Here is a 56,156-nt window from a genome sequence, read left to right on the forward strand (position 1 = left end):
GATGGCGCCATCCATGGCGCCAACGGTCCCGCCACCCCACCCCGGCCCGACCCAGCACGTAAGAACAACGAGCCGGCCAACCTGCTGTTGATCTTGATGTTGATGTTGATCTGTAAGCAGTCGCGGCCGCAGGCCGCGCGGGACCACTCACAGATGCCACAGTTCATGCTTCAGCGTCGCCACACAGCGGCGGCTGACTTCCAGCGGCTGCCTGCCATGCCGCAGCACCGCCTGCACCTGCCCGCCGGAGCCGCGGCGCAGCTCCACCAGCTCGTGCCGCGCCACCAGGCAGTTGCGATGGATGCGGATGAAGCGGCTGGCGAACTCTTCTTCCAGCGACTTCAGCGATTCCTCGATCAGGTCCTCGCCGCGCGCGTGGTGCACCACCACGTACTTCTCTTCGGCCTGCAGGTAGTGGATGTCGTCCAGCGGAATCAGCCGCAGGCTGCCGCGCAGGCGTGCGCACAGTACGCTGCGTGCCTGCTGCCCGCTGTGCGCCTGCGGCTGGCCATCGCGACCGGCCAGGAACGTGCGTGCCCGTGCAATCGCCGCGGCCAGGCGTTCGGCGCGCACCGGCTTCATCAGGTAATCGATGGCTGCCGCTTCGAAGGCCGACAGCGCATGCGCATCGTAGGCAGTGCAGAACACCACCGCCGGCCGCGGTTCGAAGCTGGCCAGGTGGCGGGCTGCTTCCAGGCCGTCCAGCCCAGGCATTGCGATGTCCAGCAGGACCAGGTCCGGCTGCAGCTCCGCGCACGCGTGCAGGGCCTGCTCGCCGTTGCCGGCCTCGGCCACCACGTCCACGCCGTCCTGTGCGGCCAACAGGCTGCGCAGGCGCTCACGCGCCAGTGGTTCGTCATCGGCGATGACTACCCTCACGATCGTCCCCTCACTGGATCGGCACTGTCACCTGGCAGGCATAGTAGCCCTCGCTCCAGCCAGCCGTCATCCGCGCGGCACTGCCAAAGCGCCAGGCCAGCCGATGGCCGATGCTGTGCTGGGCATGGCCAGCCCCCCGCGCCAGGGCCAGCCCGGGCGCCTGCGGATCAGGCGCGGGATTGCGCACGCGGATCTGCAGATCGTTGCCCTCGCGCAGCAGCTGCAGCTCGATGGTGCCGCCCTCGGGCAGGCGCGAAATGCCATGCAGCACGGCGTTTTCCACCAGCGGCTGCAGTACCAGCCTTGGCAATGGCAGGTCCCACGGCAGCGGCTCGTCACGCTGCCAGCGCACCTGCAGGCGTTCGCCCAGGCGCAGCGATTCGATCGACAGGTAGCGCTCGGCCAGTTCGCATTCGTCGCGCAGGGTGGAATCGCCCTCGCCTGCACCGAGCGCAGCACGGAACAGATCGGACAGGTCGAGCACGGCACGCTCGGCCACCGCCGGGTCCCGATGCAGCAGGCTGGCGATGAGGTTCATGCTGTTGAACAGGAAATGCGGGCGGATGCGCGCCTGCAGCGCATCGGCCTGGGCGCGTGCATTGGCCTGCACCTGCGCGGCCCAGCGGTCGCTGACATAGAAGTAGCGCAGCGCCAGCGCGGTGATCAGCGCGGTGGTGGCGGCGCTGCCGAGGGTGAAGCGCCAGAAGCTGATGCCGTTGGCGAAGCTGTCACCCAGCACCGCGTACAGCGCGTGCACGATGCCGGCGCAGACGACCGCGATCAGGGCCGCCAGTGCGATGGCAGCGACCGCCCCCATCACCTGCGGCAGCCTGGACAGCGCCTGCCGCAGCAGGCACAGGCTGGCGGTCACGGCCAGCGCCAGCCACAAGGCGAAGCCGCTGGCTGACAGCAGCTCGCCAACGGTCCAGTGGCGGCTGCCATCCGGGGCCAGGGCCAGCACCACCACCACCAGCTCGGCCAGGCCCAGCATCGCCGCCAGCCGCGGCAGGCGGCACAGTTCCGGCATCCACGGCGATGGGCTGGCCAGGGGCATGGCTCAGGCCGCGCCCAGCCGTTCCTGCAGCCAGTCACCCAGTGCCTGGATTTCCTCGGCACAGACCTGGTGGGCCATCGGGTAGCTGTGCCACGCCACGTCCAGGCCCAGCGTACGCAGCGCCTGTGCGCTGTGGGCCGCCACGGCCTGCGGGATCACCGGGTCGCCACTGCCATGGGCCATGAACACCGGCACCTGCACCGCGCCTTCAACGCGCGTGGCACTGTCGGCTTCGGGCAGATAGGTGGACAGGGCGATCAGGCCGGCCAGCGGCGCGGTACGCGACAGCGCAGCAGTCAGGATGATCGCACCACCCTGCGAGAAGCCGGCCAGGAAGATCTTCTCCGCCGCGACGCCACGCTCGATCTCGCGCGCGATCAGCGCGTCCAGCTGCACCACCGATTCCTGCACGCCGGCCATGTCGGCACGCGACCGGAAGTCCATGCCGACGATGTCGTACCAGCCGCGCATGGGCACGCCGTTGTTGATCGTGATCGGCCGCACCGGTGCGTGCGGGAACACGAAGCGCAGCGCCGGCCAGTGCGGCCGCACCAGCTCCGGCACGATCGGCGCGAAATCATGGCCATCGGCGCCGAGGCCGTGCAGCCAGATCACCGACCACTGCGGCGAGGCGCCGGTTTCCTGTTCCACCGTTTGCAGCATGATGCGGCTCCTTCAAGTTCGAGCCGCATTATGCCGCTGGCGTGGGGCAATCAGTACAGCGGCGGTTGCTCGGCCGCTTCGCGCCGCAGCTGCGCGGCGCGGACCAGTACCGGTGGCGGGATGTTCTCTTCGGGAATGTCCAGCAGGCCCAGGCGATGCAGGAAGGCGCCCGGACCACGCGAGGAGGTCAGCGCCACCACCGGAATGGCCAACACCATGCCGATCACCACCGGCGCCATCCACGCCGCCAGCGACGGCGACACGGCCCAGGCCAGCACGCCCATGAAGGCGCCGAACACACCCAGGCCACCGTAGCCGCGGATCAGTGCCAGCCACGAGATGCCGCCGTCGTCACGCTGCTGCGCATCCCAGCCGGAATCGCGGCCGGACAACACTTCGGCCACGCCCCGCGACTGCACGTACATCACCACCGGCGCCATCAGCGCGGCCAGCACGGTTTCCACCAGCATCGACACGAAGGCACGGATCGCACCGCCGCAGCCACGGCGGTCGACCGGGTCCAGCAGCATCGCCAGGTAACCGAGCACCTTGGGCAGCAGCAGTACCGCCATCGTGGCGGCGAACAGGCGCACCACCTGCTCTTCGTCCTGTGCGCGCCAGTACACGCTGGGCGACAGGTGCAGCAGGGCATTGAAGTCGATGCCCTCCTGGAACAGCGGGATGGCGATGCCGATCAGCATCAGCATTGCCCACATCGGTGCGGTGAAATAGTGGCCGATGCCGATCAGCATGTGCGTGCGGCTGATCCAGTGCAGGCCGCGGCTGCCCACGACCTTGCCGTGCTGCAGGTTGCCCTGGCACCAGCGGCGGTCGCGTACCAGCAGATCGGTCAGCGTCGGCGGGCCCTCTTCATAGCTGCCACCGAGGTAGGGCACCATGTGCGCGGCCCAGCCGCCACGACGCATCAACGCTGCTTCGACGAAGTCATGGCTGAGCACGTGGCCGCCGAACGGCTTGCGCCCCGGCAGCGCCGGCAGGCCGGCGTGGTCGGCGAAGGCGCGGGTACGGATGATGGCGTTGTGGCCCCAGTAGTTGCTCTCGGCGCCATGCCACCAGGCCACGCCACGGGCGATCACCGGCCCGTACACGCGGCCACCGAACTGCTGCATGCGTGCGAACAGGGTGCGGCCGCCGATCACCGACGGCAGGGTCTGGATCAGGCCGACGTCGGCGTTGTGCTCCATGCCGGCCACCAGGCGCACGATGCTGTCGCCGGTCATCAGGCTGTCGGCGTCGAGGATCAGCATCTGCGGGTAGGCACCGCCGAAGCGACGGACCCAGTCGGCGATGTTGCCGGCCTTGCGCCCGCTGTTGTCACCACGGCGACGGTAGAACAGGCGGGTCTGGCCGTCCGGCACCCGCTCGCGCAGCTCGCCGAACACCCGCTCCTCGGCAGCGGCGATGTCCTCGCGACGGGTATCGCTGAGCACGAAGAAATCGAATCGGCCGAGCTGGCCGGTGGCCGCCACCGACTCGTAGATCGCCTGCAGGCCCGCCAGCAGGCGGCGCGGGTCTTCGTTGTAGGTCGGCATCAGCAGCGCGGTGCGGCTGTGCACGGTCGGCAGCGGCTTGTCCGGGTCGATGCCGAGGCGATAGCCACGGTCGAACACGGCGGTCAGGAAGCCGGCCAGGGCGCTGGCGAAAGACAGCGCGATCCAGGCAAACAGGCCAACGAACAGCACCAGCAGGCAGGCTTCGAGCACGCTGATGCCATTGGCCGACAGCACCCGCCACATCATCCGCGTGGCCACGGCGGTCATGCCGAGCGTGCCACCGAAGATGTACAGCCGGCGCAGGCCGATCAGGCGCGGCGACGTGCGATGCCGCCGGACCTTCAGTGCACCTTCGCGCAGGGTCTGTTCGGGCATCTGCAACGGAGATTCAGCGGGCAGCAGCGCCCAGCCGGCGTCGAGCCGGGGCGTTTCTGCTTCCGCATGGATGGTCTGCACCCCCATCGCCGCCTACTCCGCGCCGTCGGCACGGCCGGCCATCCCGGCCGGGCTGCATGCACCAAGGTTCCCGGCGCGCTTTCCCGGCGCCCGCACTTGTCCAGACTGTGTCGGCTTCAGGCCGCACAGTCGATGTCTGTCACTACCGGAACCCACACGATCTCCAACGGGGCGGAATCGAAAATGCGGCCCAGTCTAGGGCGCTGGATGTAAGCCGGGTGCGAAGGCCTACGCCGGGATTTATCCCCATTCAGCAAATAGCAGGCGATCACGTCGGGGGATGGCCAGATGTCATTGCATCGCCCCGGGTACTGGATCGTATCAAACGCGAACGGTTATCATTTCATTAACCAGGCAGGTCACCGTCTTCGGCACGGCCGCGACCCACCCAGCTGCGCCGGTCCACACCGCGCGCACCGACGACCCACGGAAGGGTGGCTGCCTGCTGTCTGCCTGCGCCTGCTGCTTCCACCGGGTCACCCCACCTCCCATGGAAGCCGCCATGTCCCCATCGTCCCGTTCCCGTTCCGCGCGCCTGCCGCGCACCCGCCTGGCCCCTGCCCTGGCCTCCGCCTGCCTGCTGGCCCTGCCAGGCCTGGCCGCTGCAGAGGCCGGCGCCGATGCCTCCACCAAGGATCTGGATACCGTGGTGGTCACCGCCTCGGGCAGCCAGCAATGGATCAAGGATGCCCCGGCCAGCATCAGCGTGATCAGCCGTGAGGACATCGAGCGCCAGCCGGTTCCCGACCTGGCCACCCTGCTCAGCCGCGTGCCGGGCGTGACCGGCGGCCTCAGCGCCGTCGGCGAACAGTCCAAGATCAAGCTGCGCGGCATGCCGTCCAACTACACGCTGGTGCTGGTGGACGGCAAGCGCATGGGCAGCTCGGCCGCGACCAACTACCGCCCCGACCTCGGCCGCCAGGACCTGAACTGGATCTCGCCCGACCAGATCGAACGCATCGAAGTGGTGCGTGGGCCGATGTCCTCGCTGTACGGCTCCGACGCCATGGGCGGGGTGATCAACATCATCACCCGGCGCATCGGCGACGAATGGAACGGCAGCGCCACCCACAGCTACACCCGTCCCGGTGATGGCAAGCGCGGCGATACCCAGCAGATCGGCGCGACCTTCTCCGGCCCACTGGGCGAACGCTTCGGCCTGCGCATCGGTGCCAACAGCATGCGCCGTGATTCGGACCAGTCCAACCACGGTGTCTACGGCAATGCCTACGCCGGCGAGAAGGACCGCACTGTCGATGCGCTGCTGCAGTGGAAGCTGAGCGACGCACAGGAACTGTCGCTGGAAGCCGGCCATGGCGTGCAGCAGGCCTTCATCGATGCGTCGCTGGAAAAGCAGGACGAAGGCGCCTGGGGAGCCAGTGAGCTCAAGCGCAGCTCGCTGGCGCTCAACCACGATGGCACGTGGAGCTTCGGCACCTCCAGGCTCAGCGCGTACTGGACCGAATACAAGAACGACATCGGCGCCACCGGCCGCTCAGAGGCCACCGACACGATCATCGAAGGCAGCCTGACCACGCCGTTCACCCTGGGCGTTGAACACCAGTTTGCCGTGGGTGGGCAGTGGAAGCGTCAGGAACTGACCAACACCGATACCATCGGCCGCGCACCGATCGACTACGCCGGCAACGCCGTCAGCGGCTCCAGCCTGGAAGTGGATACCTGGGCGCTGTTTGTCGAAGACGAACTGAAGCTGCACCGCACCCTGGCCCTGACCGTGGGCGCGCGCCTGGACCACCATGAGAAGTTCGGCGGCCACGTCAGCCCGCGTGCGTACCTGGTCTGGCATCCGGCCGAACAGTGGACCATCCGCGGTGGCGTCTCCAAGGGGTTCCGTGCGCCCAGCCTGACCGAGAACTCGGCCACCGCTGCCACCCAGTCCGGCGGCCGTGGCTGCACCTCGCTGATCCCGCTGGGGTATACCCGCGGCGGGTGCTACATGGCCGGCAACCCGGACCTGGATCCGGAAACCAGCACCAACCGCGAGATCGGCATCAGCTTCGACAATGACCTGATCGATGTTGGCGTGACCTACTTCCACACCGACTTCCGGAACAAGATCGAATACGCACCGCTGGGCCGCTTCAACGGCATCTGGTGGACGCGCATGAGCAACGTGCAGCGCGCGCGCACCAGCGGCATGGAAGGCAACTTCAACGTCCGCTTCGGCGAGCAGTGGCGCTGGCGCACCTCGGCAACCTGGATGAAGGAAGCCAGGAACCTGACCACCGGCCGCAACCTGATCGATACGCCGGAATTCTCCGGCTACTCGTCGCTGGACTGGTCGCCGAATACGGTGTTCTCCGGCAGCCTGTCGGCGCAGTACACCGGCAAGCAGACCGGCACCGCCACGACCTTCCTCAAGGCCTACACCCTGTATGACCTGACCGTCGCATGGAACGTCAACGAGGTGCTGACCCTGCGCGGTGGCGTCAGCAACCTGGCCGACAAGAAGCTGTATGCGGAAGGCTCCACCGACTACTTCGTCGCCGGGCGCAGCTACTTCCTCAGCATGACCGCGCGCTTCTGACCGGCGGCACGCGCCGTGATCGCGCTGGCGACATGCCAGCGCGATCGACGGTATTGCGGGTTACTCGCTTTCCAGCGCGGCCGGTGCCGCGTCCCGCGTGGCGGCCGTGCGCGCACGGTCCATCGCCACCGCCAGTTGCTGGCGTGCGAGCAGTTGTTGTGCCTGCACCACTTCAGGTGTCGGCAGGAGCACCGGTCCCGGTGCGTTTTCCGGTGTAGCAGGTGTGGTCATGCAACCTCCATGGACATCCCGCCGCCGCACGGGTCCAACCGGGGCGGCAGCGGAACTGCGCACCCTATCCTAAAAACAAGGCGGGCGGGTGACGGTGCGGCACCCGGCCGCAGCACGTGGAACACGGCACGCGTCACATTTTTGACGGCAGCCCTTGGATCCTGAATAGGACTTGCCTTATCATGAAAACGTTTTCTCACAGGGATGTTTCCCCAAAATGAATACCACTGACCTGTCCCAGTTCAGCCCGAAGTGGCAGTTCCGCTTCAACTTCTTCCGCCAGCATGGCGCGCCCAAGAATCCCGGTTTCAAGCAGGCCTGGAAGGCGCTGTCGTTCGGTGACCGCCTGAAGATCAACCTGAACTTCTTCGCGTTGTTCTTCGGTGCGATCTACCTGTTGATCCTGGGCATGTGGCGCAAGGCGCTGGTGGTCATCGGCATCAACATCGCGCTGGCCATCGTCAGCATGTTCCTTCCCGACGTCGTCGGGCGCATGCTGTTCATCGCGATGAATCTGCTGGTCGCCTCCAGCACCAACTACAGCTACTACCTGGAGAAGGTGGAAGGTCGCGCCAGCTGGAACCCGTTTGAAGGAATGTTCTAAGCCATCAGACCGGCGCAGGGATGCGCGGCAAGGATGCAACCGACGCCCGGCCCCCGCCGGGCGTCTTCATTTGCGCGATCAGGCCGCGCGGCGTGCCACGGCCGCCGGCTCGGCCTGCAGGCGGAAGCGCGACACCGCCACCGCCAGCTGCTCGGCCTGCTCCTCCATCGCACGCGCGGCGGCACTGGCTTCCTCCACCAGCGCGGCGTTCTGCTGGGTGGTTTCGTCCATCTGCACCACAGTCTGGTTGACCTGCTCGATGCCGGCCGATTGTTCGCGCGACGCGGCCGAGATCTCGGCCATGATCTCGTTGACCCGACCGACCTGACCGACGATGTCCTGCATGGTGCGCCCCGCGCCGTGCACCAGCTGCGCACCGGCACCGACCTGGGCCACCGAGGCGTCGATCAGCTCCTTGATCTCCTTCGCAGCACCCGCCGAACGCTGCGCCAACGCGCGCACTTCACTGGCAACCACGGCGAAGCCACGGCCCTGCTCACCGGCGCGCGCCGCTTCCACTGCTGCGTTCAACGCCAGGATGTTGGTCTGGAACGCAATCCCATCGATCACCGAGATGATCTCGGCGATGCGCTGCGAAGACGCCTCGATCTGCTCCATGGTGTGCACCACCTGGCTGACCACCTGGCCGCCTTCGCTGGCCACGCCCGCCGCGGAACCGGCCAGCGCGTTGGCCTGCAGCGCGTGGTCGGCGTTCTGGCGCACGGTGGAGGTCAGTTCTTCCATCGACGCGGCGGTTTCTTCCAGGTTGGCAGCCTGCTGTTCGGTACGGCGCGACAGGTCGCTGTTGCCGGCAGCGATCTCACCGGCGGCCAGGCGGATGCTGGCTGCCGACTGCTGGATCTGGCCGACGATCTGGGTCAGGTGCTGCACGGTGCTGTTGGCATCGTCGCGCATCACCGCAAACACCCCATGGAAGTCACCCTGCATGCGGGTACTGAGGTCACCGCCGGCGATCGCGCGCAGCAGCGTCGACAGTGCGGCCAGGTTGTGGTCGCTGACTTCCATCATGGTGTTGAGGGTCTCCACCATGCGGCGGAAGTCGTGGTCGAAGCGCAGTGCATCACCGCGCACGGCGAAGTCACCGGCGGCGGCCGCAGCGGCAAGCTGCTGGATCTGCTCGTTGATCGCGGCCAGGTTGCGCTTGGTGGTCGCCATCGCAGCGGTGAACACCGCCTTCTCGCCCGGCAGTGCTTCCATGTCCACGCTGAGGTCGCCGACGGCATAGCGCTGCATCACTTCAACCAGGCGCTGGGTGATCGCGTTGCTGGAGGCCACCAGCTGGTTGCTGTCGGCCACCATGCGGCCGTACTCGCCCGGGAACGCCGCGGCATCCATGCGGTAGCTGAGTTCACCGGCATCGTGGCGGCGCGCCATTTCGGCCTGCGCAGCCATCACCGCCTGCAGCTGGCCGCGCATGCCCTGCATCGCGTCCAGCAGGCGCCCCACTTCGTCGTTGCTGCGCGCAGGCAGGATGCTGTCCAGCTTGCCGGCGGCGACGTCACCGGCCACGCGCACCGCTTCGGCCAGCGGGCGGATCGCCAGGCGGCGCAGCAGTATGTAGACACCGGCGCTGAGGGTCAGCGCGGCGATCACGCCGACCAGCAGGGTCAGCCACAGCAGCTGGCGCGCTTCGGCCACGATCACCGCATGCGGCATCACCACGCCCAGCGCGAAGCGCTGCGGGGCATCGCCCACGCGCAGCGGCACATACACGCGCACGTTGCCGGCCGCATCGGGGCTGAAGGCCTCGAAGGGGCGGTCGGCGGCGATCTCGGCCAGCATGCTGCGGGTCAGTGCGTCGTTGCGAGGCTTGCCGATTTCGGCGGCATTGGCCGAGGCCAGCACCACGCCCTTCGGCGACAGCAGTTCGACGCGGCCGGCCCCCATCGGCTTCAGCGTGGCCAGGTGCTTCTGCAACGCTGCCAGCGAGAAGTCGACGGTGAAGACACCGAGGAACCTGTCGTTCTCGATGATCGGCGTGCTCAGCGTACTCATCAGCACCTGCTGCCCGGCGATGTCATAGGCATACGGTTCGCTCACTTTCGGCAGCTTGTCGCGGCTGGGCACCATGTACCAGTCACCGGAACCGCTGGCGGTCTCGGTGTAATCGGTCATCACCGACTGCTGCGGCTTGCCCTCCTGCCAGGCCCAGTAGCTCATGTAGCGGCCGGTGGCATCGTGCGCCTCGGTGTTGACGAACTCGGCATCCTTGCCGTCGAAGGCATCGGGCTCCCACATGGTGCTCTTGCCCAGCCATTCGGGATGGGCGCGCAGCTGCTCGCCCAGCACAGCCGCCAGGCTGGCGCGGTCGGGCACGTCACCACGGGCGCGCTGGGCCAGCACGCTTTCAACCATGGCATCGTTGCTGGCAAAGGCGGTGCCCAGATCGGCCGCCACCTGGCGCGCCTCAGCGGTCGCCTCGCTGGTCATGGTCTGGCGCGAGGCGCTGATAAGGCTGGCGCTGGCCTGTCGGTAGATCAGGAACGCGGTCAGGCCGAAGCACAGCAGCGCGATCGCGGCGGTGCCCAGCATCAGCTTGTGGGCGATGCTGCCCGGGCGGCGGGCAGCGGCGGAACGGGAAGAAGGCATGGGAGGGTCCGCAAGGCAGTTCAGGACGACCGGCACCACGAAGGCACCGCGCAGGCGCGCGATCCGTCGCGCAGGCCACCGGCCGCCGGGCGGGCCCGGCGCTGGAAGCGCACCGGGTTAGCGGCCGCCCGCCAACGAGGTTGAGGCGACCGGCCTGCACATTCCTGAATCTGCTCAGGGTCGGGTCAGCCACCCGTCCGTCGCGATGGCCTCACTCGGCCACGCGGTCCTTGATCCACTGCGCGCGCGGCAGTACCTCGATGCTGCCGACGGCATACTGCTGCAGCACGTCATCCGGCCCGAAGCACGGTTGCCAGCCCAGCTCACTGCGCAGGCGGGCACTGTCGTAGACACGGTCGATGCTCAATGGCAGCGGCCAGCCACGGCGTTCGAACTCGGCCAGCAGCTGCGGCGCGCGACGGGCCAGCACGCTGCGCGGGTGGGTGGCCAGTTCCAGGCAGTCCTCGCGCCGGAACGGCGTCGGTGCGCAGGCGAGATAGCGGGCGAATCGGGCGCCTTCGTCGAGCAGCAGTGCAGCGTGTGCGCTGGCCACATCGCGGGCGTCGATGCCGCGATGCAGGCGGAACATCGCCATGCGCTCGGGCGGTTCCGGGAAGCACCGGCCCATGCGCAGCACGCGAACGCTGAAGCCCGGCGTGGCGGCAGCTTCAGCCAGGGTCTCGGCCTGCAGCTTGGTGCGGTGGTAGATCGTGCGCGGCAGCGGCTCGGTTTCTTCATCGATCCAACGGCAGCCACCGGCTACCACGGCATGGCCGTACAGCGCGGTGGTGCTGGTCAGCACGAAACGCCGTGCGCCGGCTTCGCGTGCGGCCTGCAGCAGGTGCGCGGTTGCCTCCACGTTGATCTGCTGGAATACCGCGTCCGGCACCAGGCCGACATGCGGAGCATGCAGGGCCGCGGTATGGATGACCGCGTCCACGCCCTGCACCGCACGCGTGACCGCCTGGCGATCGGTGACATCGGCAATGATGCGCGTGGTGGCGAACGGGCTGCGGTCCAGCCCCACCACTTCGTGGGCGGCCGCCAACGCACCGAAGATCGCGCGCCCGATGCGCCCGGAACTGCCGGTCAACAGAATCTTCATTGAGTCCATTCACTCGAAGCGCCCGGGAACTACCGGGATGCTTCGATTCTAGGCATGCATTCGCGCATCTGCGATAGGACAGCCCTGCAATCGTGCGTTCATCTTGACGACTTCTCAGGCGCCAGCAGTTGCCGCGCGATGAACAGCGGATCGTCGCCGCCGGCCACATCAGGCCTCACGCCTGTGCCTTCCCAGTTGCCGCCGGTGCGCAGATTGATCGGTTGCCGGTCGGAAATGCTGATCTGATAGCCATCGGGCAGCAGCACAGGATCACCAAACATATGCGCGGCACCGCCACTGCGCGTGCCGACAATGCGCGCGCGGCCCAGGGCCTGCAGCGAATAGGCGACGAACTCGGCCGCCGAACCGGTACGCCGGTCGATCAGCACCACCAGCGGCTTCAGGTACACAGGCAGGCTGGCAGGCGGCAGCGGTACCGGCGTGCGCCGGCCACGCTGGTCCAGCTGCTGCACCGCGCCGATCTTCGCGTCCAGCAGCGTGCGCACCAGCAGGTCGGCACTTGCATCGTCGCCTCCCCCGTTCTGGCGCAGATCCAACACTAGGCCATCGGTGTCGGCCAGCAGCGTGAAGGCCGCAGCGAACTTCGGCCGCGCCAGATCCAGCGGATAGAAGGTACTCAGCCGCAGGTAGCCAACGTTGCCTTCCAGCACCCGCACCTCGCGCACACCGGCACCATTGCTGCGGGCATCGGCACGCCAAGCCATCAACCAGTCGTCCTGGCCGGCAGCTGCGTCCACGCGCTCAACGTGGAAGTGGCCATCGAACATGTCCAGGTCCTGGTTCAGGCGTGCGCTGAACGCAGCAGGATCCGAACAGCTGTCCGCATAGCGCTGCTGCGCCGACCAGCTGCGCAGGGCATCGGCGATGCGGGCGGCCTCCGCCTCGTCCAGGTACTGCGCCTGCACGGCGCTGGCGGCCGCCTGCAGCACCGCATCCTGCGCCGGGCAGGCCGTCGCCAGCAGCGCGCCGAGCATCCAGGAGACCGCCATCATCCACCCCGCATTGAGGATATATAAGCGCTTATATATCATCCCACTCATGGATCTCCAACACGCCACGCTGGGTACCCTGCTGCGCGCACTGCTGGACCGGCTGGACCCGGCCGTCGAGCAGGCCTACCGGCACCTGCAACTGGACTACCGGCCGCGCTACACGCCGGTGCTGCGCACGCTGATGGCGCAGGGCCCCTGCCGGATCAAGGACCTCGCGCTGGCCTGCGGGCTCAGCCATTCGGCGCTCAGCCAGACCGTGGCGGCGATGGTGCGCGATGGTTGGCTGCACACTGCCAATGGTGACGACGGGCGCGAACGCATCCTGCAGTTGAGCCCGCGCGCGCAGCGCGCGATGCCTGTGCTGCAGGCGCAATGGCAGGCCACCGCAGTGGCGGCACGCAGCCTCGATGCCGATCTGGGGCAGTCGTTGGAGCAGGTGCTGCGCAAAGCACTGGTGGCGCTCGAACAACGGCCCTTCGCACAGCGCCTGCAGGACGCCCGCCGGCGCTGAGGCGTTACTGCTCTGCAGCCATCTCGATCTCGCTGAGGAATGTCCAACTGCCGTTGGCCACGCGCAGCTCCAGCGTGCGGCATTGCGCAGCCAGGGGGGCTGCATTGCCGAGCACGTACTCCTCTTCGGTCGAGCCCATCACGCCGGACTGGGTGAAGGGTGCCGACAGCGTGCCGATGGTTACGGCGGCAGTTCCGGGCTCGGCGCACATCACCTCCACCGAAGTCGGCGTGACGATGCCCCAGGCCGGGCGGGTCATCGTATGCAGGCCGATCCAGTCCACCCGTCGGCGCTGGCCCAGATCGATGGTGATGCTGACGTTGCCGTGCACGCCTACCCAGCCCGCGTCCATCGGATTGCGCGGGTCGCCTACCCGGCGGTCGAACAGCTCATGGCCGCTGCCGTCGGGATAGCTGGTCGCCGGCGCCACGCTGTAGTGATAGGTGGTCTGCACCGGATCGACGATGTACGAGGCACCCAACCCGTACAACCCGCGATAGGTGTTCATCATCCGCGGCGCCTCGCCGTAGCCCTGGCCGGGGCCAACCACTTCGGACATGTGGTACTGGTTGAGCCAGGCAACGCGCTTGCCAGCCGAACGCGCGCTCCACAATTGCTGGTTGATGCGCTGCACCGACGCCGACCGGTATGCACCGGACAGGCCGTTACCGGTATCAAGGAACAGCGGGCTGCCATGGTTGAACAGCTCGATGTCGGCCCACACAGCGCTGGCGCCCAGCTGCGCCGACAACGCCTGGTAGTACTGCTCGGTGGAATAGCCCGGTCGATCCCACTGGAACAGTTTCGCGTGCGACGCCGCGCCGATGCCGTCCTGCCAGATCTGCACGTCGACCCCCGTGGCAGAGCGGAACCGTAGCGCAGCACTGGCCACGCTGGCCGGGTCGACGCTGGAGGATGCCAGATAGGGCGCCACCATCACCGGCCTGGACGGCGTCGCCGCTTTCAGTGTGGCAACGATTGAACGATAGAACGACGCACGCTCGGCCGGTACCTGCGCGGGCTCATCGGTGATGTACCAGCCGGCGAATGCCGGATGCATCGCGTACTGCTGGGCCAGCTGCGCCATCGACTGCGCTGCGTCCTGCGCCACCGCTGCAGCGTTCGAGCCCTGCCAGAATGCCGCACACTGGCCCGAACTGTAGGTGGTGCCGACCACGACCTTCATCCCACGCGCTGCGGCCGCGTCCAGCACCGTGCCCAGCTTGGCCGGGAAGCCGGCGATCCATTCGAAATCCTGCGCGCTGCTGGCGCAGCCCACGCCGGCACGGGTGGCGCGGGTCTGGCCGATGATGAGCGTGTCGTTGCCCAGGTCCCGCAGTTCGTCGAGGAACAGCGGCAGCTGCGCCGCTGGCAGCTGCTCATCGGTGGACGAATAACCGAAGTGAACGAAACTGCCGCTCAGCAGCGCAGTGTCCGCATGGGCCGGTGCAGCGCAGGCCAGCAGTACAAGCCATCCGAATCTGTTCACGGCGTCCTTTCCTGTCTGGGCGGTCATCCGCCATGCCGGTCCATCCTAGCCAAGCGGCGCTCATCGAGCAGCGGCGTAGTTGCGCCGTGAAAGCCGGTGCGGCGTGGCGTGAGGGCAGCACCGCCGGTGCGGACACTGCCTTAGCCGGGCACACGCAAGGATGAGCTCCCCTTCCATGCACCGGGAGCCTTCACATGGCTGACCAGCATCACGGCACCTCCCATCGCGGCTTCGCTTCGATGGACCGGGACAAGCAGCGCGCGATTGCCGCAAAGGGTGGACGCGCCGCGCATGCGTCCGGCAATGCACATGAGTTCAGCCCGGCCGAGGCACGCGTGGCGGGCCGCAAGGGCGGCGAGGCGATCAGCCGCAATCGCCAGCACATGGCAGCGATCGGCCGCGAAGGCGGGCACGCGCGCCACGCCAATGCACGGCAACAGCGGCAGCACGCGGCCGAACCCGCGCCGACGAAGGAAGGGCCGCAACGCCAGCAGGGCTGACCGCAGCGTGCTCAGGCGCGCCTGCACTGGCGGTACAGGGCGAGCGCCGCCAACAGGGCCAGCACGCCCGCGACAGCCATCGCCCAGCCGAAACCGCTGGCCATCGCGCCGCGGTACCAGGCCAGTATCTGCGTCCCCGGCAGCAGTGAAGACGGCTGCAGGATCAGCGTGCGCGCCTGTGCGGCCACTGCGGGCTGCCCTGCCGCCTGCGCGGTCGCAGTGAACTGGCGTACCGCGCGCAGGCCCATCAGGCTGCCCAGCAGCGCGATGCCAAGGCTCATGCCCGCCTGGCGCAGCGCGTTCATCGTGGCCGACGCAATGCCGGCACGCTCGGCCGGTACGCATGACATCACCGCCATGCCGGTCGCAGGTACCGCCAGTCCCATGCCAGTGCCGAGCAGCATCAGCAGTGCGCTGGCCTGGCCGTGCGCTGTAGTCGGCTCGAACGTGGCAATCGCACACAGCGCCATGCCTGTCATTGCATAGCCCGTCACCAGCGCGGCATGCAGCCCGAACCACGCCGCCAGACGGCCGAACAGCAGCGACACCACCGCCATCAGCACGAACTGCGGTACCAGCTGCGCACCGGCCTGCGCAGCCCCATGTCCCTGCGCCTGCTGGAAGAACAGCGATAGGAAGAACAGGCTCGCATAAGCGGTGAATCCAAGAACGAACGAGGCCAGGTTGAGCATGCCGAAACCCGGCTTCGCCAACAGGTCCAGCGGCAGCAGCGGCCGCGCCACGCGGCGCTCGACCCACGCAAACAGCGCCAGGCCGGATGCTGCGATGCCGAGCGCCAGCAGGGTCGAAGGTGCCAGCAGGCCGTGCTCGCCGATCGCGATCAGGCCGTAACTGAGTGCACCCAGCGCGACGATGCTGAGCAGCTGCCCGGCCGGGTCCAGCGCGGCGTGCTGCGGATGCCGTCGCTCAGGAATGCCCCAGGCCCCCAGCGCGAGTGCAAGCAGGCCCAGCGGCAGGTTGATCAGGAAGATGCTGGGCCAACCTGCGTGCTGCACCAGTTCGCCTCCCAGCAGCGGCCCCAGCACCAGCGCCAGCGCGCTGAACGCCGACCAGCCCCCGATCGCGCGTGCACGCTGGCGCGGATCAGGGAACGCATGGCTGAGGATCGGCATCGCACTCGGGATCAGCAGGGCGCCGGCCACCCCCTGCACCGCCCGCCCTGCCACCAGTGCGGAAAGACTGCCTGCGCAGGCACACAGCAGCGAGCCCACGGTGAAGGTCGCCACGCTGAGCAGCCACATGCGGCGGTGGCCATAGCGGTCACCCAGCGGCCCCGCCGACAGCATCACTGCGGACAGGGCGATGGCATAGGCGTTGATCACCCACTGCAGCCCGGCCATGTCGGTGTGCAGTGCCTGCTGCAGCGTCGGCAGCGCGACGTTGACGATGCTGATGTCCAGCGAGGCGAGGAAGGTGCCCAGGTAGGCCGCCAGCACCAGGGCCGGCCGTCGGAAGCGTTGCATGTGCGGATGCCGGGAGGGAGCGTGCGCGCATCGTAGTTTGCTGACTGACCGTCAGTCAATGACCGGCGGTCAGTCATTGCCGGGGGAAGCTAGAATGGCGACCGTCGCACCCGGACCCCGCCCCATGCAGATTCCCGCAGTCGCCAGGCCCCGCACCAAACCCGCTGAAACCCGCCAGGAAGAGCTGATGGACGCCGCGCAGGCGCTGTTCCTGTCACAGGGCGTGGAAGCGACCACCATCAGTGACATCGTGGCCGCCGCCGACGTGGCCAAGGGCACGTTCTATACCTACTTCGCCTCGCGCACCGAGATCCTGCAGGCGCTGGCGCAGCGCTACACGCTGCAGTTCATGGCCGAGGTCGACCATGCCGTTCAGCAGCAGCCTGCCCACGATGGCGTGGCGCGACTGTGCGCCTGGATCCGCGCCAACATCGAGACCTATGTGCGCACGCACGCACTGCACGACGTCGTCTACGCCAACCATCACCACCACCACCGCGGCAATGCCGAGCGCAACGCCATCCAGCAGCAGCTGCTCGACATCCTCGAGGCGGGCACCCGTGCAGGCCTGTGGCAGCTGCCGGCACCGCAGATCACGGCCTCGCTGATCTATGCCGGCGTACATGGCGCCACCGATGACCTGATCGCTGCGCCCACGCAGGACGCCGACACCTTCATTGCGGCGGTGGTGGCCGATTGCCTGCGCATGGTCGGCGTGTCGCCGGCGCCGAAGCGTGGCGGCACCCGTCGCTGAAGCGCCCGCCGTCGCTCAGGCGTGGGCGAGGATGTTCAACAGCCGGCCGAACGGGTCGCGGACGAAGAAGCGCCGCACGCCCCAGGGCTCGTCGGCCGGCCCATAGTCCAGCGCGATGCCAGCCGCGTGCATGCGTTCCAGCACCTCCTGCAGGTTGTCCACTTCGATAGACAGGTCCGGCACCGGTGCGCCGGAACCCCCTTCGCTGGCGAAGCTGACCTGCGCCAGCGCACTGCCCTGCCCGCCATGGGTGACGATCCAGCCATGGTCCATCACCACCGGCATGCCGAGCAGCTCGCCATAGAATGCAGCGGCGCGGGCGGGATCAGACGTGGCGATGTTGGCGACGACACGCATGACGGCCATGTTCCACTCCACCAGGAAGAATGCGCCGAGAGTGCCCGACCCTGCGCACAAACAGAAGAGCCCCGTCATGGACGGGGCCCGTCATCAGCCGATCATGGCTGGGCTTACACCGCGCCGCAGCGCTCCATGACGCATCGATCGTATTCGTACTGGCATTCCATGGCATCACCCCCACCGGCTACGCACGCCTGGTAGGCCTTCCAGCAGGGCAGATCGCAGGGCGGAATCGGTCCGGCCACGGCCACCGAGCCGCTGCAGGCCAACGCGAACACAGCACCGGCGATCACTTTCCTGAAAGTACGCATCGACATCACTCCTTGATAAGCCTGGGGAGCCCAGGCCGGGCCACCTTAGCGCTGCACACGGGACGTTGGGTGAAGGCGGATGCGGCTGGACTCAGTGTTGCAGCATTCCCAGGACACGCAGTTGCCCGGCCAGCTCATCACTGTTGCGCCACGGCAGGATCGGCGAATTGCCGCGCTCGTCCGGCGGGTGTCCGGCAGCGCGTCGGACCCGCCACCTGCCCCTGCAAGCGGCAGCAGCGGCCGCTTGTGCAGCCAAACCTCCGAGATCGTGCAGGCGCGCCCACCGCTGACGATGCAGGCATCACCGGCAAGGGCCATGATCAGGTTGCGCGCATCCCCCATGCCACAGGGCACCACCACCGTGGCCGGCCAGTCGGCCTGCGGCATGCTGCCTTCCGGGATGGCGCTGGGCACCTGGCCACCAGCTGCGCGCTCGAACGCGTCGCTGCCAGGATCGGCACCACCCAATATCGCCAACGGTGGTTTACGGAATGCGGTACGCATGGACGCTTCCGAAGCCAGCCTCGGAAGGACGGGTCACGGTGCCCTGCCCGCTGGAGCCACACCATGCACCGATCACAAAACATTAACACGTTCATAAAATTCCCTTCACATTACTGGGGGATATCGCCATGCGTTGGCGTTAACGGCCTTGTTGTCCGTCAACCAAGGAAGTTGTCCGATGAATCACCCGCTGTACGGCCGTTCGTCCCGCTCCCTGTCGCATCGCCCGCTGGCGCTTGCCGTCGCCAGCTCGCTGCTGCTGGCCACCGCACTGCCAGCCATGGCCAGCGAATCACTCGAGACCTGGCAGCAGCAGCGCCAGCTGCAGGCCGCGTGGGCGCAGCCCGCTGCCAGCACCGCACCTGCAACCACGGCCACGGCAGCTGCCACCAGCAGCACCGCCGTTCTTGGCAATCCCGGCGATCCGGCCAGCTGGCGCAGCGACGAATTCAACGCCGATTGGGGCCTGGGCGCGATGGGCGCGGACTACGCCTATGCGCGCGGCCTGACCGGCAAGGGCGTACGCCTGGCGCTGTTCGACTCGGGCTCCGCACTGGCGCATCCGGAGTTTGCAGGACGCAATACCTCCAGCATCACCATCGGTGCCGACTGTGCGACGCCGGGCGTGGTCGCAGGGGCCGGCGCCTGCGGGCAGACCCGCGGCGAACAGCCCGGCTACAACTACTACGGACTGGGCGCCGGCGTTCCGGCCTCACTGGCGGCACGCCTGATCGCCGCCGGCCAGCCCTATGGCTTCAGCTACGCCGATCACGGCACGCATGTGCTTGGCACCATCGGCGCCAACCGCAATGGCACTGGCATGCATGGCGTGGCCTTTGGTGCGGATCTCACTGCCGCCCGCGTGTTCGGTGACACCTACTACGAGTGGCGCCTGGACCCGGACAGGTTCTATCGTCCGCGCGCGGTGTACCGCACCGATCCGGATGATGCCGCCACGCTGGACATGTATGCGCAGATCCAGGCGCAGGGTGTACGCGCCATCAATCACAGCTGGGGCATTTCCACGCGCAACATGACCGCCGCCGCGCTGGACCAGCAGTACGCCAGCATCGGTGCCGACTACGGCGTGTACGGCAGCATCTACGCCAACAATGGCGATGCCCCAGGCTCCACTCTCATCCAGGTGTGGTCGGCTGGCAACGGCAGCGGTGCGGTTGCCGGCATCACCGCCTCGATGCCGCGCTGGAAGCCCGAACTGGAACCGTACTGGCTGGCGGTCGCCAATGTCCGCCGGCCCGACACCGCCGCAGGTGAAACCGACTACGTGATCGATGGCAGTTCCAGCATCTGCGGGGTTGCCGCCAACTGGTGCATCTCGGCCCCCGGTACCGATATCGTCAGCACCATCGTCTCCGGCGATATCCAGGGCCGCATCGAGAACACCTCCGCCTACGTGCGGCTGATCATCGACAGCGAGAACACCAGCTACGTCTACGGCACCAAGACCGGCACGTCGATGGCCGCCCCCCATATCACCGGCGCCCTCGGCCTGCTGATGGAGCGCTTCCCGTACCTGGACAACGCCCAGGTCCGCGACGTGCTGTTGACCACCGCACGCGATCTCGGCGCGCCAGGCATCGATGCAATCTACGGCTGGGGCATGGTCGACCTGCGCAAGGCCATCGAAGGCTATGGTTCGCTGCGCGTGGACACCAACGTGGTGATGAACCAGAGGGCCGGCGGCCTGAAGGTCTGGGAAGGCGATGCGTGGGACAACTGGACCAACGACATCGGCGGCCCCGGCAAGCTGACCAAATCCGGTATCGGTTGGCTGCGCCTGAGCGGCAACAACAGCTTCAACGGCGCCGTGGTGCAGGACGGCATGCTGGAGTTGAACGGCGCCAACACGCTCACCTCGGCGGTCGAGGTCCAGGGTGGCCGGCTGCTGCTCAACGGCAGCCTGGTCTCCACCGCCCTGACCACCACCGGCGGCGTCAGCACGGTCAGCACCAGCGGCGTGCTGGATAACAGCAACCTGGTGGTCAACGGCGGCGTGGTGTCCTTCAACGGCACGCAGGCCGGTGGCACCACCACCGTCGGCGCCAATGGCCTGCTGAAGGGCGTCGGCACGCTCGGCAACACCCGCGTGGACGGCATCATTGCGCCGGGCAACTCGATCGGCACGCTGACCATCAACGGCAACTACGTGCAGGGCGCCACCGGCGTGTATGCGACGGAGCTGGCACCGGGTGGCCGCAGTGACCAGCTGCACGTGACCGGCACCGCCACCTTGGGCGGCACCCTGGTCGCCCTGCCGGAACCGGGCGTGTATTACCTCGGCGAACAGTTCAACGTCCTGCGTGCCGACGGTGGCATCAGCGGCCAGTTCGCCAAGACCGACTTCAGTGCGTTCTCGCCTTTCCTGCAGTTCAGCCTGGCCTACGGTGCCAATGGCACGCGCATCGACGTTGCCCGTGGCGCTTCGCTGGCCACGGCTGCCAACACGCCCAACCAGCGTGCGGTGGCGGCCGCCGCCGACCTGCTGCCGATCGCCCAGGGCCTGCCCAAGCCGCTGACCCAGCTGTTCCCGCAGCAGGTCGGTGGCGTGCTCGATGGCCTCAGCGGCGAGCTGCATCCGGCCACGGCCATCGCCCTGGTCGAGGGCAGCCGCTACGTGCGCGATGCCGCGTTGTCACGCCGTGCCGGCGCCAGCGCGCCCGGCAGCGACGTGGGTGATGCGACGGGTGCATGGGTGCAGGCCATCGGTGGCAACAGCAGGCTGGACGGTGACTTCAACACCGCCCGCACCGAGGCCAACAGCAACGGCCTGCTGGTCGGCATCGACCGCGAGTTCTCCGGCTGGCAGGTTGGCGTGCTGGCCGGTACCGGCCGTACCGACGTCACGCAGCAGGACCGCCGCGCCAAGTCGAAGATCGACAACACGCACTTCGGTGCCTACGCCAGCCACACCTGGGGCGGCTTCGGCCTGCGCGGTGGTGTGGCGTGGAGCAAGCACGAGGTGAAGAGCACGCGTGAAGTCGCCTTCGCAGGTTTCAGTGACAGCCTGAGCGCGCGTTACGACGCCCGCACCCGCCAGGCCTTCATCGAAGCTGGTTATCGCTTCGGTGGCCCCGAAGCCGGGCTGGAGCCGTACCTGCAGGTGGCGCGCGTGGAAGTGGACCTCAAGCGCATCAGCGAACGCGGTGGAGCAGCGGCGCTGCAGGGCAAGGTGGACGACACCGGAACCACGATCGCCACCGCCGGCGTGCGCTTCGACAAGGGGCTGAAGGCTTCGTTCCAGCAGGACAGCTGGCTGCACCTGCGCGGGGGTGTCGGCTATCGTCGTGCCTCGGGGGATCGCAGCCAGGTCGCCAACCTTGCGTTTGCCAATGGCAGCTCCACGTTCGCGGTCAACGGCGCGCCGATCGCCGACAACGCGATGGTGGCCGAACTGGGCCTGTCGGCGTGGCTGACCTCGCGCCAGCAGCTGGAGCTGGGCTACAGCGGCCAGTTCGGCAGCGAGAGCCGTGACCATGGTGCGAATGCACGCTGGTCCGTGCGTTTCTGATCTGTGCCTGCAATGCGATGAAAACAGGAGGGGCGGCCGATCGGCCGCCCCTTCTGCTTGCAGGTGATTCCCTTTCAGCTCAGGCGCACAGCGCCTGCATGGCCTGCGCTGTGACCTCGACGATCTGCCCATCCACGATGTGGACGCTGCGACCAGCGCATGCCGCCAGCTCCTTGTCATGCGTCACCATGATGATGGTCATGCCGCCCTGGTTGAGCTCACGCAGAATCTCCATGACCCCCTGCGACATCTGCGAGTCCAGGTTTCCGGTCGGCTCGTCAGCCAGCAGCAGGGCCGGCGTACCCGCGATGGCGCGGGCGATCGCCACGCGCTGCTGCTGCCCGCCCGACAGTTCGCCGGGATAGTGCGACATGCGGCTGCCCAGCCCGACCTGGGCCAGTGCCGAGACCACACGCTGCCTGCATTCGGCTGCCGCCATGCCACGGTAGCGCAGCGGCACCTCCACATTGGCCTGGATGGTCAGGTCCGGAATCAGGTTGAACGCCTGGAACACGAAGCCGATCTTCTCGTTGCGCAGCGCGCTGAGCGCCGCGTCGCGCATGCCGCCAACATCCACGCCGCCGATCGCGTAGTGGCCGCCGGAAAAGCCCTCGAGCAGACCGAGGATGTTCAGCAGTGTGGACTTGCCGGAGCCGGAAGGGCCGGTAATCGACAGGAAATCGCCCTCCTGCACCGACAGGTCGATGGAGCGCAATGCATGGGTCATGACTTCACCCACCTGGAACACTTTGCTGACGCCTTGCATCCTGAGCATGGGAATTCTCGCTTGCAGATGGAAGCAGCGACCGGCCAAGGCCGCTGCGGGACTCACAACGAACGGATGGCCGACACCGGCGCGATGGCCGCGGCACGCAGCGCCGGCAGCAGTACCGCCGCCTGGCCCAGCAGCAGCAGGATCACCGCACTCACCGGCAGGTACAGCAGTGGCAGGCGCGGCAGTTCGTAGAAGCGCATCAGCGTCAGGTTCATCGCGTAGGCCAGCAGAGCCCCGGCCGCGATGCCGATGGAGACAATCAGCAGGTTCTCGATCTGGAAATAGCGCATCACATCGGTGCGCGTGGCCCCCAGCGCGCGGCGGATGCCGATCTGCTTGCGACGTTGCTCCACCCAGTAACTGGCCAGTCCGACTATGCCCAGGGCAGTGGCAGCCAGCAGTGCGATGATGACACCGCCCAGCAGCCCCATCATGACCCGGTCACCTTCGAAATGCCGCTCGCGCAGTTCGGAGATGCGCCGGCTGCCTTCGACATCGAACACCACGTCCGGCGCGACACGGCGGATTGCCTGCTGCGCATCGCGCATCACGCGGTTCATGTCGCCGGCCTCGGCGCGCACCAGATAGCGGCCGGTCAGGCGCGGCCCCTGCGATGCGGGCACGATCACCGACCAGTCCGAGCCCTTGGCTTCACCGCGGCCGGGGCGGGATACAGCCATGTGCTCGACCACGCCGATCACCCGCAGCCGGGTATCCATCGCCCACAGGCTCTTGCCCACGGCGTTTTCGCCGGGCCAGTAGCGTTGGGCCAGCTCCTGGGTGACCAGCGCCGGGGGATTGGCCGGCACCAGTTCATCGGTCGGTGCGAACTCGTCCGCACCGGGCATGCGCCCCCCCACCAGGTGCAACTGCAGCGCGTCCAGGGCCACGGCATCGGCCAGGTAGAAATCCAGAACACCGCCGGGCACCTGCTGGTCCTCGTCCAGGTTGACGCCGGCGCGTATGCCCGGGCTGCCGAACGGCATGGCACTGACCAGCCCGGCCGCCGTCACGCCGCTCAGCCCCCGCAATGCACCAACGACCCGCGCGTTGACATCGTTGGCGCGCTCGGCATCGATGCCGTCGAGCTGGATCACCCCCAGCCGTGACTCGTCCAGGCCACTGACCAGCTGCATTGCAGCGTTCCGCTCAATCATCAGGAAGATCGCGTTGCACAGCACGGCGCAGGCCAATGCGATCTCCATCGCGATGAGGAAGGTCGCCAGGCGGTGCCGGCGCAGGGCCGAAAGTACGATGCCGATCTGCATGGTGGTTCCTCTACAGAAGCTTCAGTTGGGCGATGGGCTGGACCGCACTGGCACGGATCGCGGGAATCAGGCTCGCCAGCAGGCTGGCCAGCACCGACAGCGCCAGGGTGAACAGCAGCATGGTGGTATCAAGCCGCGCCAGGTCCGCATAGGCCACCGGCTGGCTGCGCACCGCGCTCAGGCCGAGCCAGGTCAGCAACAGGCCCAGCGTGCCACCCAGTGCCCCCACCAGCGCGGCCTCGACCACGCACTGCAGGAAGATCGCCGCGCGGCTTGCGCCCAGTGCGCGACGCAAGCCGATCTCGCCGCTGTAGCGCAGGAACTTCGCCAGCAGCAGACCGACCACATTGGCAATGCAGATCCCGAGGAAGGCGAAGGCCAGGATGGCCTGCAGCTTCACGTCGCTGGGTACCACCTGGTTGAAGTCGAGCCACTGCATCAATGAGCGCAGCCGCGTGTTGTCGGCGTGGCTGATCCGGCCCAGGGCCTTCTGCTCAGCGGCATAGTTCTGCAGGAACCGCTGATAGGCGGCCACCTTGGCGGCGCTGTCCAGCTTGACCCACAGGTGTACCCAGACACACGGCGCGGTCTGCAGCCGGCCGCGCTCCTCCGGCGTGGACCAGCAGGTGAACGGCACGAAGTCGCCGTCATTGATCTCCAGGCTGGAGGTCAGCGGCATGAACAGATCATCGGCCGAGGCGAAGAAGCCCGACGTGTTGCCGCCGCTGAAGCGGCCGCCCCGCACCTTGTAGAACAGCGGCGAGGGTCGCCAGGGCGCGAGCACGCCCACGATGCGCATCGCGGTGTCCTTGACCCGCAGTGTCTGCCCCACACTGTCGCCCCCACCGAACATCTGCTCGTTGAGCTCCGACGAGATCACCACCACACGTGCGCGCGCGTCATCCTCCTCGCGCGACCACCAGCGTCCATGCGCCAGCGGCACCGCGAACATCGTCGCGAAGTCGGTGGTGGTGGAGATCGATGAGCGGATGACCGGTGGCGCGCTGCCCTGATCGGGCCGCAGCTTGACCGGATTGGTAACCACCAGTGTCTGCTGGTCCGCGCGCCCGGACGACCACAGGTCGAAGGCCGAGCGATAGTCCAGCACGTCGTACGGCTCGCGGCCCTTCGAGTTCGGGTTGGCATCCAGCTGGGGGTAGTAGAGGTCACCGCTGCGCCCGGGCAAGGGATCGCCGGACAGCAGGTAGACCACGGTCAAGGTGGTCATGCTGGCTCCAATTCCCACCGCGATGGCCAGCACCATCAGGGCGGTGATGGCCTTGCTCCGCAGTGTATTGTGCAGCGCCACCTGCGCGCAGTAGACCAGTCTGCGCATGCCCGCACCCTTTTCTGCACCCTGTATCGACTTCATGTCATGCCTCTCCCCGGACGTGCACGGGCGTGACCCGTGCCGGTTGCCACATGGACCTGCCAAGTTCGTGTACGTGATCGAATCGGGCGCGGTAGGCCTCGGCGCCGTGCATGATCATCACCAGCATGCGGCCATGGCTGCGTGCGAAGATCGCGTCCATCGCAATCTCGCGGCTGGCCGTATCGAGGTTGGCGACCGGCTCATCAAGAATGTAGAGGTCGGCGTCCTCGCCCAGCACCATCGCCAGGGCGATCTTCTGCTGCTGCCCTGCCGACAGGGTTTCCGGCAGGCTGTCGGCGATCCCGTCGCCGTCCATCCCCAGTCGCGCCAGCAGCACCGGATCGGCGCCGAGGTCGCGCACCTTCAGCGGAGGGAACTGCAGAGGAAGCGTGATGGCACGGATACGCGCCGGTCGCAGCAGCTGGCCGGCGACGGGCTGGAAGTACCCGGCCAGGACGTTGGCCAGGGTCGTCTTGCCGCTGCCATTGTCGCCAATCACCAGTGCACGTTCACCGGGTGAAAGGGCCAGGGTGAAATCCGAAAACACGGGAGTGGCGCCGTACCCGTAGCCGATCGACGTCGCCAGCAGACCACCCTCGATGTGCGTGGCCGACGCCGCGGCTGCCGGTGCGGTCATGAACTCCGCCACCCGCACCACCACCACACCGTGGCTGTGCATCTCGGCAATGTTCTTGAAGATGCCGATGAGCGTCGTGGCTGAGCGCCAGAAGGCGTTCATGAAGGCGATGAACGAACCCAGTGTCATCTGTTGGCGGAACACGAACAGTGCGCCGACGAAGATCGAGCAGACATCCGAGATCACCATCGTCAGGTCGCTCGCACCCTGCAGGGTCCTCACCACCCTGAAGCGCTGGTAGGTCGAATCCAGCACCTCGCGCAGGCTGCGGTCATGGGCCTGCACCGTCCTGGGGCCCAGGCCGAACGTACAGACCATCTTGAAGGCAGACACGGCCCGGGTCAGCAAAGAAACCAGTTCGGCCTCGCGGTCACGCTCCACCACGGTCAGCTCGCGGATGCGTCGGCCGACCAGCACGCTGACCGTGGTGGCGATGGGAATGATGGCCATCAGCACCAGGAACGCACGCCAGGAGATGATCAGCAGGGCTGCGATCAAGGCGACGAATGTCACCGCCTGGGTCAGGGTAGTGCGTGCGACCGACAGCATCGGCACCACGCCATCCTTCACGTCCGAGCGGATCCGCGCCACATAGTAGCCGGCCCCCTTCTGCACCACCTCGTCATAACTGCGGCCATAGTAGGCGGTCAGCAACGAGGTCCCGATCCGCTCCACGATGCGGTTATCCACGCGCTGCTGCCACAGCGCGCAGCTGTAGTTGCCCAGGTTGGTCACCAGGCACAGCAGCAGATATGCACCGGTAAGCAGCAGGAAGCGATTGAAATCCTGCCGGCTGGCGGCCTCGTCGAAGATCGCGCGGATCAGCAGCGGATGCAGCAGCCCGCCCAGTCCGCCGAACATCGCGGTGGTGGCGGCCACCGCAAGGTAGCGCCCGCGGAGGGGGCCGAGCAGGATCGCGAAGCTGGCGAGGATGGCGCGCACACTGTGCCGCTGCGCGGTCTGCTCGCGCTGAAGTGGCTGTCCGGCCGGGTGCGGGCGCGCATTCATGCAATCGCCGCCTGCCCCACCCCGGCTCCGTCCACTTCCCGTACCACCGCGCCATGCACATCGAGTGCATCCAGGAAGAACTCATCCGGCGCCAGCGTGTCGTACCGATGCAGGGCGCGGATCACTCCGGCGATGCCGGTACCGTGGTCGAAGGAAATGCGGAACAGATTCTCGCCCGGCACCGCCGCCATTCCCTCCTCCTCCTCGAACAGATACAGATCGACGATGCCCTGGTACGGTCGCTCCGCCATCTGCAGGTACCTCGGGTCACCGGAGTAGAGATGGGCGTCGACAAACACATCCAGCATGCCCGACAGGCCATACAACAGGCCGCAGAAGCCGGAATACTTGCGATGGAAGTCATCCACCAGCCGATTCACGTCCTGCCACAGGCCGTAACGGATCGCGACCTTGGCGATGCCCGCAGTCCCCTGCTCCAGATAGGGTTCATAGGTGTTGACCTCTTCCGGTGAGCTGGGGAAGGTGGTCACCCCGGTCTCCAGCTCGAAGCCGTAGGAGAGATCGTGTCGCAGTGCCTGCTCGCCAAGCACGCGCCATGCCGGATCACCACTGAGCTGCGACAGCCTCAGCAGGAACAGCGCCACGCCGGCCTGGCCGTAACCCATGCCGATGCGGACGCCACCTTCGTCCTGCCAGTAGGCACCCCGCTCTCCGTGGTGGACGGTGTCTGCAAGCCGCCGCGCCAGCGACAGCGCCCTGTCGAGATGCCCGGGCAGGCCGGTCGCGTGATGCATGGCCAGGTGCGCCATTCCGATACCCGCCATGCCGTGATAGAGCGAGTGATGCGCATGCAACAGGTCACTGCCGTCAGCGCTGTCGAGCAGGCTGCGGGCCAGTTCCACCTCGCCACGCAGCAGCGCCGACCAGGCGATGCCGGCAAGGCCGGTGAGGAACCCCGGCGGTAGCGATCTGCGATCCAGGGCCTGCAGCTCCTGCGCATAGCGCTCCATCACCGCCGGCGACGGCTGATGACCCACCCCATGGAAGGCGTGGATCACACCGGTCGCCCCCAGACCAAGGCTCATCGTGTTGGTGGAGTGCGAGAACGGATCAAGTGGGAACAGCGTCCGCTCCGGCTGCAGCCGGCTGTGTGCATCCATGAACGCGAGCAGCCGCCGGATACACTGGCGCGGCGCCGGCAACGGGCGCTGCGGCGACGAGAACGGCGCCTGCAGGGTCGCCGGCTGCTGCAGCAGCTGTGCGGCCTCTTCCAGGCCGATACGGTCGTCCACAAGCGCCTGGATGACCTCGGCCACTGGCGTGTGCTGCCAGCCGATGTCCTCCATCATCACCGGCAGCACCTTCTGGAACAGGTCGGTGCGGATGTAGGCCATGGCCATCAGCGGGAACAGGCAGTAGAACATCACCACTGCGGTCGCGTAACGGTCATCCCTGAAACAGCTGGCGCGCTTGCGCCCCTTCATGATCCGGCGGAATCCGGGCGTGTGGATGTCATCCCACTCATCGCTGCCGTCCAGGAACGCGGCCTCCAGATCGATCAGGCGCACACGCATGTCGCTGCGGTCGACCATGACGTTGGACGGCGAGATGTCACCGATCACCACTCCCACCTTGTGTGCGCGGTCGACCGCGCGAAGCAGACCGGTGAAGATGGTCACGCACATCCCGTAGTAGTCACTACCATCGCGTGCGCTGGGACGGGCCTTCATCAGCGGCGAATGCTTGAGCATCAGCTCGCGAAGATCGAATGCATCCAGGCGCTCTTCCACCAGATAGCTGTTTTCCCAATCCGTGAATGCATCCAGGCAGCGCGGCGAGGCGCCCACCGGGCCCAGCAACTCCAGATTGCGTCGTTCGCGTGCCAGGCGGCTGGTGGCGTCGAGCCCTTCCCCGTGCATTTCCACATGGGGCCGCGCCTCCTTGATGACCACTTCCTCCCCGGTGACCTGGTCCAACGCCACGTAGACCCCGCCCGTGTTGGAGAACCCAAGCGCGGCCTGCACCTGATAGCGGCCCTCCTTCAACGTCATCTCGCCGGGATCATCCTCGCTGGGGAACGGGTCGGTTTCCCAGGCAGGCACCTCGAAATAGGGATTGCGCAGGTCGGGAACATGACTGCCGTCGGGCGCGACCAGCATCGGCACCTTCTGGCCGATGAAATCAAGCCGGTACACCTGGCGCATGCCGCCATAGCGGTAATACAGGCAGCGGCAGTCCTTGTAGCGTCGATCGGACAGGATGTACGAGCCATCTTCGTCCTTCAGCGCCCCATGCAGCTGCTCGATGAAGCGCGTGAAGACCGCAAGGTCCAGCGGATAGAGCGTGATGAACTTGCCCGAGCCACCGCGTGGCCAGCGCTTGGAGCTCATCATGCGCATCGTGTTCATGTCATTGGCGAACTTGAACTTCACGCGCTCGGCCAGGGCCATCCGGGTGACGGTGCGCAGCACCCGCTGGCAGTTCTCCTGCGTGGCTGAAACGTGGATCTTCCAGCCTTGCGGCGGCAGGTTGCCGGCGACCGGGTCGCCATGCGTCGCCAGGTGCGACCAGACACCGATGCGATGGATCGTCCACGCCATGCCGGCCGCCTCGATCTCCGCTTCAACGATACTGCGGAAATCTTCGCTGGGCCGGTACTGGTTGTAGCTCAATTCGTAGAACCGCTCGTCGCCCCCCACATAGGCGGCCTTGTCCATGTGGCGTGCTTCACGCAGTGATCGTTGACGCGCTGACATCGTCTCTCCCTGGTCGGTTCCACGGCTCGTTTGCCCGGTGCACACATCCGCGAACGCCTCGCAACGCCTCGCACATGCGCGATGGATGCATTGCGGGCGCTCCAGCCTGCAGGCATCGCAAAATGCGGAATGCGGATTCCCTGCCTGCTTCATTCGTAAGCACGGCGTGAAATCCGCCGGCTATCGCTGCAATGCAGCCGCCCGGAATGTCCCTGCAGATCGATGATTGCCACCGTACCTTGCCGCTACATTGCGCAGGCGATTCTCATTCCACAATTGACTTGACTCATTCCAATCGGCAATGCCATTTTCCATCCGCCACGTATAGACCGGGGTTCTTCAGCAACTGCAACAGGGCTTTGAGATTGCGTGGTGCAATCGCGCAGTGAATCATTTCATTGCGTAACGCGTGGGAGGCACGCATGCCTCCCGATCCCATGTACGACTAAGGAGAGTTGATATGAATCGCGTCCTGAATCTGCAGCGCCTGATGATCGAAAACCAGCAGGAAAACCTGGGCAACAGCTGCAGCAGCTCCGACAGCAACTGCTGCAACGGCTAAGCCTCTCCGGCTTGCCTGAGGTGGTGGTGCGCGCCCACCACCTCGACATCTGCCACAGCGTGATGCACCGCCACGTGGCAGGTCTCCATACGACGTAGAGATCGCTTGGCAGGCAGCCGTCCGCTGCCCGCGCTGCGCGTCCTGCATCTGCCAATGCCAGGACAGGCATCCCGGGGGGGGGATGATCAGCCAGCTGCAGCACGTGCTGCAGCCGTGACCATTGCTCGGCCCCGCTGCGACCTCACCACCATGACGGACGCTACGCAGTGCGCCTGCACGCCCGCCGGATCCAGCAATCAGGAAAAGACGCAGCATGCGCATCCTCGTGGCCATGGACGACGCCGAACTTGCACAGGCGCTTCGCAACGTATTGCAGAGCCGCAACATGCTGGTGGACCTCGTGGCAACCTGGTCACTGGCCAAGGCCGCGGTACAGGCCGTGGAGTACCGCGCCCTCATTCTCGACCGCTGGCTGCCCGAAGGCGATTCACTGAAGCTGGTGCAGATCGTGCGCGGCTTGCGTACCTGGCTGCCCATTCTGCTGTTGGGGCGCCACAACCACGCTGCCGACTGCATCGCTTGCCTGGATGCCGGTGCCGATGACTACCTGCCCACGCCGTTCGAGTTCGACGAACTGGCCGCGCGGCTGCGCGCGATTACCCGGCGCCTCGACGCTGATGCCGGCCACATTCTGAGAATCGGCAATTTCACGTTCGATTTTTCCAACCGCATGGCATTGGTAGGCGGTGCGCCCCTGAGCCTGCCGCGTAGCCAGCTGCTGCTGCTGGAAGCGCTTTGCGCCCGCCAGGGCCGGATCGTCCGCCATGAAGTGCTGAGTGCTGCCGTGCACCTGGCCGGCGCCGACGGCGGTACCACCGTGTTGGATCCGCACGTATCACGCCTGCGCCGTGCCCTGCGCTCGGCCAGTGTCAGCATCGAGTCCAAGCGTGGGCTGGGCTACATGCTGAACGACGACGCGGCCTGATCAAAGGCCATCGGCGCGGGCCGCAAATGCAACAGCCGGGGCGGTAAACCGCCCCGGCTGCCAGTCCCGCTGATTGGGCCGACCGCTGCGGTCAGGCGGCCTTCATTGCGTGCTTTCGCGCACGCATGACGTTGTGGCACTCCTGCACTTCCGGAAGCAGCTGGGTCACTTCCTGGCGCACGGCCGGCGGCAGCTCGTTGTCCTGCAGCACATCCTTGAACGCGCCCAGCAGGCGGTCCTCGGATTCTTCAAGTTCAGCCACGTAGCCATAGTTGGTGTCACCGAAAGCGGCTCGAACCTTGCCGTAGAACTGCTGCATCGAACCGACCACGGTGCCATGTTCGGCCGGCTTGCCACCGCTGGCGGCCACTGAGCCGCTCAACGCCGCCACGATGCGGCCCTTGACGCCAGCGATGCGGGTGAACAGTGCCGACAGCTCGGCATCCTTGACCTTGGTGGCCGCTTCTTCATAGAACGACTTGCCATCGCGGGCGATTTCGATCAGGTCGTTGAGGCGATGTTCGATGGTGGACTGGGTGCTCATGGCGTCGCTCCTGTGTGCTCGAAAGTCAGTGGAGAATGGCAGTGCATCTGCATTGCCTTCGACCCCACTGTGTGCAATCGCGTGTGCCAACCAGGTGAGCACGAATTGATGCACGCATCACCATGCGAAACACCTGCTGACTTCGTCATTTCAAGCATCGTCGGCTTTCACGGAATCTGAGCGCGTTGCACGCGTTACCACGGTGCGGTGACGATGATCAGGGTGACCAGCAGCGCGATTGCCAGGATCACCAGCAGCACGTGCCATTGCTTCCAGGTGGGTCTCGGCTTTCCAGGCGTATTCATCGATGGGCTCCTGCGCAGGCGGGGAATGGGGTTGCCAGACTGAAGCGCAACGGCATCGCACAACGTCGACGTGAGGTGCACGTTTCGTGCAGACCTTGCTGGAATATCGGGCCGCATCGGCCTTCCGCACCCGTGCCTGGCGGCATATTCAGCAAGTACCACACCCGACACCGCCAGCAGGCTGCCACCCAGCACCCCATCCGCTGAGTGACTCACCCAGCAGCAGCACCGCCAGTGCGGTGGTCACGATCGGCACCAGGCTGAAGAATCCCGAAACGCGCGCCGCGCCCAACCGCGAAAGACCGGTCATCCAGCTGAGGGGCGCAAGGATCGATGCACACACCGCAGCGAAACCGAAACAGCCCACCGCGGTCAGGTTGTTCACTCCGGCAGCTGCACCGGCAGCAGGATCAGCGATGCCGCCGTGGCCTGCAGGAACAGTGACTCCAGCACCGTCAGCGGAATCTTCCGGCGCTGCATCAGCACGATGCAGGCGGCAAATGCACGGCCGAATCCGTGGCCGAGATCGCGCAGCGGCCTCACATGAGCGTGCGCACGCTGGAGCGCATGGCGCGCAGTGAACTGGGCATGTCACTCGGCGGCCGGCGTGGGCGTGTGAAGTTCGTGCGCGCCACCGAGGCGCTGTGCACACGCAAGCCGATCAGCCGCATCGCCGGGGAGCTGGGCTATTCAGGCGTCAGCGCGTTTGCCGAAATGTTCAAGCGGCACGCGCAGTGCACGCCCGATCAGTATCGGGAGCAGCATCGGGCCGGGTGAAGGCCCGCATCGAGGGCTGTCGATTTCCCGCCCCGTCGCTCGTCGGAACAGGAAAGGCAGGCCCATCGGCCTGCAGGAGCGCTCCAATGCCACCGATCCTCACCGCCTTCGCCGCCTCCCCCGACCGGGGCCAGGGCCTGGCCCGTGACATGCGCGTGCGCTGGGCGCTGGAGGAACTGGCCGTGGCCTATGACGTACAACTGCTCAGCTTCGCCGAGCTGAAGCAGCCCGCGCACCTGGCACGGAATCCGTTCGGGCAGATTCCCACGTGGCAGGAGGGCGACCGGACCCTGTTCGAATCCGGCGCCATCGCCCTGCACCTGGCCGAACAGCACCCCGGCCTGCTGCCGCGCGATCCGGACGCCCGCATGCGCGCGATCATGTGGGTGTTCGCTGCGCTGAACACGGTGGAGCCCCCCATCGTCGAGCGCTCCATGGCCTGGGTGCTTGAGCGCGAGCAACCCTGGTACGCGCAACGGCTGCCAATGCTCGATGAGCGGGTCCGGACGCGGCTGGCCCAACTATCGACGTGGTTGGCCAGGACAACGTGGCTGGACGGCGAATTCAGCGTGGGCGACCTGATGATGGTCTCGGTGCTGCTGCGCCTGAAGAGCAGCGGCCTGCTCGACGAGTACCCACAGGTCGCCACCTATGTGGCCCGGGCCACGCAGCGGCCCGCCTACCAGCGTGCGTTTGCTGCGCAGCTGGCGGTTTTCCAGGACGCCTAGCGCTGCGCCTCCTCCCAGGCAACAAGGGGCCAGCAGTCACGCAGGCCCCATGCGTTACTTCAATCGACGCGATCTCCAGTTCAGGTAACCCCGCCAGCCAAAGGGAGCACTAAAAAGCGCAACCGCACCGCACGCCAGCAGGCCGTTGAACATCCAAGGGGTCAGCTCCGGGGAACCTGCCGACATGGATGGAAACACGAACCCGCATAGCAGTGCTCCCACAAAGGAAGTACCGAATATGACCGTGGAACCCAGGCCTGGTGAAACTCGCATCGATCTATTCCTCATCAGTTCCGGTTGCAGGTCACCTTGACCTCGGTCAGCCTGATCGTGCTGGTGCAGGTGACAGACTGATTGCCCGCCCCCGTCACCGGGACACCGATGTTGTTGAGCGCATTGACGAAGCTTCCCATATCGGTGGCATTCCCATTCGGGAATTCGAAGCGATGCGTAACGCCGCCTCGCCCCTCGCTGAACTGTGTAACGCTAAGCGGAATGGAGTTACCGAACCTGTCCTTGTAAAGGAGGGCGTTGGGCTCCCAGCGACGGTTGATCATGCTGTAGTTGTAGGAAGCGGTAGACCCGTCAGCATAGCGGATCTTCTGCGGCGCCCAGACATCGATGCCAAGCGAGTACGCGCCGGAAGCCAGGTAGATGTAAGTCTCGAAACGCTGCCCCAGATGCTGGCTGACCGCATCCCTTCTCTGCGGATTCTGGATGTCATCGTACACAATTTTCGGGTAGCCGGGCTCAGACAGGCTGATCACCGATTGAGCGACTATGCGCTTGAACTGAAGATAGTTGATCGCCGGTTGCTCGACCGGGAGCTCGTCGATGATGACGAAGGGTTCGCAATCCATCGCGCCGGGTTCCATTTTGTCGCAACGGATGCCGCCTTCACGATCACGCATGACGCTGAACTTTCGTGCCATGTTGCCCGATGGATTCAGTATGTAGAGGATCCTGTGCGACGGCATACTTCATGAGCATCGCGCGCCACACGCGATGTCACTACCGCGTTGAAGGATTGAGAGCGCTTGCCATACCCGGCACTTCTCCCGCAGCGACGACACTGTCAGTGCAACCTGCGCCGGCAGGCGGCCTGCACCAGCATCAGCTGCGCCACCAGGACCAGCATCGCGCAGCCCGACAGCAGCCACGGATCGATGTACCACTGTTCGTTGAAACTGAAGTCGCCGGCGGAAATGCGCTTCCAACCGTTGAAGTGCTGCATCGCCGCCACCACGAACGCGAAGGCGCCCGCGCTGTACGACAGCCAGGGCACGACGATGCCGCCCGGGCGCGCGAACAGCGTCAGCAGGCCCAGCACGCCGATGACCGTGCGCTGCACGCGGCAATATGGGCAGACATAGGCCATCCCGCTCCATTCCACCGCCCAGGCCAGCAGGCTGACCAGCACGGCCGCGGCCGCGGCGGTATACAGCATCGTGGGCGTGATCGTCCTGCCTGCATCGTGTGCCATCCCGTGCTCCTTCGTTCAAAGACCCCCGGCAGGGTAGCAGCGTGGCAGGTTCAATCCTTCTTGAAGACCGTGCGCTTGCCGATCGGGCTGCCCTTGCGCGCCGTCGGTCGCGCCAACCCGGGAATCAGGAAGTCGGTGACCTTGTGGCCCTTCTGGATCCTGGAAGCGAGCCAACGCGGCATGCGCCCGCGGCCGGACCAGGTCAGCCGCTTGTATTCCGGGTCTCGGTATTTGGCGGCCACTTTGCCGGTTCTGCGCCGTGCCGGTTTCCGGCTGGGTGCGCCCGCTTCGATGGCTTCATCGCCAAAGAGTTCTTCGAGGGTATATCCCGCTTCCGCCGCGGCGGCTTTCAGCATACGCCGCACCGCGCTGGCAGGACGGCGGTTGGAAATCAGCTGCTTCCGCTGTTCAGCGGCAACCACCAAGGCGCCCAGCTCCCGCAGGCTGAGCGATTCAATATCGATCGTCATGCTGGAAAGGTCTACTGCCGCGCGGCGCCTGTCAAGGCGGCTTGCCCCGCGTAGACACGGGCTTCACTGCGGGTGGGCTCCGATCGCCTTCGTCGGCCATCCCCGAGGACATCCCTGTGAGCACCTCATCGCATTCGCTTGCCTACCTGCTTGCGCGCATCCTGCTGATGGCGCTGTTCCTGGTCTCCGGGCTGGGCAAGCTCGGCGATCTCAGCGGCACCCAGGCCTATATGGAAGCCATGGGCGTGCCCGGCATCCTGCTGTGGCCAACGGTCGCCTTCGAGATCGGCAGTGGTCTGTGCATCCTGCTCGGCTTCCAGACCCGGCTGGTGTCGATCGTGCTGGTGGGCTTCAGCCTGGTCACCGCTTTCATCTTCCACCACAACTTCGCCGACCAGACCCAGCAGATCATGTTCCTGAAGAACCTGGGGCTGGCCGGTGGGTTCCTGCTGCTGGCCTGCACCGGGGCCGGGCGGTACAGCATCGACGGGCGCAGTCGGCGCGGGTAAGCCTCGATTCGAGGTGTGCACGCGCTGGCGGCGAAGTTCGGCCTCTGGCGCCAGCGTGTGGATCACCTTGCCCTGTGCATCCAGGAACTCGATGGCACCGTGACCCTCGGCCGTGAGGGTCCGGCCACGTTGAAGGCGCGCGTGTACTGCAGGCCATCGATGATCGGCGCCGGCGTCTTGACCTGGGTGATTCGCCAGCGTCGGACGCGAATGCCGGAACGCATTGCGATGCAGCCAGAACGAAGGACGTACAAGCACTGCGCATCATGCGATCTCCTGTCGGGATCGGAATCAGCATCCGCACGCCAAGCATGCCTGTGGTCGACGACCCCGCGCGGTGACACCGGCATGCTGGCGATGGGTCGACACCATTCCGCATCGTCACTCGAATTCTTAACTCTTCAGAATTCGACCAAGCCACCTTTGTCCCAGATGGCCCACAAGACAGCATGATGGCGCCCTACGGATTCAGGAATTTCGTTCATCTTCATGCGTGACATCGGACAGTTCTACGTAATCAGCGTCGAGGGAGTGACGCGGGCAGACGGCACCCTGCTGCAGGTCACCCGAATCGATTGCTCCTGCATCAAGTGTTCCTGGCAGTTCAGGGCCATTCCCAACCATGGCCTTGTCGATCTCGACGGTGCGGCTGCCCTCAGTTGCCCAACCTGCGGCAATCACCAGTCAGTCAGCCGCGCACGGCTTGAAGAGCTCAATCGACGCAGCGACGAATAGCCTGCACTTCAACCATCCATCAACACAGCACCGACACGACCGATACCCGGTGGGCCCTATCGTTCGTCAACAAGCACCCCCCGGCATTCCCATGAGTCATACCGGCATTTTTCAGATCACCGATCTCACCTACAAGGCTGGGGAGCAGGGCGACCTGGCCCGCGCACTGCAGATCGTCGCCACCTGCACCGCCTGCGGATCGACGAGCGTGTGGGACGAGCATGAGATGGAACACGTTGCCGGTGGAACCGTGCTCTCATGCCGTGGCTGTGGTGTCCGCCAGGCCATCAGCAACGCGCGCCTTTCTGGCTGCCCATCCGACATCCGTCATCCGCGCCGCTGAGCGGCGCGCAGTTCGTGCTGCGTAGCCGCCGGCAGGGGCAGTCGTTCACTCGGCTTTTACAACGCTGCGACGTTTCAAGCGACAACGCGCACTGATGCATCTGCCTGCATCCAAGGGCCGCGCCAGCGCGTATGTAGGATGCCCGCGCCTTGCGGGCATCCTATAGAGGAACGCGCCGTGAAAGCCCTTCAGCGGATAGCCGCCACAGTCAGCTTCGCCGTACTCGTCTCAGCCACTTCAATGAGCTTCGCCGCCGGTACCGTGATGGTCGGCGGAGCGGAGATGTATCCCACCAGGACCATCGTCCAGAACGCCATCAACTCCAAGGACCACACGACCCTGGTCGCTGCGGTCAAGGCAGCGGGCCTGGTCGATACCCTCAATGGCGCCGGCCCCTTCACCGTCTTCGCGCCCACCAATGCAGCCTTCAGCAAGCTGCCCGCAGGTACGGTCGATACGCTGGTGAAACCTGAAAACAAGGCACAACTGACCAAGATCCTGACCTACCACGTGGTGCCAGGCAATTACAGTTCAGCGCAGCTGATGGCCGATGCCAGGAAGCACGGCGGCAAGGCCACGCTGAAGACCGTTGAAGGTGAATCCCTCACCGTCGCACTGCATGACGGCAAGCTGTGGGTCATCGATGCCAAGGGCGGCAAGGCGGGGATCAGCGTTGCCGATGTCGGCCAGTCCAATGGCGTGATCCACGTGATCGACACGGTGTTGATGCCGAAGTAGTTGCAAGCAGCAGGACGAGCACATGCGCGGCAGCCGCATCGCGGCTGCCGCCGTCTCCTCCCATGAATCAGCATCGCGGCTGCGGGGCGATGACGCGCTACCTGATGTATCAGGAGCGTGCAGCGGCGTTGGGGCCTTTGTATCCCTGTCAGTCAGAAGGGGGCCTTGAATTCCAGGTGATTACCTGACGTCGTAGATCTCGCATTCGGTTGGGTCCATCGGTTCCCAATGCTCGCTCGCCAGCTCAAAGAAGGCAGCGGGTACCTCCATGGGGAACGTTGTGCCTTTCTCGCGATTGCGCTCGCGGACGCGATCACGACGAATGTCATGCGGGGTATCCAGGAGATGCACTACCAGATTGTGGGCCGCCCCCCTGACCTGCGCGTCGAAGAGGGTCTTCGTACCAATTCGAGAACCCACAGGCCGTAATACTCCAGTGGTCAACTTAGAAGCCAGCCAAATTGACCATGAGGGAAGCAGCCATGCAACTGGAAGACATCGAGCGCATAGGCGACTACGTCATGCCGGAGCGCCCTGCAGTACGCTCAGATCTCGCACTGATCTTCGGAACTCGGCACGGAGTGGAGGATTTCTGCCAGGCAGTAGTCACCCTGTGGCACAAGAGAATGTTCCGGAAGGCAGTCGTTTCCGGTGGCATGACCGGAGGTCTTCACGATTCAGAAGCCGAAACCATGGCTACCCGCCTCATGGAGTTGGGAATTCCAGAGCATGTGCTCATCATCGAGCCGCTCGCCATGAACACTGGTGAGAACGTATGGCGCTCGCGCGAGCTTGCCGAGCGCATGCTGCCTCTCGAAGAGAGACGGAGCGTCATTGCCATCGGAAAAATCTGTTCCGCGCGTCGATATCTGATGACAATGGCCCGTCATTGGCCAGGGCCAACCGTTACCGCGCAGTGGGTCAACTATTTCGCGGTGGACAAGAGTGACTGGCACCTGGATCCGGAGTTCGCCGAACGCGTCAGGGCCGAGTACGTGAAGATCCCGGACTACATAAGAAGGGGATTCCTGATCGAGCTTCCAGAAAGCTGATCCAGGTGCTGCCAAGGCACGCTGCACGCATCACGCCACGACGCCGTGTGCTGTTCAGGGCTATCGAGCGGCAACACCGGGCCTGACCAGCCCGAAGTCCCTCAGCGCAACGTAAGGATCCCAGTACTCCCTGTAGGCCATTATCTTGCCGCTTTCGAGCGTCACCATGGAGATATGGTCCTGGCGATAGAGCCAGCCGGCGTGGCCGCCTCCGTGTACTCTCCGCGCACCTGCCGGCGAGGACCAACCATTCGTTTCTTGCTGCCTTCCTTGTCATGGCACCAAGTGTCCATTGCCTGTCGATGCGCAGTAAATCCCGTGGAACCCTATCGGTGCCCGAGAATTATTTCCGATGCTTTTTCCGCCGACGCGGTAGAGGCATCGGGCCCGACGCCCAAGCACCTGCTTCTTATGGTGGGCCCACCAGGATTCGAACCTGGAACCAAGGGATTATGAGTCCCCTGCTCTAACCGTTGAGCTATAGGCCCGGCGCAGCGTCACAGTGTAGTGGAGGCCGCGCTCGATCGGCTACCCGGCAGCGGCAAACGCCTCCGAAATACGCCCCAGCCGCCTCTCCGCCGCTTCTGCGAGCCATACCTGCCGCCTCAGGCATGCCTGGAACAACGCAACCATCCTTCTGATCTCCTCCAGTCCCTGTTGGTTGTCGCCGCTGAAGCCGGCAAGCAATCCGGCCTCCGACAGCGTCAGCAGCGCATACGTCGTACGGTGTGCAAATCCCAATCGATCCTCGCACTCATCCCGCATCACCTCATCCCAGTCCAGCAGCGGCGGGAAATCGGTTTGCACGGGCTCGGGAACATCGTGCTCCACATCATTCATGGCGTGACTCCAGATGCATGACGAATCAATGCCGCAGGCCGTACGAGTTGCACGTGACCTGCCGCGCGCTTGCATCGGCGCCGGTGATGACCGGCCCGCCTACGGGATGTGTTGAGCATCTGCGCGATCAGCGTGCGACCGTCGCAGGAAAAATTCAAACGGCAGATGCGTCATCGGCAAGCCCCGTCGGGCATGTCCAGGCACCCCAAAAAGAAAAACCCCGCACCAGGCGGGGTTTCTCTCAACGCTTCACCAGCCGCTGGAAATCAATCGATATCCAGGAAGCTGCGCAGCTGCTCCGAGCGGCTCGGATGACGCAGCTTGCGCAGCGCCTTCGCTTCGATCTGGCGGATGCGCTCGCGGGTCACGTCGAACTGCTTGCCGACTTCTTCCAGCGTGTGGTCGGTGTTCATGTCGATGCCGAAGCGCATGCGCAGCACCTTGGCTTCCCTCGGGGTGAGGCCGGCCAGCACGTCGCGCACGGTTTCAGACAGGTTGATGTTGGTGGTGTTCTCGATCGGGGACTCCACGTTGGTGTCCTCGATGAAGTCGCCCAGATGGGAATCCTCGTCGTCGCCGATCGGGGTTTCCATCGAGATCGGCTCCTTGGCGATCTTCATCACCTTGCGGATCTTGTCTTCCGGCATGTCCATTTCCTTGGCCAGCTCCTCCGGCGTGGCCTCGCGACCGTACTGCTGGAGCATCTGGCGGGAAATGCGGTTCAACTTGTTGATCGTCTCGATCATGTGCACCGGAATACGGATGGTGCGCGCCTGGTCGGCAATCGAGCGGGTGATCGCCTGGCGGATCCACCAGGTGGCGTAGGTCGAGAACTTGTAACCGCGGCGGTACTCGAACTTGTCCACGGCCTTCATCAGGCCGATGTTGCCTTCCTGGATCAGGTCGAGGAACTGCAGGCCACGGTTGGTGTACTTCTTGGCGATCGAGATCACCAGGCGCAGGTTGGCCTCGACCATTTCCTTCTTGGCCTTGCGCGCCTTGGCTTCACCGTAGGCCATGGCACGGCTGATTTCCTTCAGCTCTTCCAGGTCCAGCTGGGTCAGCTTCTCGATGTCGATCGTCGCCTGCTGTTCGGCGATGATCTGGTCCTTCACTTCGCGCAGGGCCGACGACCACTTCTGCTTGCGCTTCAGTGCGTCTTCCACCCACTCCAGGTTGGTCTGGTTGCCTTCCCAGGAGCGGATGAAGTCCTTGCGCGGCATGCGCGCGGTGACGGTGGCCAGGTTCAGCACGCGTCGCTCATGGGCCTTGATCGACGCCATGGTGTCGCGCAGCTGCTTGGTCAGCACGTCGGTCAGCGGCAGCGGCAGCTTCAGGGTGACGAACACCGCCGACATCTCTTCGCGCAGGCGCGGCAGGTTCTTCTTGTCGCCCTTGGTCGCCGCCTTCTTGAAGGCATTGAAGGCATCGCTCAGCGCCTGCATGCGCGCAGCGACTTCCTCCGGATCCGGACCGGTCGGTGCGGCTTCTTCCTCGCCACCCTCGACGTCATCGTCCTCGTCCTCGTCGCCTTCTGCGTCGGCATCGCTGCTGTCATCGGCAGCGACCGCCGGCGGCGCCGGCTCTTCGTCGGCCAGGTCGTTGAAGCCGACGATCACTTCGGCCAGGCGCTTCTTGCCTTCCTTGTGGGCCTCGTAGTCGGTCAGCAGCGATTCGACCGAAACCGGGAACTGGCCCAGGGCGGCCTGGACCTGCGAAAGGCCTTCCTCGATGCGCTTGGCGATGGCGATTTCGCCTTCGCGGGTCAGCAGCTCGACCGTGCCCATTTCGCGCATGTACATGCGCACCGGGTCGGTGGTACGGCCACCTTCGGTGTCGAGCGCGCTCAGCGCGGCGGCAGCTTCTTCGGCCGCGGTGTCATCGACTTCGCGGTTACCGGTGTTGCCGTCGTTGAGAAGCAGGGTTTCCACATCCGGCGCAACTTCATGGACATCGATGCCCATGCCGTTGATCATGCCGATGATGTCTTCGATCTGTTCCGGGTCGACCATGTCGTCCGGCAGATGGTCATTGACTTCGGCGTAGGTCAGGTAGCCCTGTTCCAGGCCCTTGCTGATCAGTTGCTTGATTTCGGATTGGGCAGGACGTTCGTTGGCCATGTAGTGCTCGCGCCACCGGCTAGGGAGAAATAGGGAACGTAGCATTATACCAGCCCGGGGCCCTGCCTGCCGGGCGGTGGTCCCGGCGGCCTAGGGCCTGAGAAGGAAGGTCACGGGACCGTCGTTGACCAGGCTGACGACCATATGGGCACCAAACCGGCCCGTTTCCACCCCTGGCGCATGATTTTCACGGCAGATGTCGACAAATCGATTGAACCCGCGTTCAGCCTCGTCCGGCGGTGCGGCGCTGGTGAAACTCGGCCGCATGCCCGAACGGGTATCGGCCGCCAGGGTGAACTGGCTGACCAGCAGCAGGCCGCCACCGGTGTCGCGCAGCGACCGGTTCATCTTCCCGGCCTCGTCGGCGAACACCCGGTAACCCAGCAGGCGTTCGGCCATCCGCCGCAGCTGGGCCTCGCTATCCCCCGGTTCCATGCCGACCAGGGCCAGCAAGCCGGGGCCGATCTGCCCCACCACCTCCTCGTTGACATGGACGGCGGCCTGGCTGACACGCTGGATCAGGACGAGCATCGTGGGCTTCCAATGAACGGGGCCGGCCACGATAGCAGCGCCCTTGGCTAAACTGGCGCCGATGAATCCGCAACGCAAAGCCCGGCTGGTCTACCGCGCCACCACCCTGTTCGCCCGCCTGCCCTGGCCGCTGCTGCGGGGGTTCGCACACGCCCTGGCGTGGACGTGGGTTCGTGTCAATGCCCGTGAGAGCCGCGTTACCCGGCGCAACCTGGAACTGGCCTACCCGGAGCTGGACGGTCCTGCACGCGACCGCCTGCACCGCGAACTGCTGCGCTCCACTGCGCTGCAGGCCATCGAGACCCTGCGTTTGTGGAGCCGGCAGCCGGCCGACAACCTGCGGCTGCACCTGAAGCAGCGCCACGGCGAAGCCCTGTACGACGCGGCCCTGGCCAGCGGCAAGGGCGTGATCGTGGCCGCACCGCACTTCGGCAACTGGGAGCTGCTGAACCAGTGGCTGGCCTCGCGCGGGCAGATCGCCATCGTCTACAAGCCGCCGGAAGACGAGGCCAGCGACGCCTTCCTGCAGCTGGTGCGCGGCGGCCAGAACGTGCAGCAGGTACGCGCCGAGGGCCCGGCCGTGCGCCAGCTGTTCAAGGTGCTCAAGGACGGCGGCGCCACCGGCATCCTGCCCGACCAGCAGCCCAAGGCCGGCGATGGCGTGTTCGTGCCGTTCTTCGGCGTGCAGGCGCTGACCATGACCCTGGTCAACCGGCTGGCCGAGCGCACCGGCGCCACCGTGCTGTATGGCTGGTGCGAGCGCATCGGGCCGGACATGGAATTCGCCCTGCACATCGAGCCGACCGACCCGGCCGTGGCCGATCCGGACCCGCAGGTGGCCGCCACCGCGCTCAATGCCGGCATCGAGCGCATCGCCCGCCGCGACCCGTCGCAGTACCAGTGGACCTACAAGCGCTATACGCTGCGGCCACCGGGCAGCGGCGAGGAAGATCCGTATGCGACCGAAGAGCATCCGCACTGACGGCCCCCACGCCCATGCCCATCCGGCCCCTGCGACCGGCGGCCGCACCACGTTGAATACGACGCTGGCGCCCCCATAGAGACTGCGATGTCCGCCTCCCCCGGTCCCGCCATGCCTGCTGCCTCTTCCCTGTTCGGCGACCCCGCCGCGATCCGCTGCGAACGCGCGGTGGCCGAACTGCGTGCCGGTCGCCCGGTACTGCTCCACGATGGGCAGGGCCAGCGGCTGGCGGTGATTGCACTGGACAGCGCCACTGCCAGCAGCTTCGCTGCCTTCGCCGCTGCCGCACGCGAGCGCCATTACCTGTTCCTGACCGCCACCCGCGCCCGCGTGCTCGGCGTGGAGGCACCGGCAGGCGCGCGCCTGCCGCTGGCGGGGGTTGCCTTCGATGCCCTGCCCTCGCTGGGCTACCTGCGCGAGCCCGGCCCGATGCCGGACGACTGGACGGCCGGCGACGCCTTCGATGCCGGCGCGGTGGAGCTGGCCCGCCTGGGCCTGCTGCTGCCGGCGATGGTGGCGGTGCGCCTGGATGCAGAGGACATGACCTTTGCGGGTGCGGCCGAAGTGGCGTTGTGCGACCTGGCCGAGGGCGCGGCACACGCCGCCCACGATTACGAACTGGTCGCCCGTTCGCCGGTACCGCTGCGCGACGTCGGCATGACCACCTTCGCGGTGTTCCGCGGCGGCGTGGCCCAGCGCGACCAGGTCGCGATCATCGTCGGCGAACCGGACCTGTCGGCGGTGGTGCCGGTACGCGTGCACTCCTCGTGCCTGACCGGCGACCTGTTCGGCTCACTCAAGTGCGACTGCGGCGACCAGCTGCGGCGCGGCCTGCGCAAGCTGAAGGAACTGGGCGGCGGCGTGCTGCTGTACCTGGACCAGGAAGGCCGCGGCACCGGCATCGCCGCCAAGATGCGCGCCTACGGCTACCAGCACGACGGCCTGGACACCATCGATGCCGATGCACAGCTGGGCTTCGGTGCCGACGAGCGCCGCTACGGCAGTGCGGTGGCGATGCTGCATGGCCTGGGCATTTCGCGCGTGGCCCTGCTCAGCAACAACCCGACCAAGGCACAACGTCTGCGCAACGCCGGCATCGAGGTGCTGGACTGCATTCCGGTCACCGGCGAGATCACTGCCGAAAACGAACACTACCTGCGCACCAAGGCCGATCGTGCCGGCCACATGCTGGATGTGGACGCGCTGATCCAGGCTGCCCAGTAGCGCGGTCGACCTGCTACCGTCTGCGCGGTGCGGCCCTGCCGCCACCGCCCGCCCTGCCACCTGACGGAGCCTGCGTGATCGACGTTCCCCTGACCTCCCCGCCTGCCGATGCCTGGCAGTCGCTGCCGCAGCGCGCCGCCCGCCTGGCCGCACTGGAAGGCGCCTTCGGCGGACTGTTCGTGCCGGGCCTGCCGCTGGCCGCGGCCGCGTGGTTCTTCGAGCTGCCCGGCGGCCTGTGGACGGCCGCTCTTGGGCTGCTGATCGGCATCGTCTTCGGCGCGTGGCTTGGCCACCGCCGCTTGACCCGCACCCGCTGGCGGCTGGATACCCAAGGGCTGGGCCTGCGCCGCGACCTGATGTGGCAGCTGGAAACGCGCATCCCCATTTCGCGCGTGCAGCACCTGGACCTGCGCCGCGGCCCGCTGGAACGCCGTGCCGGCCTGGCCACGCTGATCGTGCACACCGCCGGGACCCGCATGAGCGCAGTGACCGTGAGCGGCCTGGACGAGGCCGACGCCGAGCGCCTGCGTGACACCCTGTCCCATCAGCTCGACCAGGACGCCGACGCCCTGTGAGCCTGCCGCCACCCCTGCCCGCATCGCTGCCTGCCGGTGGCGAGGACCATCGCCTGCACCCGTGGTCGTGGCTGTTCGTGCTGCTGATGCAGCTGCGCCACTACTTCCTGCCGCTGGTGGCGCTGCTGGTGTTCGGCCAGCGCGGTGACCGCGACCCGATGTGGGCGCAGCTGATTCCGCTGTCGGCGATTGCCGCGCTGGTGCTGGTCTCGGTGCTGCAGTACCTCAGCTACCGCTACCGCATCGGCAGCGACGCGATCACCGTGCGCAGCGGACTGCTGGCGCGCAACCGCCGCGAGATCCCGTTCGCCCGCATCCACAACGTGGAAGTGCGGCAGAACCCGCTGCACCGCCTGTTCGGCGTGGCCGAGCTGCGCCTTGAATCGGCCGGCGGCGTGCGTCCGGAGGCCGAAATGCGCGTGCTGAAGCTGGACCAGGCGTTGGCGCTGGAACGACTGGTGCGCCAGCGTGGGCAGGCACCGCAGGCCGCCGACGTCGTGGCCGCCCACTCGATCACCGACGCCGACACCGAACAGGTGCTGCTGCGCCTGTCGAGCTGGGATGTGGTGCGCATGGGCCTGCTGTCCAACCGCGGCTGGGCATTGGCGATCGCCGCTTTCGGCGTGCTGTTCCAGACCGTGCCGCGGCCGGTGATGGACGCGGCCATCCAGCGTGGCGGCCGGGAAGCCTTCGGCTACGCAAGCCACCTGCATCCCGGCGTGGCCGGCGCCTTCCTGCTGCTGGCCGCAGCCTTGCTGCTGGGCTGGCTGGCGCTGCGTGCGCTGTCGGTGGTGCTGACCCTGCTGCGCTATCACGGCTTCACCCTCAGCGAGCAGGACCGCCGCCTGACCGTCTCGGCCGGCCTGCTCAGCCGCACCCGCAGCAGTGTCGCGCGTCGCCGCATCCAGGCCTGGACGCTGCGCGAAACCACCCTGCATCGCTGGTTCGGCCTGCGCCAGCTGCGCATCGACAGCGCTGCCGGCGGGCCCTCGCGCGACGAGGACCGCGCCCTGCGCGAGCTGGCACCGCTGGCACCGGCAATGCGCTGCGAGCAGCTGGTGCAGCACCTGTTGCCTCAACTGCGGTGGCCGCCAGCGCAATGGCAGTCCATTCCGCAGCGTGGCTGGTGGCGGCTGTGCCTGGGCGCGCTGCTGCTGGTGCCGTTGCTGGCAGCGGCCGCGTACTGGCGCTGGGGATCATGGGGCCTGATCGTGCTGGCCTGGCTGCCGGTGGCGCTGCTGGTGGCACATCGGCAGATGGCGCGCATGGGCTGGTATCTGGATGCCCATTACGTGGCCGTGCGCGGCGGCTGGTGGAAGCGCTGGTGGCGCTGGGCCGAGCTGGACAAGGTGCAGGGCCTGCGCCTGCAGCGTTCACCGCTGGACAAGCTGCTCGGCACCAGCAGCCTGCAGCTGGATACGGCCGGTGCGCACGGTGATGTGGCGTTGACCCTGCGCCACCTGCCGCAGGCACAGGCGCAACACGTGATGGAGCAGCTGGCCGCGGCGCTGGCGCGGCGCAAGTTGCGCTGGTAAGCAACACCGGTAGTGCCGGCCGCTGGCCGGCAACCGCAGACATTCCCGAGGTTGCCGGCCAGCGCCCGGCACTACCGCGAGCGGGGTCGGCGAGGCATCAGCGCTGCGACGGCCCCCAATATCCCAGGTCCTTGCGGATCTGCAGGTCGCGCACCCAGCTGCCGAAGGGCTTGCGCCGCAGCACGCCCATTTCACCGGACAGGAAATCCTCGGTGGCGGCGATCACCCGCTCGCTGGACAGGCCATCGCGGTACGGATGGATGGCGTCGGCGTAGCGCACGATCTCCGCCTGCAGCGCGGCGTCGGGATGCAGCGCGCGCTGCAGCATCGCCGGCAGCTGCGCCGGGTCGTCGAAGTCGATCATGTGCGGCTTGGGCACGCGGTTGCGGAAGGTCACCACCGGCTTGTGCTGGACGATGAACTCCGAAACGATCGACGAGGTGTCCGACACCAGCACATCGGCGGCGCGCTGCGCGGCCATCACCTGCTCCGGCTCGATGAAGCGGGCATGGGCACCGGCCAGCGCGCGGTAGCGCTCGAACAGTTCCGGTGGGCACTTCGGGTGCAGGGTCAGCAGCCAGTAGCGCTCACCGCCAGCGATATCGGCGGCGATCTGCGCATGCAGGTGGGGCGCTGCGCTCAGGCGCTCGGTGAAGGTCGAACCGAACAGGATCACCGGGCGCCCGCCCGCCGCTGCGCGCAGCGCGGCGCTCTCGCCACCGTCGTCGCGGAACAGCGGGTCGAGCTTCGGCCAGCCGGTCTCGGCTACGGCGAAATGGCCCTGCAGGGCGGCGATCTCACGGAACGGCGCGGTGGTGGCCGGCCCCTGCGTGCAGTACAGGTCGAACATGCCGCGCACCCGGAAGTGGCCGCGCGCACTGTCGCGCTTCTCTACGTTGAAGCCATGGAACAGCTGTACCTTGGCGCCGGACAGGAAGGTCGGCACCCAGTTGGCGGCGCTGAACACGGCACGCGGCCGCATCGCCAGGGCCTGTTTCAGTCCGATGTTGGGCACGCCCGGCAGCCTGCTGGCGGCCGCGCCGTCCTCGAACCAGGCCGCCACCTCCTGCCCGGAGGCGTGCAAGGCCTGCGCCAACGGGGCGAGAATAGGCAGCGCATAGCGCTCCGTCGCAAACAACAGGTACCCGGCCATCATGTCCTCCACGACCGCTCCCATCGAACGGCCTCGCATCTCGGCCTGCATTATCGCGTTCAACGAGGCCGGCCGCATCGGCGACTGCCTGGCCTCGCTGGCCTTCTGCGATGAGATCATCGTCGTGGACTCGTACTCCACCGATGCCACCCTGGCCATCGCCGAGGCCGCAGGCGCCCGCGTGCTGCAGCGCGCGTTCGATGGCTTCCGTAGCCAGAAGGCCTACTGCGTCGAGCAGGCAAGCCACGACTGGGTGCTGTGCCTGGACGCCGATGAGCGGATCAGCCCGGAACTGCGCGCAGCCATCGAACAGGCCCGCGACGGTGGCTTCGCCGGCCATGCCGGCTATCGCTTCGCGCGCCTGTCGGAGTACTTCGGCAGGTTCCTGCGCCATGGCAACGCCTACCCGGACCGGGTGATGCGCCTGTTCGACCGCCGCCGCGGCGGCTGGCGCGGCAAGCGCGAGATCCACGAGGCGGCCAGCGTCGACGGCAGCGTCGGCACCCTGCGCGGCGACCTGGTCCATTACCCGTACCGCTCCCTGCAGCAGCAGCTGGCCAAGACCGAGAAGTACGCGCGGATGATGGCCGAGCACGAGTTCGCACGCGGCAAGCGGGCCACGCTGGGCAAGCTGGTACTGGCGCCGGCCTGGCGGTTTTGGCGCGGCTTCGTGTTCCGTGGCGGCTTCCGCGACGGCTGGCACGGCCTGGTCTACGCCTACGTGCGCGCCAACTACGTGCGGCAGAAGACCATCATGCTGTGGATGCTGGGCAACGGCCAGCCCGTGGCCGACCCGCCGAACCCCTGATCGCCGGGCCCCGCCCGGCGCGCCGACGCATCACGAGCCGGTGATCGCCCGGTGGCGCGCGCCTTCGACGATCGACAGGCCGGTCAGCAGCCCGACCAGGGTCACGTAGAAACTGGCCGTCATCTGGTGCGCGAACATTGACTGGGTCAGCCCGCACAACGCGTAGGTGATCACCAGCATGACGCCGGCAGCGGCCGGCCCGCGGAAGGTCGCCCGTCCGCTGCGGCGATGCAGGCGCACGAACAACCACAGCGGGATGCCATACACCGCCAGCAACAGCAGCAGGCCCGGTACACCCTGGGTCGCCGCCCATTCGGCCACGTCGTTGTGGGCATGCCCCAGGTGGCAGCGCAACTCTTCCGGGTTCTCCCGGCAGACCGGCACGCGCTGCATCGCGCTGTCGAAATGACCGATGCCAACACCCACCAGCGGATGATCGAGGAAGGTCTGCCAGGCCACCTGCAGGCGCTCGACGCGGGCACCGGCGGAAGAATCACTGTCGCCCAGCTCCATCCGCTGCACGTCGCTGTGCAGCTCGCTCAGGCGGACCTGGTGGCGCAGCTCCGGTACCGACAGCAGCAGCGTCGCACCGATCGCCAGCATCCCGGCCAGCACCGACAGTCGCGCCGCACCGGTACGCCAGCGCAGGCTCAGCGCCAGCACCACCAGCAGCGCCAGCAAGGCGGCGAACACACCGCGGCTGCCGGTCAGCACGATGGTGCCGCAGCCGGCGGCCATGCCGAGGATCACCAGCGACCAGCGCCGCGACGGGCGGCAGAACACCAGCAGCACCATCAACACCATCACGATGTCGGCCAGCACGATGGCGTTGGTGAACAGCTCCGCGCGCGGGGCGCCGCCCAGCACCTGCCACAGCGACATCACGAAGGTGGCGAGCAGGCCGGTCAACGAGCCGTACCAGAGCCACCGCAGGCTGGGACGCAGCGCGCAGATCCACAGCGCGATCCATGGGATCACCACGAATCGCGAACGGTTGTCGACGTCACGCAGGCCCTGTTCGAACAGCACCACCGACAGTACGCCGAGCGCCAGCACCGCCAGCATCAGCCAGACCAGCACTTTCACCGGCTGGCCCGCCATGCCCCGCGCGCGCCACAGCAGCTCCGGCGCCAGCAGGGTGCTGAGCAGCAGCAGGAGACCATACGGCAACAGGTTGATCGGCACGGTCAGCACCAGTGCCGGCAGGCAGAACAGCCCCAGCTGGGCCAGCCCGTGTGCAACCCCGTGACGCCCACCGACGGGAACGCCCAGCGGGTCGCCGGCCATGAGGTTCAGGTTGTCCGGTGAAGCTGGCACGTCGGGAAGTATCGCTGCAATCTGCTGGAAGAATGGGACAGGCCAACGCGGGCCGTCCCAGCCTGCTGTTTTACTGCCTTTGGACCCGCTTGGGCAGACTGGACAAGCGGAAATCGTGCTGGCTAGTCATGTTCCTGCAAACGCCGTTCACGTTCCCGCTCCTCGGCAGTGACCACGCACGGCACCGTCACCGCCGCCGCCGGCACCAGCCACCAGCGCCGCCGGTTGGCCACGCCGGCCAGTTCGGAGCGGTTGCGGTCGACGCACGACAGCATCGCGTACTCGTGGACCAGCAGCCAACGGCGCCCGGGCGCCAGCCGCTGCCAGCGCGTGGCCGCCACCAGCTGCTCGTCCCAGTCAGTCTCGAAACCGAAGGTCGCGGCGGGACGGTCGGCCAGCAGCAGGTGCTGTTCCTTCCAGGCCACCAGCCCCAGCTCGGCATCGGGGCCCAGGCGGGTACCGACCGTGCGCATCAGGCCACGGGCCGAACTGGAATCGTTCAGCAGCGGGTAGCCGACCAGGCTGTACAGCACCCAGACCACCGCCAGGGTCGACACCAGCGCAAGGTGCCGGCGACGGCCACAGGCCAGCAGGCTCAATCCGCCCCACAGGCCCATCGCCAGGATCGTCCACGCCAGCGCGTCGACGGCCCCGGGGGCGAGCCCGCGGCTATGGGTCAGGCGCAGCTCGAAGGCCGGGTCACCCAGCACCGCCATCGCGCCAGCCACGGCCAGGCCCAATGACAGCAGGCCGGTGAACAGCCCGACCACGGCCTGCACATCGCGTCGCTTCAGCAACCCCGGCAACAGCGGTGCCAGCACCAGGCAGAACATCGGCAGCGCCGGCAGGATGTAGACGTCGCGCTTGCCGGCGGGAATCGAGAAGAACAGCACCACCATCAGCCACCAGGCCAGCGGCAGCAGATAGCGCGCGTCGCGGCGTTGCAGCCGGCGGCGCCAGGCCGGAATCGCCCAGGGCATGGCCAGGAATGCCGGGATCCACATCAGCGGCATCGTCGCCAGGAAGTACCAGGCGGGCTGGTGGTGATCCCAGGAATGGGTGTAGCGCCGCGCCGTCTGCTGGAACAGGATATCGTCCATGTAGGCGCGATATTCGTCCGAGCCGGTGGCAAAGCCGGCCAGCAGCATCGGCGCCAGCCACAACGACACCGCCAGCAGGAAGGCCAGCGGCGCCAGCCAGAAGCGCGCGTCGCGCGCGTGCAGGCCCACCCGTGGCCACCGCAGCGCCGTGGCGATTGCCGCGGGCACGATCATCAGCAGCGCCAGCATGCCCACGCCCTTGGTGATCACGCCGATGCCGGCGAAGAACCAGCCCAGCCACCACCAGCGCCAGGCCGGCCCCAGCAGCAGGTGGCGCAGCAGGCCGTAGTTGGCCAGGGTGATGAACAGCAGCAGCAGGGGATCGATCTGCGCCTTCTTCGCCTGGAAGGTGAACTGCAGCGCGAACAGCAGCGCCCAGCCGGCATACAGCCCCACCCGCCGCGTCCACAGCCGCCGGCCCAGGTCGACCACGCACCACAGCGTGCCCAGTGCCGCCAGCAGCGACGGCAGCAGGAAGGCCACGCGCCACTGCCCGACCAGGCTGTAAAGCGTGGCCTGCCACCACATCAGCATCGGCGGCTTGTCCGAGTACAGCTCGGTCCCACGGTGCGGGAACAGCCAGTGACCGCTGTCGAACATCTGCTTGGCCACCAGCGCGAAGCGCGGCTCGTCCGACGGCCACGGATCACGAAGGCCCAGCCCGGCCCCCAGCACCAGCAGGGCCATCACCACGAACAACCACGTCTCGCGCGACGCGCGGGATTTCAGCATGGGACTCGCAACGTCAGCGGGGGTCAGGCCGTTTTTAGCAGACGCGCGTAAAAGAATCCGTCAGCATCGCTGTCACCCGGCAGTCGCTGGCGCGCGATCCCCTCGCAGTCCAGGCCGAATCTGTCATCCAGCGGCTGTGCCACCGCGTCCGGATGCCACTTCAGGAAGGCCCGCACCTGATCGATGTTCTCGGCGCGCAGGATCGAACAGGTGGCGTACAGCAGCACGCCGCCCGGGCGCAGCATCGACCAGCAGGCCTCCAGCAGGCGGGCCTGCACGCCGACCAGCGCATCGATATCCTCGGCGCGGCGGTGGAACATCACGTCCGGCTGGCGGCGGATCACGCCGGTGGCCGAACACGGCGCATCCAGCAGGATGGCGTCGAACGGGGTGCCATCCCACCACGCACCGGGGTCGCTGGCATCGGCCACCCGGGTCTGCGCGCCCTCACCTACACCGGTGCGGGTGTAGGTATCGCGGGCACGCGCCAGGCGACGCGCATCGATATCCAGCGCCAGCAGGCGCAGGCTCGGGTCACGCTCCAGCAGGTGCGCCGACTTGCCACCCGGTGCCGCGCAGGCGTCCAGAACGCGGGCGCCGGACGCCGGTGCCAGCGCGTCCGCCGCACATTGCGCCGACAGGTCCTGCACCGACAGCGCACCGTCGGCGAACCCCGGCAACTGGTTCACCGCGATGGGCGCCACCAGGCGCAGCGCGTCGGCGCTGAGCGGGCTGGCTTCGGCAGCAATGCCGGCCTCGGCCAGCGTGGCCAGCGCCTTGTCACGCCCCCCCTGCTGGCGGTTGGCACGCAGCCACAGCGGCGCCGGCTGCAGGCTGGCAGCAAAGATCGCCTGGGCCTGGGACGGCCAGTCGCGCTCGACGGCATCGGCCAGCCACGCCGGAAAGGCGTCACGCGCAGGCTGCTCCGGGAACCCCTCGCGCTGCGCGCGGCGCAGGATCGCGTTGACCAGCCCGGCCTGGCGCTCACGGCCCAGCGCGCGGGCGGCGTCGACCGTGGCCGACAGGGCCGCATGCGCCGGCAGTTCCAGCACGTCCAGCTGCGCGAAGCCCACCATCAGCAGCGTGCGCAGGTCGGCATCACGCGCCGACAGTGGCTTCTGCATCCACGACTGCAAGGCAGCGTCGTAGGTACTGCGGCGGCGCAGGACTGCAAAGCACAGCGCTTCCAGCAAGGCCCGATCACGACTGTCGGCCAGCTTGGGCAGTGCCCAGGCCAGTTCCGCCTTCAGCGAGCGGCCACGGGTGAACACCTGCGCCAGTACGCGTGCGGCCAGCATGCGGGTGGCCGCGCCCGGCGCCGCCTTGGCGACGGAGAAATCATTCTGCTTCGACACCGCTTATGCCCCCACGTGCAGGTCGCGGCGGGCATTGAGGTAGTCGGCGGCGGTGATCGCCTTGCCGCCTTCGCGCTGCAGCGTGCGCAGGCGCAGCGCGCCCTGGCCGCAGGCGATGTCGATACCATCGCGGCTGGCCGCCAGCACCGCCCCCGGCGCCTGGCCGTGGGCCAGATCAAGAGCGACCGCGCCGTGGATGCGCACGCGCTCGCCGGCCAGCGTGGCCTCGGCGATCGGCCACGGATTGAAGGCGCGCACGGTGCGCGCCAGTGCATCGGCGTCCTGCGCCCAGTCCAGGCGGGCTTCGGCCTTGTCCAGCTTGTGCGCGTAGGTCACGCCCTGCTCGGGCTGCGGCCGCGCGATCGGCTTGATGCCGGCACGCAGCAGGCCCAGGCCGTCTGACAGCACCTGTGCGCCCAGTTCGGCCAGCTTGTCATGCAGCTGGCCGCCGGTATCGGTGGCCGCGATCGGCAGCTCCTGGTGCAGCAGCACCGGGCCGGTATCCAGGCCGGCTTCCATCTGCATCAGGCACACGCCGGTCTTTGCGTCACCGGCCTGGATCGCGCGCTGGATCGGCGCGGCACCGCGCCAGCGCGGCAGCAGCGAGGCATGCACGTTCCAGCAGCCGTGGGTCGGGATCGCCAGTACCGCCCTGGGCAGGATCAGGCCGTAGGCGACCACCACCATCAGGTCCGGCTGCAGGTCGCGCAGCTGCCGCTGGGCAGCTTCATCCTTCAGCGATTCGGGCTGGTAGACCGGAATGCCACGGGCCACGGCTTCGAGCTTGACCGGCGACGGTGCCAGGCCACGGCCGCGCCCGGCCGGGCGATCAGGCTGGGTATAGACGGCCACGACCTCGTGGTGGCGCGCCGCGGCGCGCAGCGACGACACCGCGAATTCCGGCGTACCGGCAAAGACAATCCTCATGGCTACCCCACTTGCAGGATGGATTCGTGCAGGAAAGAAAACGGCGCCGTCGGCCGGCGCCGTACAGCCCGCGCGCGTCGCGCAGGCACGGGCCACCCGGAGGGCGGCCCGGATTGGCGATCACGCCACGTGCTTGCGCTGCTTGGCCAGCTTCTTGCGGACCATCTCGCGCTTGAGCGGCGACAGATAGTCGATGAACAGCTTGCCGTCCAGGTGGTCCATCTCGTGCTGGATGCAGGTGGCCAGCACTTCACCGGCCTCCAGCTGCTGCTCCTGGCCGTTGCGGTCCAGGTACTTCACGGTGATGGTGTCAGCGCGGGTCACGTCGGCGAAGATGCCCGGGACCGACAGGCAGCCCTCCTGATACACCCGGCCCCCGTCCTTGGCGACGATTTCCGGGTTGATGAACACATGCGGTTCATTCTTCTCTTCGCTGACATCGATGACCATGAAGCGCTTGTGCACGTCCACCTGGGTGGCGGCCAGGCCGATGCCCGGGGCGTCGTACATGGTCAGGAACATGTTGTCGATCAGTTCCTGGAAGGCCGGCGTGGTGACTTCGGCGGCGTCGATCAACGCAGCCTTGGTACGCAGGCGCGGATCGGGGAACTCGAGAATGGGGAGAAGGGCCATGGCTGTTTCCGGGTAGGGGGCCGGCACGCCGGCATACGTCGCAGATTCTAGCTCCAACGCTTGCCTTGCGCCCCGGTTTCTGGACTATAGTGCGTGGACCTGTTGGGGAATCAGGGCTTCACACCTATGTTGCTTCGTTTTCGTACGGTCGTCGCCGCGGCGATGCTGACCGTGGCTGCCTATGCTACCGCCGTGGAAGTGAATGGCGGGCACCCGGACACCTATGTGGTCCGAAAAGGGGATACGTTGTGGGATATCGCCGCACGTTTCCTGCAGAAGCCTTGGCTGTGGCCGGAGATCTGGCAAGCCAATCCGCAGATCGCCAACCCGCACCTGATCTATCCAGGTGACGTGCTGAGCCTGGCCTACCTGGACCGGGTGACCGTGTCCCAGGCCGGTCCGCGCCAGGAGGCCCCGATCGACGCCATTCCGCTGGCCCAGGTCGAGCCGTTCCTGAAGCAGCTGAGCGTTGTCGACAGCGTCAAGCAGCTGCCCTACGTCGTCGGCCTGGAGGACAGCCGCCTGCGCGTGTCCGGTGGCGACACCGTCTACGTGCGCCTGGCGGATGCCCAGGTGGGCCAGCGCTGGGCCGTGGTACGCCCGACCGTGCGTTACGCCCAGCCCAAGCCGACCGAGGACCTGACCGCCAACGGCGACGTCACCCCGGGCAGCGGCAACCTGTGGAAGGCCTACAACGCACCCAACGCACGTCGTGGCGTGCTCGGCTACGAACTGGCCCAGGTCGCCACCGGCACCATCACCCAGATCGCCGGCGGCAAGGTCGAGGCCTCCACGCTGGTGCTGGACAAGAACGTCGGCGGCCGCGAAGTGCGCGCCGGCGACCGCCTGGTGCCGGTCGAAGCCCGGCCGTACGACCTGCAGTTCGTGCCCCACGTACCCGCTGCGGGTGTCGAGGGCGTGGACGTGCGCGTGCTGGCGGTCACCGACATGTTCACCGCCGGTGGCCCACGCGACGTGATCGCGATTTCGGCCGGCCGTGCCCAGGGCGTGGACAACGGCACCGTGTTCTCGCTGTGGCGCCCGGGCCGCCATGTAGCGCACCGCATGAAGTACCCGACCTCCTCGCGCATGGACGACTCGCTCAGCACCGGCGCAGGCCGGGTCTCGCTGCCGGATGAATATGCCGCGCATGCGATGGTGTTCCGCACCTTCGACAACGTCAGCTACGCGCTGGTG

52 protein-coding genes, 1 tRNA gene and 1 pseudogene (1 of these 54 running past the window's edge) are annotated in these 56,156 nt (G+C 66.8%); 21 read left to right on the forward strand and 33 right to left on the reverse strand.

Translation table 11 applies throughout. The annotated features are described in order from the left end of the window. Positions 1 to 147 precede the first annotated feature (147 nt). The 4 genes from VG566_RS17635 to mdoH are packed head-to-tail and all read right to left on the reverse strand — an operon-like array spanning position 148 to position 4,572. Positions 148 to 879, reverse strand: a complete 732-nt coding sequence (locus VG566_RS17635) for a LytR/AlgR family response regulator transcription factor (RefSeq protein ID WP_241884850.1) — start codon at positions 877 to 879, stop codon at positions 148 to 150. Positions 880 to 889: 10 nt separating this feature from the next. Continuing rightward, positions 890 to 1,933 (reverse strand): sensor histidine kinase, encoded by a 1,044-nt coding sequence (locus VG566_RS17640; RefSeq protein WP_414615637.1) that lies wholly within the window; start codon positions 1,931 to 1,933, stop codon positions 890 to 892. Positions 1,934 to 1,936: 3 nt separating this feature from the next. Further along, positions 1,937 to 2,596 carry an alpha/beta hydrolase gene (locus VG566_RS17645; RefSeq protein ID WP_014648513.1) on the reverse strand — a complete coding sequence of 220 codons (660 nt, stop codon included), beginning with the start codon at positions 2,594 to 2,596 and terminating at the stop codon, positions 1,937 to 1,939. A gap of 50 nt (positions 2,597 to 2,646) precedes the next feature. Continuing rightward, complete coding sequence (mdoH, locus tag VG566_RS17650) at positions 2,647 to 4,572, reverse strand: glucans biosynthesis glucosyltransferase MdoH (protein ID WP_049404751.1); 1,926 nt, start codon at positions 4,570 to 4,572, stop codon at positions 2,647 to 2,649. A 496-nt stretch (positions 4,573 to 5,068) separates the two neighbouring features. On the opposite strand from mdoH, the gene VG566_RS17655 reads away from it, so the two are divergent. After that, positions 5,069 to 7,114, forward strand: a complete 2,046-nt coding sequence (locus tag VG566_RS17655) for a TonB-dependent receptor domain-containing protein (protein WP_164167084.1) — start codon at positions 5,069 to 5,071, stop codon at positions 7,112 to 7,114. Positions 7,115 to 7,174: 60 nt separating this feature from the next. Here the strand turns inward: VG566_RS17655 and VG566_RS17660 are convergent, their stop codons facing one another. Further along, complete coding sequence (locus VG566_RS17660; RefSeq protein WP_005419553.1) at positions 7,175 to 7,345, reverse strand: hypothetical protein; 171 nt, start codon at positions 7,343 to 7,345, stop codon at positions 7,175 to 7,177. Between the two features lie 217 nt (positions 7,346 to 7,562). On the opposite strand from VG566_RS17660, the gene VG566_RS17665 reads away from it, so the two are divergent. Continuing rightward, positions 7,563 to 7,949, forward strand: a complete 387-nt coding sequence (locus VG566_RS17665; RefSeq protein ID WP_014648516.1) for a DUF2628 domain-containing protein — start codon at positions 7,563 to 7,565, stop codon at positions 7,947 to 7,949. A 78-nt stretch (positions 7,950 to 8,027) separates the two neighbouring features. Here VG566_RS17665 and VG566_RS17670 read toward each other — a convergent pair whose 3' ends face one another. The 3 genes from VG566_RS17670 to VG566_RS17680 form a co-directional block, all read right to left on the reverse strand. Continuing rightward, complete coding sequence (locus VG566_RS17670) at positions 8,028 to 10,559, reverse strand: methyl-accepting chemotaxis protein (RefSeq protein ID WP_277877765.1); 2,532 nt, start codon at positions 10,557 to 10,559, stop codon at positions 8,028 to 8,030. 211 nt (positions 10,560 to 10,770) lie between these two features. Further along, entirely contained in the window at positions 10,771 to 11,664 is an 894-nt protein-coding gene (locus tag VG566_RS17675) for an NAD-dependent epimerase/dehydratase family protein (RefSeq protein WP_164232975.1), read from the reverse strand. A gap of 98 nt (positions 11,665 to 11,762) precedes the next feature. After that, a complete protein-coding gene (locus VG566_RS17680) occupies positions 11,763 to 12,674 on the reverse strand; it encodes a S41 family peptidase (RefSeq protein ID WP_241884851.1) in 912 nt (303 codons plus the stop codon). Between the two features lie 49 nt (positions 12,675 to 12,723). Here VG566_RS17680 and VG566_RS17685 point away from each other — a divergent pair, with 49 nt between their 5' ends. Continuing rightward, entirely contained in the window at positions 12,724 to 13,188 is a 465-nt protein-coding gene (locus VG566_RS17685) for a MarR family transcriptional regulator (RefSeq protein ID WP_241884849.1), read from the forward strand. Between the two features lie 4 nt (positions 13,189 to 13,192). On the opposite strand, the gene VG566_RS17690 is transcribed toward VG566_RS17685, so the two are convergent. Further along, on the reverse strand, positions 13,193 to 14,677 hold the full coding sequence (locus VG566_RS17690; RefSeq protein ID WP_241884848.1) for a DUF4434 domain-containing protein: 1,485 nt from the start codon (positions 14,675 to 14,677) through the stop codon (positions 13,193 to 13,195). A gap of 194 nt (positions 14,678 to 14,871) precedes the next feature. Here VG566_RS17690 and VG566_RS17695 point away from each other — a divergent pair, with 194 nt between their 5' ends. After that, on the forward strand, positions 14,872 to 15,177 hold the full coding sequence (locus VG566_RS17695; RefSeq protein ID WP_046432675.1) for a KGG domain-containing protein: 306 nt from the start codon (positions 14,872 to 14,874) through the stop codon (positions 15,175 to 15,177). Positions 15,178 to 15,188: 11 nt separating this feature from the next. Here VG566_RS17695 and VG566_RS17700 read toward each other — a convergent pair whose 3' ends face one another. After that, positions 15,189 to 16,661 (reverse strand): MFS transporter, encoded by a 1,473-nt coding sequence (locus VG566_RS17700; protein WP_241884847.1) that lies wholly within the window; start codon positions 16,659 to 16,661, stop codon positions 15,189 to 15,191. A 124-nt stretch (positions 16,662 to 16,785) separates the two neighbouring features. Here VG566_RS17700 and VG566_RS17705 point away from each other — a divergent pair, with 124 nt between their 5' ends. Next, the gene (locus VG566_RS17705; protein ID WP_197556699.1) at positions 16,786 to 17,415 is read left to right on the forward strand and encodes a TetR/AcrR family transcriptional regulator; all 630 of its coding nucleotides are present in this window, start codon (positions 16,786 to 16,788) and stop codon (positions 17,413 to 17,415) included. Between the two features lie 15 nt (positions 17,416 to 17,430). Here the strand turns inward: VG566_RS17705 and VG566_RS17710 are convergent, their stop codons facing one another. The 3 genes from VG566_RS17710 to VG566_RS17720 form a co-directional block, all read right to left on the reverse strand. After that, the gene (locus tag VG566_RS17710) at positions 17,431 to 17,781 is read right to left on the reverse strand and encodes a VOC family protein (RefSeq protein ID WP_032958352.1); all 351 of its coding nucleotides are present in this window, start codon (positions 17,779 to 17,781) and stop codon (positions 17,431 to 17,433) included. A gap of 104 nt (positions 17,782 to 17,885) precedes the next feature. Next, positions 17,886 to 18,086, reverse strand: a complete 201-nt coding sequence (locus VG566_RS17715; RefSeq protein ID WP_134965937.1) for a hypothetical protein — start codon at positions 18,084 to 18,086, stop codon at positions 17,886 to 17,888. A 45-nt stretch (positions 18,087 to 18,131) separates the two neighbouring features. After that, positions 18,132 to 18,590, reverse strand: a complete 459-nt coding sequence (locus VG566_RS17720) for a hypothetical protein (RefSeq protein WP_241884846.1) — start codon at positions 18,588 to 18,590, stop codon at positions 18,132 to 18,134. Between the two features lie 178 nt (positions 18,591 to 18,768). Between VG566_RS17720 and VG566_RS17725 the strand changes: the two genes are divergently transcribed. Beyond that, positions 18,769 to 22,119 (forward strand): autotransporter serine protease, encoded by a 3,351-nt coding sequence (locus VG566_RS17725; protein WP_241884845.1) that lies wholly within the window; start codon positions 18,769 to 18,771, stop codon positions 22,117 to 22,119. A 79-nt stretch (positions 22,120 to 22,198) separates the two neighbouring features. Here VG566_RS17725 and VG566_RS17730 read toward each other — a convergent pair whose 3' ends face one another. Genes VG566_RS17730 through lanKC form a run of 5 tightly spaced genes read right to left on the reverse strand, consistent with a single transcriptional unit; the run spans position 22,199 to position 29,896 of the window. Further along, complete coding sequence (locus VG566_RS17730; RefSeq protein ID WP_032958346.1) at positions 22,199 to 22,894, reverse strand: ABC transporter ATP-binding protein; 696 nt, start codon at positions 22,892 to 22,894, stop codon at positions 22,199 to 22,201. Positions 22,895 to 22,947: 53 nt separating this feature from the next. Then, positions 22,948 to 24,162 (reverse strand): FtsX-like permease family protein, encoded by a 1,215-nt coding sequence (locus VG566_RS17735; RefSeq protein ID WP_032958343.1) that lies wholly within the window; start codon positions 24,160 to 24,162, stop codon positions 22,948 to 22,950. Positions 24,163 to 24,172: 10 nt separating this feature from the next. Next, positions 24,173 to 25,534: an ABC transporter permease gene (locus VG566_RS17740; protein ID WP_423172726.1), complete on the reverse strand. Its 1,362-nt coding sequence runs from the start codon at positions 25,532 to 25,534 to the stop codon at positions 24,173 to 24,175. 1 nt (position 25,535) lies between these two features. Then, positions 25,536 to 27,179 carry an ABC transporter transmembrane domain-containing protein gene (locus VG566_RS17745; protein WP_014648531.1) on the reverse strand — a complete coding sequence of 548 codons (1,644 nt, stop codon included), beginning with the start codon at positions 27,177 to 27,179 and terminating at the stop codon, positions 25,536 to 25,538. Next, positions 27,176 to 29,896, reverse strand: coding sequence for a class III lanthionine synthetase LanKC (lanKC, locus tag VG566_RS17750; RefSeq protein WP_241884844.1), 2,721 nt, complete (start codon positions 29,894 to 29,896; stop codon positions 27,176 to 27,178). Before lanKC ends, VG566_RS17745 begins: the two co-directional genes overlap by 4 nt. Positions 29,897 to 30,356: 460 nt before the next feature. Between lanKC and VG566_RS17755 the strand changes: the two genes are divergently transcribed. Together VG566_RS17755 and VG566_RS17760 are read left to right on the forward strand one after the other, a co-directional pair. Further along, positions 30,357 to 30,458 (forward strand): class III lanthipeptide, encoded by a 102-nt coding sequence (locus tag VG566_RS17755; protein WP_014038605.1) that lies wholly within the window; start codon positions 30,357 to 30,359, stop codon positions 30,456 to 30,458. 313 nt (positions 30,459 to 30,771) lie between these two features. Continuing rightward, a complete protein-coding gene (locus VG566_RS17760; protein WP_032958333.1) occupies positions 30,772 to 31,443 on the forward strand; it encodes a response regulator transcription factor in 672 nt (223 codons plus the stop codon). Between the two features lie 91 nt (positions 31,444 to 31,534). Here VG566_RS17760 and VG566_RS17765 read toward each other — a convergent pair whose 3' ends face one another. Next, positions 31,535 to 31,987 carry a PA2169 family four-helix-bundle protein gene (locus VG566_RS17765; protein WP_014648535.1) on the reverse strand — a complete coding sequence of 151 codons (453 nt, stop codon included), beginning with the start codon at positions 31,985 to 31,987 and terminating at the stop codon, positions 31,535 to 31,537. A 453-nt stretch (positions 31,988 to 32,440) separates the two neighbouring features. Then, positions 32,441 to 32,677, reverse strand: coding sequence for an EamA family transporter (locus VG566_RS17770; protein WP_232017591.1), 237 nt, complete (start codon positions 32,675 to 32,677; stop codon positions 32,441 to 32,443). Positions 32,678 to 32,799: 122 nt separating this feature from the next. On the opposite strand from VG566_RS17770, the pseudogene VG566_RS17775 reads away from it, so the two are divergent. Together VG566_RS17775 and VG566_RS17780 are read left to right on the forward strand one after the other, a co-directional pair. Then, positions 32,800 to 33,069, forward strand: a pseudogene (locus VG566_RS17775) (helix-turn-helix domain-containing protein); the annotation flags it as partial. An 86-nt stretch (positions 33,070 to 33,155) separates the two neighbouring features. Beyond that, positions 33,156 to 33,797, forward strand: a complete 642-nt coding sequence (locus tag VG566_RS17780) for a glutathione S-transferase family protein (RefSeq protein WP_046432704.1) — start codon at positions 33,156 to 33,158, stop codon at positions 33,795 to 33,797. 287 nt (positions 33,798 to 34,084) lie between these two features. On the opposite strand, the gene VG566_RS17785 is transcribed toward VG566_RS17780, so the two are convergent. From VG566_RS17785 to VG566_RS17795, 3 genes are all read right to left on the reverse strand, one after another. Next, on the reverse strand, positions 34,085 to 34,708 hold the full coding sequence (locus VG566_RS17785; RefSeq protein WP_241884843.1) for a hypothetical protein: 624 nt from the start codon (positions 34,706 to 34,708) through the stop codon (positions 34,085 to 34,087). Between the two features lie 164 nt (positions 34,709 to 34,872). Beyond that, a complete protein-coding gene (locus VG566_RS17790; protein WP_014648538.1) occupies positions 34,873 to 35,280 on the reverse strand; it encodes a hypothetical protein in 408 nt (135 codons plus the stop codon). A 50-nt stretch (positions 35,281 to 35,330) separates the two neighbouring features. After that, the gene (locus VG566_RS17795; RefSeq protein ID WP_041863852.1) at positions 35,331 to 35,750 is read right to left on the reverse strand and encodes an H-NS family nucleoid-associated regulatory protein; all 420 of its coding nucleotides are present in this window, start codon (positions 35,748 to 35,750) and stop codon (positions 35,331 to 35,333) included. 116 nt (positions 35,751 to 35,866) lie between these two features. Between VG566_RS17795 and VG566_RS17800 the strand changes: the two genes are divergently transcribed. The 5 genes from VG566_RS17800 (at position 35,867) to VG566_RS17820 (ending at position 39,127) form a co-directional block, all read left to right on the forward strand. Continuing rightward, entirely contained in the window at positions 35,867 to 36,259 is a 393-nt protein-coding gene (locus tag VG566_RS17800; protein ID WP_169411466.1) for a DoxX family protein, read from the forward strand. Positions 36,260 to 36,748: 489 nt separating this feature from the next. Next, on the forward strand, positions 36,749 to 36,994 hold the full coding sequence (locus tag VG566_RS17805) for a hypothetical protein (RefSeq protein ID WP_014648541.1): 246 nt from the start codon (positions 36,749 to 36,751) through the stop codon (positions 36,992 to 36,994). A 91-nt stretch (positions 36,995 to 37,085) separates the two neighbouring features. Further along, on the forward strand, positions 37,086 to 37,337 hold the full coding sequence (locus VG566_RS17810) for a hypothetical protein (protein WP_049404779.1): 252 nt from the start codon (positions 37,086 to 37,088) through the stop codon (positions 37,335 to 37,337). Between the two features lie 177 nt (positions 37,338 to 37,514). Beyond that, positions 37,515 to 38,075 carry a fasciclin domain-containing protein gene (locus tag VG566_RS17815; RefSeq protein WP_423172660.1) on the forward strand — a complete coding sequence of 187 codons (561 nt, stop codon included), beginning with the start codon at positions 37,515 to 37,517 and terminating at the stop codon, positions 38,073 to 38,075. Between the two features lie 482 nt (positions 38,076 to 38,557). Next, entirely contained in the window at positions 38,558 to 39,127 is a 570-nt protein-coding gene (locus VG566_RS17820; RefSeq protein WP_241884841.1) for a YdcF family protein, read from the forward strand. 412 nt (positions 39,128 to 39,539) lie between these two features. Here the strand turns inward: VG566_RS17820 and VG566_RS17825 are convergent. The 4 genes from VG566_RS17825 to dtd all read right to left on the reverse strand — a co-directional run bounded on the left by VG566_RS17825 (position 39,540) and on the right by dtd (position 42,618). Beyond that, positions 39,540 to 39,615, reverse strand: a tRNA-Ile gene (locus VG566_RS17825). A 40-nt stretch (positions 39,616 to 39,655) separates the two neighbouring features. Beyond that, positions 39,656 to 39,967, reverse strand: a complete 312-nt coding sequence (locus tag VG566_RS17830; RefSeq protein ID WP_241884840.1) for a hypothetical protein — start codon at positions 39,965 to 39,967, stop codon at positions 39,656 to 39,658. A gap of 266 nt (positions 39,968 to 40,233) precedes the next feature. Next, complete coding sequence (rpoD, locus tag VG566_RS17835) at positions 40,234 to 42,087, reverse strand: RNA polymerase sigma factor RpoD (RefSeq protein ID WP_014648552.1); 1,854 nt, start codon at positions 42,085 to 42,087, stop codon at positions 40,234 to 40,236. Between the two features lie 90 nt (positions 42,088 to 42,177). Then, complete coding sequence (gene dtd, locus VG566_RS17840) at positions 42,178 to 42,618, reverse strand: D-aminoacyl-tRNA deacylase (RefSeq protein ID WP_241884839.1); 441 nt, start codon at positions 42,616 to 42,618, stop codon at positions 42,178 to 42,180. A 61-nt stretch (positions 42,619 to 42,679) separates the two neighbouring features. Between dtd and VG566_RS17845 the strand changes: the two genes are divergently transcribed. From VG566_RS17845 to VG566_RS17860, 4 genes are all read left to right on the forward strand, one after another. After that, a complete protein-coding gene (locus VG566_RS17845; RefSeq protein ID WP_014648554.1) occupies positions 42,680 to 43,600 on the forward strand; it encodes a lauroyl acyltransferase in 921 nt (306 codons plus the stop codon). An 87-nt stretch (positions 43,601 to 43,687) separates the two neighbouring features. After that, a complete protein-coding gene (gene ribA / locus VG566_RS17850) occupies positions 43,688 to 44,824 on the forward strand; it encodes a GTP cyclohydrolase II RibA (RefSeq protein ID WP_032958282.1) in 1,137 nt (378 codons plus the stop codon). Between the two features lie 74 nt (positions 44,825 to 44,898). Further along, positions 44,899 to 45,399 (forward strand): PH domain-containing protein, encoded by a 501-nt coding sequence (locus VG566_RS17855; RefSeq protein ID WP_014648556.1) that lies wholly within the window; start codon positions 44,899 to 44,901, stop codon positions 45,397 to 45,399. Next, positions 45,396 to 46,934, forward strand: a complete 1,539-nt coding sequence (locus VG566_RS17860; protein WP_164109776.1) for a PH domain-containing protein — start codon at positions 45,396 to 45,398, stop codon at positions 46,932 to 46,934. Before VG566_RS17855 ends, VG566_RS17860 begins: the two co-directional genes overlap by 4 nt. 97 nt (positions 46,935 to 47,031) lie before the next feature. On the opposite strand, the gene VG566_RS17865 is transcribed toward VG566_RS17860, so the two are convergent. After that, positions 47,032 to 48,090 carry a CDP-glycerol glycerophosphotransferase family protein gene (locus VG566_RS17865; protein WP_100450670.1) on the reverse strand — a complete coding sequence of 353 codons (1,059 nt, stop codon included), beginning with the start codon at positions 48,088 to 48,090 and terminating at the stop codon, positions 47,032 to 47,034. Here VG566_RS17865 and VG566_RS17870 point away from each other — a divergent pair. Next, complete coding sequence (locus tag VG566_RS17870; RefSeq protein ID WP_032958277.1) at positions 48,089 to 48,895, forward strand: glycosyltransferase family 2 protein; 807 nt, start codon at positions 48,089 to 48,091, stop codon at positions 48,893 to 48,895. The two genes, VG566_RS17865 and VG566_RS17870, sit on opposite strands and share 2 nt — an antisense overlap. Positions 48,896 to 48,925: 30 nt before the next feature. On the opposite strand, the gene VG566_RS17875 is transcribed toward VG566_RS17870, so the two are convergent. The 5 genes from VG566_RS17875 to def form a co-directional block, all read right to left on the reverse strand. Beyond that, positions 48,926 to 50,182, reverse strand: coding sequence for an O-antigen ligase family protein (locus VG566_RS17875; protein ID WP_014648560.1), 1,257 nt, complete (start codon positions 50,180 to 50,182; stop codon positions 48,926 to 48,928). Between the two features lie 152 nt (positions 50,183 to 50,334). Then, a complete protein-coding gene (locus tag VG566_RS17880) occupies positions 50,335 to 52,044 on the reverse strand; it encodes an ArnT family glycosyltransferase (protein WP_241884893.1) in 1,710 nt (569 codons plus the stop codon). 23 nt (positions 52,045 to 52,067) lie between these two features. Continuing rightward, the gene (gene rsmB / locus VG566_RS17885) at positions 52,068 to 53,399 is read right to left on the reverse strand and encodes a 16S rRNA (cytosine(967)-C(5))-methyltransferase RsmB (protein ID WP_046432737.1); all 1,332 of its coding nucleotides are present in this window, start codon (positions 53,397 to 53,399) and stop codon (positions 52,068 to 52,070) included. A 3-nt stretch (positions 53,400 to 53,402) separates the two neighbouring features. Beyond that, entirely contained in the window at positions 53,403 to 54,326 is a 924-nt protein-coding gene (gene fmt / locus VG566_RS17890; protein ID WP_014648563.1) for a methionyl-tRNA formyltransferase, read from the reverse strand. Positions 54,327 to 54,446: 120 nt separating this feature from the next. After that, positions 54,447 to 54,959, reverse strand: coding sequence for a peptide deformylase (gene def / locus VG566_RS17895; protein WP_014648564.1), 513 nt, complete (start codon positions 54,957 to 54,959; stop codon positions 54,447 to 54,449). Between the two features lie 126 nt (positions 54,960 to 55,085). Here def and VG566_RS17900 point away from each other — a divergent pair, with 126 nt between their 5' ends. After that, positions 55,086 to 56,156, forward strand: partial view of a LysM peptidoglycan-binding domain-containing protein gene (locus VG566_RS17900; protein WP_032958270.1) — the 5' portion only. 60 nt of this gene lie beyond the right edge of the window; only the first 1,071 of its 1,131 coding nucleotides appear in the window; its start codon is at positions 55,086 to 55,088; its stop codon lies beyond the right edge, outside the window.

It is taken from the genome of Stenotrophomonas sp. CASM114 (assembly GCF_049384325.1).
Taxonomy (GTDB): domain Bacteria; phylum Pseudomonadota; class Gammaproteobacteria; order Xanthomonadales; family Xanthomonadaceae; genus Stenotrophomonas; species Stenotrophomonas muris.

Excerpts from the sequence above, each read along its gene's own strand:
- VG566_RS17640 (WP_414615637.1), bottom strand. The coding sequence starts at position 1,933 with ATGCCCCTGGCCAGCCCATCGCCGTGGATGCCGGAACTGTGCCGCCTG.
- VG566_RS17645 (WP_014648513.1), bottom strand. The coding sequence starts at position 2,596 with ATGCTGCAAACGGTGGAACAGGAAACCGGCGCCTCGCCGCAGTGGTCG.
- mdoH (WP_049404751.1), bottom strand. The coding sequence starts at position 4,572 with ATGGGGGTGCAGACCATCCATGCGGAAGCAGAAACGCCCCGGCTCGAC.
- VG566_RS17655 (WP_164167084.1), top strand. The coding sequence starts at position 5,069 with ATGTCCCCATCGTCCCGTTCCCGTTCCGCGCGCCTGCCGCGCACCCGC.
- VG566_RS17660 (WP_005419553.1), bottom strand. The coding sequence starts at position 7,345 with ATGACCACACCTGCTACACCGGAAAACGCACCGGGACCGGTGCTCCTG.
- VG566_RS17665 (WP_014648516.1), top strand. The coding sequence starts at position 7,563 with ATGAATACCACTGACCTGTCCCAGTTCAGCCCGAAGTGGCAGTTCCGC.
- VG566_RS17670 (WP_277877765.1), bottom strand. The coding sequence starts at position 10,559 with ATGCCTTCTTCCCGTTCCGCCGCTGCCCGCCGCCCGGGCAGCATCGCC.
- VG566_RS17675 (WP_164232975.1), bottom strand. The coding sequence starts at position 11,664 with ATGAAGATTCTGTTGACCGGCAGTTCCGGGCGCATCGGGCGCGCGATC.
- VG566_RS17680 (WP_241884851.1), bottom strand. The coding sequence starts at position 12,674 with ATGGCGGTCTCCTGGATGCTCGGCGCGCTGCTGGCGACGGCCTGCCCG.
- VG566_RS17685 (WP_241884849.1), top strand. The coding sequence starts at position 12,724 with ATGGATCTCCAACACGCCACGCTGGGTACCCTGCTGCGCGCACTGCTG.
- VG566_RS17695 (WP_046432675.1), top strand. The coding sequence starts at position 14,872 with ATGGCTGACCAGCATCACGGCACCTCCCATCGCGGCTTCGCTTCGATG.
- VG566_RS17700 (WP_241884847.1), bottom strand. The coding sequence starts at position 16,661 with ATGCAACGCTTCCGACGGCCGGCCCTGGTGCTGGCGGCCTACCTGGGC.
- VG566_RS17705 (WP_197556699.1), top strand. The coding sequence starts at position 16,786 with ATGCAGATTCCCGCAGTCGCCAGGCCCCGCACCAAACCCGCTGAAACC.
- VG566_RS17710 (WP_032958352.1), bottom strand. The coding sequence starts at position 17,781 with ATGGCCGTCATGCGTGTCGTCGCCAACATCGCCACGTCTGATCCCGCC.
- VG566_RS17715 (WP_134965937.1), bottom strand. The coding sequence starts at position 18,086 with ATGCGTACTTTCAGGAAAGTGATCGCCGGTGCTGTGTTCGCGTTGGCC.
- VG566_RS17720 (WP_241884846.1), bottom strand. The coding sequence starts at position 18,590 with ATGCGTACCGCATTCCGTAAACCACCGTTGGCGATATTGGGTGGTGCC.
- VG566_RS17725 (WP_241884845.1), top strand. The coding sequence starts at position 18,769 with ATGAATCACCCGCTGTACGGCCGTTCGTCCCGCTCCCTGTCGCATCGC.
- VG566_RS17730 (WP_032958346.1), bottom strand. The coding sequence starts at position 22,894 with ATGCTCAGGATGCAAGGCGTCAGCAAAGTGTTCCAGGTGGGTGAAGTC.
- VG566_RS17735 (WP_032958343.1), bottom strand. The coding sequence starts at position 24,162 with ATGCAGATCGGCATCGTACTTTCGGCCCTGCGCCGGCACCGCCTGGCG.
- VG566_RS17740 (WP_423172726.1), bottom strand. The coding sequence starts at position 25,534 with ATGAAGTCGATACAGGGTGCAGAAAAGGGTGCGGGCATGCGCAGACTG.
- VG566_RS17745 (WP_014648531.1), bottom strand. The coding sequence starts at position 27,179 with ATGAATGCGCGCCCGCACCCGGCCGGACAGCCACTTCAGCGCGAGCAG.
- lanKC (WP_241884844.1), bottom strand. The coding sequence starts at position 29,896 with ATGTCAGCGCGTCAACGATCACTGCGTGAAGCACGCCACATGGACAAG.
- VG566_RS17755 (WP_014038605.1), top strand. The coding sequence starts at position 30,357 with ATGAATCGCGTCCTGAATCTGCAGCGCCTGATGATCGAAAACCAGCAG.
- VG566_RS17760 (WP_032958333.1), top strand. The coding sequence starts at position 30,772 with ATGCGCATCCTCGTGGCCATGGACGACGCCGAACTTGCACAGGCGCTT.
- VG566_RS17765 (WP_014648535.1), bottom strand. The coding sequence starts at position 31,987 with ATGAGCACCCAGTCCACCATCGAACATCGCCTCAACGACCTGATCGAA.
- VG566_RS17780 (WP_046432704.1), top strand. The coding sequence starts at position 33,156 with ATGCCACCGATCCTCACCGCCTTCGCCGCCTCCCCCGACCGGGGCCAG.
- VG566_RS17785 (WP_241884843.1), bottom strand. The coding sequence starts at position 34,708 with ATGCGTGATCGTGAAGGCGGCATCCGTTGCGACAAAATGGAACCCGGC.
- VG566_RS17790 (WP_014648538.1), bottom strand. The coding sequence starts at position 35,280 with ATGGCACACGATGCAGGCAGGACGATCACGCCCACGATGCTGTATACC.
- VG566_RS17795 (WP_041863852.1), bottom strand. The coding sequence starts at position 35,750 with ATGACGATCGATATTGAATCGCTCAGCCTGCGGGAGCTGGGCGCCTTG.
- VG566_RS17805 (WP_014648541.1), top strand. The coding sequence starts at position 36,749 with ATGCGTGACATCGGACAGTTCTACGTAATCAGCGTCGAGGGAGTGACG.
- VG566_RS17810 (WP_049404779.1), top strand. The coding sequence starts at position 37,086 with ATGAGTCATACCGGCATTTTTCAGATCACCGATCTCACCTACAAGGCT.
- VG566_RS17820 (WP_241884841.1), top strand. The coding sequence starts at position 38,558 with ATGCAACTGGAAGACATCGAGCGCATAGGCGACTACGTCATGCCGGAG.
- VG566_RS17830 (WP_241884840.1), bottom strand. The coding sequence starts at position 39,967 with ATGAATGATGTGGAGCACGATGTTCCCGAGCCCGTGCAAACCGATTTC.
- rpoD (WP_014648552.1), bottom strand. The coding sequence starts at position 42,087 with ATGGCCAACGAACGTCCTGCCCAATCCGAAATCAAGCAACTGATCAGC.
- dtd (WP_241884839.1), bottom strand. The coding sequence starts at position 42,618 with ATGCTCGTCCTGATCCAGCGTGTCAGCCAGGCCGCCGTCCATGTCAAC.
- VG566_RS17845 (WP_014648554.1), top strand. The coding sequence starts at position 42,680 with ATGAATCCGCAACGCAAAGCCCGGCTGGTCTACCGCGCCACCACCCTG.
- ribA (WP_032958282.1), top strand. The coding sequence starts at position 43,688 with ATGTCCGCCTCCCCCGGTCCCGCCATGCCTGCTGCCTCTTCCCTGTTC.
- VG566_RS17870 (WP_032958277.1), top strand. The coding sequence starts at position 48,089 with ATGTCCTCCACGACCGCTCCCATCGAACGGCCTCGCATCTCGGCCTGC.
- VG566_RS17865 (WP_100450670.1), bottom strand. The coding sequence starts at position 48,090 with ATGATGGCCGGGTACCTGTTGTTTGCGACGGAGCGCTATGCGCTGCCT.
- VG566_RS17875 (WP_014648560.1), bottom strand. The coding sequence starts at position 50,182 with ATGGCCGGCGACCCGCTGGGCGTTCCCGTCGGTGGGCGTCACGGGGTT.
- VG566_RS17880 (WP_241884893.1), bottom strand. The coding sequence starts at position 52,044 with ATGCTGAAATCCCGCGCGTCGCGCGAGACGTGGTTGTTCGTGGTGATG.
- fmt (WP_014648563.1), bottom strand. The coding sequence starts at position 54,326 with ATGAGGATTGTCTTTGCCGGTACGCCGGAATTCGCGGTGTCGTCGCTG.
- def (WP_014648564.1), bottom strand. The coding sequence starts at position 54,959 with ATGGCCCTTCTCCCCATTCTCGAGTTCCCCGATCCGCGCCTGCGTACC.